The organism is Bacillus sp. FSL E2-8868, assembly GCF_038005505.1.
Taxonomy (GTDB): domain Bacteria; phylum Bacillota; class Bacilli; order Bacillales; family Bacillaceae_G; genus Bacillus_A; species Bacillus_A mycoides.
Window position 1 is genome coordinate 1 of record NZ_JBBOTI010000003.1, and the last position, 56,768, is coordinate 56,768.

Annotated in this window: 66 protein-coding genes (1 of these 66 running past the window's edge); 25 read left to right on the forward strand and 41 right to left on the reverse strand. The window is 36.6% G+C overall.

The window, feature by feature from the left end:
* Nucleotides 1-79: 79 nt before the first annotated feature.
* Nucleotides 80-1,432 carry a glucose-6-phosphate isomerase gene (locus NSS74_RS21120; protein WP_002015845.1) on the reverse strand — a complete coding sequence of 451 codons (1,353 nt, stop codon included), beginning with the start codon at nt 1,430-1,432 and terminating at the stop codon, nt 80-82.
* A gap of 282 nt (nt 1,433-1,714) precedes the next feature.
* Between NSS74_RS21120 and NSS74_RS21125 the strand changes: the two genes are divergently transcribed.
* Entirely contained in the window at nt 1,715-1,948 is a 234-nt protein-coding gene (locus NSS74_RS21125; RefSeq protein WP_002034535.1) for a DUF378 domain-containing protein, read from the forward strand.
* Between the two features lie 112 nt (nt 1,949-2,060).
* On the opposite strand, the gene yugI is transcribed toward NSS74_RS21125, so the two are convergent.
* The 3 genes from yugI to NSS74_RS21140 form a co-directional block, all read right to left on the reverse strand.
* Nucleotides 2,061-2,405 carry a S1 domain-containing post-transcriptional regulator GSP13 gene (gene yugI, locus NSS74_RS21130; RefSeq protein ID WP_002015848.1) on the reverse strand — a complete coding sequence of 115 codons (345 nt, stop codon included), beginning with the start codon at nt 2,403-2,405 and terminating at the stop codon, nt 2,061-2,063.
* A 252-nt stretch (nt 2,406-2,657) separates the two neighbouring features.
* Nucleotides 2,658-3,848, reverse strand: coding sequence for an aminotransferase (locus tag NSS74_RS21135; protein ID WP_002129685.1), 1,191 nt, complete (start codon nt 3,846-3,848; stop codon nt 2,658-2,660).
* The gene (locus tag NSS74_RS21140) at nt 3,845-4,342 is read right to left on the reverse strand and encodes an Lrp/AsnC family transcriptional regulator (RefSeq protein WP_002067952.1); all 498 of its coding nucleotides are present in this window, start codon (nt 4,340-4,342) and stop codon (nt 3,845-3,847) included. The genes NSS74_RS21135 and NSS74_RS21140 overlap by 4 nt, the downstream gene beginning before the upstream one ends.
* A 444-nt stretch (nt 4,343-4,786) precedes the next feature.
* Between NSS74_RS21140 and NSS74_RS21145 the strand changes: the two genes are divergently transcribed.
* Together NSS74_RS21145 and NSS74_RS21150 are read left to right on the forward strand one after the other, a co-directional pair.
* Nucleotides 4,787-5,779 (forward strand): 2-hydroxyacid dehydrogenase, encoded by a 993-nt coding sequence (locus NSS74_RS21145; protein WP_061690113.1) that lies wholly within the window; start codon nt 4,787-4,789, stop codon nt 5,777-5,779.
* A 110-nt stretch (nt 5,780-5,889) separates the two neighbouring features.
* Complete coding sequence (locus tag NSS74_RS21150) at nt 5,890-6,729, forward strand: alpha/beta fold hydrolase (RefSeq protein ID WP_002034539.1); 840 nt, start codon at nt 5,890-5,892, stop codon at nt 6,727-6,729.
* 178 nt (nt 6,730-6,907) lie between these two features.
* Here NSS74_RS21150 and NSS74_RS21155 read toward each other — a convergent pair whose 3' ends face one another.
* Entirely contained in the window at nt 6,908-7,159 is a 252-nt protein-coding gene (locus tag NSS74_RS21155) for a YugE family protein (RefSeq protein WP_002015854.1), read from the reverse strand.
* A 117-nt stretch (nt 7,160-7,276) separates the two neighbouring features.
* Here NSS74_RS21155 and NSS74_RS21160 point away from each other — a divergent pair, with 117 nt between their 5' ends.
* On the forward strand, nt 7,277-8,428 hold the full coding sequence (locus NSS74_RS21160) for a MalY/PatB family protein (protein ID WP_340814271.1): 1,152 nt from the start codon (nt 7,277-7,279) through the stop codon (nt 8,426-8,428).
* Nucleotides 8,429-8,546: 118 nt separating this feature from the next.
* On the opposite strand, the gene NSS74_RS21165 is transcribed toward NSS74_RS21160, so the two are convergent.
* Both NSS74_RS21165 and NSS74_RS21170 read right to left on the reverse strand, forming a co-directional pair.
* Entirely contained in the window at nt 8,547-9,086 is a 540-nt protein-coding gene (locus tag NSS74_RS21165) for a superoxide dismutase family protein (RefSeq protein ID WP_061690111.1), read from the reverse strand.
* Between the two features lie 68 nt (nt 9,087-9,154).
* Entirely contained in the window at nt 9,155-9,331 is a 177-nt protein-coding gene (locus NSS74_RS21170) for a hypothetical protein (RefSeq protein WP_000982764.1), read from the reverse strand.
* Nucleotides 9,332-9,504: 173 nt separating this feature from the next.
* Between NSS74_RS21170 and NSS74_RS21175 the strand changes: the two genes are divergently transcribed.
* On the forward strand, nt 9,505-9,888 hold the full coding sequence (locus tag NSS74_RS21175) for a kinase-associated lipoprotein B (protein WP_001209324.1): 384 nt from the start codon (nt 9,505-9,507) through the stop codon (nt 9,886-9,888).
* 40 nt (nt 9,889-9,928) lie between these two features.
* Here the strand turns inward: NSS74_RS21175 and kapD are convergent, their stop codons facing one another.
* The gene (gene kapD, locus NSS74_RS21180; protein WP_061690109.1) at nt 9,929-10,552 is read right to left on the reverse strand and encodes a 3'-5' exonuclease KapD; all 624 of its coding nucleotides are present in this window, start codon (nt 10,550-10,552) and stop codon (nt 9,929-9,931) included.
* Between the two features lie 290 nt (nt 10,553-10,842).
* Between kapD and NSS74_RS21185 the strand changes: the two genes are divergently transcribed.
* Nucleotides 10,843-12,168: an ArsB/NhaD family transporter gene (locus NSS74_RS21185; RefSeq protein WP_002139350.1), complete on the forward strand. Its 1,326-nt coding sequence runs from the start codon at nt 10,843-10,845 to the stop codon at nt 12,166-12,168.
* A 103-nt stretch (nt 12,169-12,271) separates the two neighbouring features.
* On the opposite strand, the gene NSS74_RS21190 is transcribed toward NSS74_RS21185, so the two are convergent.
* The gene (locus NSS74_RS21190) at nt 12,272-12,739 is read right to left on the reverse strand and encodes a hypothetical protein (RefSeq protein ID WP_061690108.1); all 468 of its coding nucleotides are present in this window, start codon (nt 12,737-12,739) and stop codon (nt 12,272-12,274) included.
* A 118-nt stretch (nt 12,740-12,857) separates the two neighbouring features.
* Here NSS74_RS21190 and NSS74_RS21195 point away from each other — a divergent pair, with 118 nt between their 5' ends.
* On the forward strand, nt 12,858-13,571 hold the full coding sequence (locus NSS74_RS21195) for a DNA alkylation repair protein (RefSeq protein ID WP_002034554.1): 714 nt from the start codon (nt 12,858-12,860) through the stop codon (nt 13,569-13,571).
* A 345-nt stretch (nt 13,572-13,916) separates the two neighbouring features.
* On the forward strand, nt 13,917-15,293 hold the full coding sequence (locus NSS74_RS21200; protein ID WP_002034552.1) for a glycine--tRNA ligase: 1,377 nt from the start codon (nt 13,917-13,919) through the stop codon (nt 15,291-15,293).
* A gap of 38 nt (nt 15,294-15,331) precedes the next feature.
* On the opposite strand, the gene NSS74_RS21205 is transcribed toward NSS74_RS21200, so the two are convergent.
* Nucleotides 15,332-15,715, reverse strand: a complete 384-nt coding sequence (locus tag NSS74_RS21205; protein ID WP_002145111.1) for a hotdog fold thioesterase — start codon at nt 15,713-15,715, stop codon at nt 15,332-15,334.
* A 96-nt stretch (nt 15,716-15,811) separates the two neighbouring features.
* Between NSS74_RS21205 and NSS74_RS21210 the strand changes: the two genes are divergently transcribed.
* Complete coding sequence (locus NSS74_RS21210; protein ID WP_002129698.1) at nt 15,812-16,555, forward strand: DUF3298 and DUF4163 domain-containing protein; 744 nt, start codon at nt 15,812-15,814, stop codon at nt 16,553-16,555.
* Nucleotides 16,556-16,605: 50 nt separating this feature from the next.
* Nucleotides 16,606-17,199 carry a biotin transporter BioY gene (locus tag NSS74_RS21215; protein ID WP_002015867.1) on the forward strand — a complete coding sequence of 198 codons (594 nt, stop codon included), beginning with the start codon at nt 16,606-16,608 and terminating at the stop codon, nt 17,197-17,199.
* Between the two features lie 45 nt (nt 17,200-17,244).
* Here the strand turns inward: NSS74_RS21215 and galU are convergent, their stop codons facing one another.
* A complete protein-coding gene (gene galU, locus NSS74_RS21220; protein ID WP_002015869.1) occupies nt 17,245-18,132 on the reverse strand; it encodes a UTP--glucose-1-phosphate uridylyltransferase GalU in 888 nt (295 codons plus the stop codon).
* A 152-nt stretch (nt 18,133-18,284) separates the two neighbouring features.
* Complete coding sequence (locus NSS74_RS21225; RefSeq protein WP_061690107.1) at nt 18,285-20,009, reverse strand: phospho-sugar mutase; 1,725 nt, start codon at nt 20,007-20,009, stop codon at nt 18,285-18,287.
* A gap of 143 nt (nt 20,010-20,152) precedes the next feature.
* On the opposite strand from NSS74_RS21225, the gene cdaS reads away from it, so the two are divergent.
* The gene (gene cdaS / locus NSS74_RS21230; RefSeq protein WP_002067925.1) at nt 20,153-20,758 is read left to right on the forward strand and encodes a sporulation-specific diadenylate cyclase CdaS; all 606 of its coding nucleotides are present in this window, start codon (nt 20,153-20,155) and stop codon (nt 20,756-20,758) included.
* Nucleotides 20,759-20,947: 189 nt separating this feature from the next.
* On the opposite strand, the gene pepA is transcribed toward cdaS, so the two are convergent.
* The 5 genes from pepA to NSS74_RS21255 form a co-directional block, all read right to left on the reverse strand.
* Nucleotides 20,948-22,432, reverse strand: coding sequence for a cytosol aminopeptidase (gene pepA / locus NSS74_RS21235; RefSeq protein ID WP_061690106.1), 1,485 nt, complete (start codon nt 22,430-22,432; stop codon nt 20,948-20,950).
* A 276-nt stretch (nt 22,433-22,708) separates the two neighbouring features.
* A complete protein-coding gene (locus tag NSS74_RS21240; RefSeq protein WP_061690119.1) occupies nt 22,709-23,335 on the reverse strand; it encodes a 3D domain-containing protein in 627 nt (208 codons plus the stop codon).
* 86 nt (nt 23,336-23,421) lie between these two features.
* Nucleotides 23,422-23,739 carry a YuiB family protein gene (locus tag NSS74_RS21245; protein WP_002089308.1) on the reverse strand — a complete coding sequence of 106 codons (318 nt, stop codon included), beginning with the start codon at nt 23,737-23,739 and terminating at the stop codon, nt 23,422-23,424.
* A complete protein-coding gene (locus NSS74_RS21250; RefSeq protein WP_002015875.1) occupies nt 23,736-24,242 on the reverse strand; it encodes an NUDIX hydrolase in 507 nt (168 codons plus the stop codon). Before NSS74_RS21250 ends, NSS74_RS21245 begins: the two co-directional genes overlap by 4 nt.
* Nucleotides 24,243-24,362: 120 nt before the next feature.
* On the reverse strand, nt 24,363-25,571 hold the full coding sequence (locus NSS74_RS21255; protein ID WP_002067919.1) for an NAD(P)/FAD-dependent oxidoreductase: 1,209 nt from the start codon (nt 25,569-25,571) through the stop codon (nt 24,363-24,365).
* 464 nt (nt 25,572-26,035) lie between these two features.
* On the opposite strand from NSS74_RS21255, the gene NSS74_RS21260 reads away from it, so the two are divergent.
* The 3 genes from NSS74_RS21260 to NSS74_RS21270 all read left to right on the forward strand — a co-directional run bounded on the left by NSS74_RS21260 (nt 26,036) and on the right by NSS74_RS21270 (nt 29,258).
* The gene (locus NSS74_RS21260) at nt 26,036-27,025 is read left to right on the forward strand and encodes an NAD(P)/FAD-dependent oxidoreductase (protein ID WP_340814280.1); all 990 of its coding nucleotides are present in this window, start codon (nt 26,036-26,038) and stop codon (nt 27,023-27,025) included.
* A 178-nt stretch (nt 27,026-27,203) separates the two neighbouring features.
* Nucleotides 27,204-27,680, forward strand: coding sequence for a GyrI-like domain-containing protein (locus NSS74_RS21265; RefSeq protein WP_061690104.1), 477 nt, complete (start codon nt 27,204-27,206; stop codon nt 27,678-27,680).
* Nucleotides 27,681-28,010: 330 nt separating this feature from the next.
* Complete coding sequence (locus NSS74_RS21270; RefSeq protein ID WP_002034542.1) at nt 28,011-29,258, forward strand: MFS transporter; 1,248 nt, start codon at nt 28,011-28,013, stop codon at nt 29,256-29,258.
* Nucleotides 29,259-29,275: 17 nt separating this feature from the next.
* Here NSS74_RS21270 and NSS74_RS21275 read toward each other — a convergent pair whose 3' ends face one another.
* A complete protein-coding gene (locus NSS74_RS21275) occupies nt 29,276-30,157 on the reverse strand; it encodes a helix-turn-helix domain-containing protein (protein WP_061690103.1) in 882 nt (293 codons plus the stop codon).
* 171 nt (nt 30,158-30,328) lie between these two features.
* Between NSS74_RS21275 and NSS74_RS21280 the strand changes: the two genes are divergently transcribed.
* Nucleotides 30,329-30,790: a DUF523 domain-containing protein gene (locus NSS74_RS21280; RefSeq protein WP_002089319.1), complete on the forward strand. Its 462-nt coding sequence runs from the start codon at nt 30,329-30,331 to the stop codon at nt 30,788-30,790.
* 30 nt (nt 30,791-30,820) lie between these two features.
* Here the strand turns inward: NSS74_RS21280 and NSS74_RS21285 are convergent, their stop codons facing one another.
* The 7 genes from NSS74_RS21285 to NSS74_RS21315 form a co-directional block, all read right to left on the reverse strand.
* Nucleotides 30,821-31,174 carry a YxeA family protein gene (locus NSS74_RS21285; RefSeq protein WP_061690102.1) on the reverse strand — a complete coding sequence of 118 codons (354 nt, stop codon included), beginning with the start codon at nt 31,172-31,174 and terminating at the stop codon, nt 30,821-30,823.
* A gap of 177 nt (nt 31,175-31,351) precedes the next feature.
* Nucleotides 31,352-31,579, reverse strand: coding sequence for a hypothetical protein (locus NSS74_RS21290; RefSeq protein WP_080449970.1), 228 nt, complete (start codon nt 31,577-31,579; stop codon nt 31,352-31,354).
* Nucleotides 31,569-31,760, reverse strand: coding sequence for a hypothetical protein (locus tag NSS74_RS21295; RefSeq protein ID WP_061690101.1), 192 nt, complete (start codon nt 31,758-31,760; stop codon nt 31,569-31,571). The genes NSS74_RS21290 and NSS74_RS21295 overlap by 11 nt, the downstream gene beginning before the upstream one ends.
* A gap of 87 nt (nt 31,761-31,847) precedes the next feature.
* The gene (locus tag NSS74_RS21300; protein WP_061690100.1) at nt 31,848-32,606 is read right to left on the reverse strand and encodes a hypothetical protein; all 759 of its coding nucleotides are present in this window, start codon (nt 32,604-32,606) and stop codon (nt 31,848-31,850) included.
* Nucleotides 32,607-32,874: 268 nt separating this feature from the next.
* The gene (locus NSS74_RS21305; RefSeq protein WP_002034566.1) at nt 32,875-33,228 is read right to left on the reverse strand and encodes a HesB/IscA family protein; all 354 of its coding nucleotides are present in this window, start codon (nt 33,226-33,228) and stop codon (nt 32,875-32,877) included.
* 41 nt (nt 33,229-33,269) lie between these two features.
* Nucleotides 33,270-34,136 (reverse strand): diaminopimelate epimerase, encoded by an 867-nt coding sequence (dapF, locus tag NSS74_RS21310; protein ID WP_061690099.1) that lies wholly within the window; start codon nt 34,134-34,136, stop codon nt 33,270-33,272.
* A 327-nt stretch (nt 34,137-34,463) separates the two neighbouring features.
* Nucleotides 34,464-34,703, reverse strand: a complete 240-nt coding sequence (locus NSS74_RS21315; protein ID WP_002015892.1) for a YuzB family protein — start codon at nt 34,701-34,703, stop codon at nt 34,464-34,466.
* A 429-nt stretch (nt 34,704-35,132) separates the two neighbouring features.
* Here NSS74_RS21315 and NSS74_RS21320 point away from each other — a divergent pair, with 429 nt between their 5' ends.
* From NSS74_RS21320 to NSS74_RS21330, 3 genes are all read left to right on the forward strand, one after another.
* A complete protein-coding gene (locus tag NSS74_RS21320; RefSeq protein WP_340814288.1) occupies nt 35,133-36,203 on the forward strand; it encodes an NAD(P)/FAD-dependent oxidoreductase in 1,071 nt (356 codons plus the stop codon).
* A gap of 263 nt (nt 36,204-36,466) precedes the next feature.
* On the forward strand, nt 36,467-37,126 hold the full coding sequence (locus tag NSS74_RS21325; RefSeq protein ID WP_002129718.1) for an ABC transporter ATP-binding protein: 660 nt from the start codon (nt 36,467-36,469) through the stop codon (nt 37,124-37,126).
* Nucleotides 37,110-37,904, forward strand: coding sequence for an ABC transporter permease (locus NSS74_RS21330; protein ID WP_061690097.1), 795 nt, complete (start codon nt 37,110-37,112; stop codon nt 37,902-37,904). The genes NSS74_RS21325 and NSS74_RS21330 overlap by 17 nt, the downstream gene beginning before the upstream one ends.
* Before the next feature lie 50 nt (nt 37,905-37,954).
* On the opposite strand, the gene phnA is transcribed toward NSS74_RS21330, so the two are convergent.
* The 3 genes from phnA to NSS74_RS21345 form a co-directional block, all read right to left on the reverse strand.
* Nucleotides 37,955-38,296: an alkylphosphonate utilization operon protein PhnA gene (gene phnA / locus NSS74_RS21335; RefSeq protein ID WP_002089332.1), complete on the reverse strand. Its 342-nt coding sequence runs from the start codon at nt 38,294-38,296 to the stop codon at nt 37,955-37,957.
* Nucleotides 38,297-38,577: 281 nt separating this feature from the next.
* Nucleotides 38,578-39,351 carry a DUF2628 domain-containing protein gene (locus tag NSS74_RS21340; RefSeq protein ID WP_340814291.1) on the reverse strand — a complete coding sequence of 258 codons (774 nt, stop codon included), beginning with the start codon at nt 39,349-39,351 and terminating at the stop codon, nt 38,578-38,580.
* A 353-nt stretch (nt 39,352-39,704) separates the two neighbouring features.
* On the reverse strand, nt 39,705-40,079 hold the full coding sequence (locus NSS74_RS21345; protein WP_061690096.1) for a hypothetical protein: 375 nt from the start codon (nt 40,077-40,079) through the stop codon (nt 39,705-39,707).
* A gap of 88 nt (nt 40,080-40,167) precedes the next feature.
* Between NSS74_RS21345 and NSS74_RS21350 the strand changes: the two genes are divergently transcribed.
* Both NSS74_RS21350 and NSS74_RS21355 read left to right on the forward strand, forming a co-directional pair.
* Nucleotides 40,168-40,644 carry an SMI1/KNR4 family protein gene (locus NSS74_RS21350; RefSeq protein WP_061690095.1) on the forward strand — a complete coding sequence of 159 codons (477 nt, stop codon included), beginning with the start codon at nt 40,168-40,170 and terminating at the stop codon, nt 40,642-40,644.
* Nucleotides 40,645-40,838: 194 nt separating this feature from the next.
* Entirely contained in the window at nt 40,839-41,432 is a 594-nt protein-coding gene (locus tag NSS74_RS21355; RefSeq protein ID WP_340814473.1) for a DUF4304 domain-containing protein, read from the forward strand.
* A gap of 2 nt (nt 41,433-41,434) precedes the next feature.
* Here the strand turns inward: NSS74_RS21355 and NSS74_RS21360 are convergent, their stop codons facing one another.
* From NSS74_RS21360 to NSS74_RS21380, 5 genes are all read right to left on the reverse strand, one after another.
* Nucleotides 41,435-42,238, reverse strand: a complete 804-nt coding sequence (locus tag NSS74_RS21360) for a hypothetical protein (RefSeq protein ID WP_061690093.1) — start codon at nt 42,236-42,238, stop codon at nt 41,435-41,437.
* An 11-nt stretch (nt 42,239-42,249) separates the two neighbouring features.
* Nucleotides 42,250-42,918, reverse strand: coding sequence for a hypothetical protein (locus NSS74_RS21365; RefSeq protein ID WP_061690092.1), 669 nt, complete (start codon nt 42,916-42,918; stop codon nt 42,250-42,252).
* Between the two features lie 113 nt (nt 42,919-43,031).
* Nucleotides 43,032-43,709, reverse strand: coding sequence for a CPBP family intramembrane glutamic endopeptidase (locus tag NSS74_RS21370; RefSeq protein WP_340814298.1), 678 nt, complete (start codon nt 43,707-43,709; stop codon nt 43,032-43,034).
* Between the two features lie 98 nt (nt 43,710-43,807).
* The gene (locus tag NSS74_RS21375; RefSeq protein ID WP_340814300.1) at nt 43,808-44,602 is read right to left on the reverse strand and encodes a nucleotidyltransferase domain-containing protein; all 795 of its coding nucleotides are present in this window, start codon (nt 44,600-44,602) and stop codon (nt 43,808-43,810) included.
* Between the two features lie 52 nt (nt 44,603-44,654).
* Nucleotides 44,655-44,963 carry a YuzD family protein gene (locus NSS74_RS21380; RefSeq protein WP_000248598.1) on the reverse strand — a complete coding sequence of 103 codons (309 nt, stop codon included), beginning with the start codon at nt 44,961-44,963 and terminating at the stop codon, nt 44,655-44,657.
* 206 nt (nt 44,964-45,169) lie between these two features.
* Here NSS74_RS21380 and NSS74_RS21385 point away from each other — a divergent pair, with 206 nt between their 5' ends.
* The gene (locus tag NSS74_RS21385; protein WP_000431159.1) at nt 45,170-45,406 is read left to right on the forward strand and encodes a NifU family protein; all 237 of its coding nucleotides are present in this window, start codon (nt 45,170-45,172) and stop codon (nt 45,404-45,406) included.
* A 435-nt stretch (nt 45,407-45,841) separates the two neighbouring features.
* Nucleotides 45,842-46,057 (forward strand): hypothetical protein, encoded by a 216-nt coding sequence (locus NSS74_RS21390; RefSeq protein WP_001137788.1) that lies wholly within the window; start codon nt 45,842-45,844, stop codon nt 46,055-46,057.
* A 59-nt stretch (nt 46,058-46,116) separates the two neighbouring features.
* Here NSS74_RS21390 and yutH read toward each other — a convergent pair whose 3' ends face one another.
* Nucleotides 46,117-47,118, reverse strand: coding sequence for a spore coat putative kinase YutH (yutH, locus tag NSS74_RS21395; RefSeq protein WP_002089339.1), 1,002 nt, complete (start codon nt 47,116-47,118; stop codon nt 46,117-46,119).
* Nucleotides 47,119-47,238: 120 nt separating this feature from the next.
* Between yutH and NSS74_RS21400 the strand changes: the two genes are divergently transcribed.
* Nucleotides 47,239-47,730, forward strand: a complete 492-nt coding sequence (locus NSS74_RS21400) for a phosphatidylglycerophosphatase A family protein (RefSeq protein WP_078179370.1) — start codon at nt 47,239-47,241, stop codon at nt 47,728-47,730.
* 19 nt (nt 47,731-47,749) lie between these two features.
* Here the strand turns inward: NSS74_RS21400 and NSS74_RS21405 are convergent, their stop codons facing one another.
* The 3 genes from NSS74_RS21405 to NSS74_RS21415 form a co-directional block, all read right to left on the reverse strand.
* Nucleotides 47,750-48,229, reverse strand: a complete 480-nt coding sequence (locus NSS74_RS21405; RefSeq protein WP_061690087.1) for a GNAT family N-acetyltransferase — start codon at nt 48,227-48,229, stop codon at nt 47,750-47,752.
* A gap of 520 nt (nt 48,230-48,749) precedes the next feature.
* Nucleotides 48,750-51,323, reverse strand: a complete 2,574-nt coding sequence (locus NSS74_RS21410; protein ID WP_149191030.1) for an FtsX-like permease family protein — start codon at nt 51,321-51,323, stop codon at nt 48,750-48,752.
* Nucleotides 51,307-52,095: an ABC transporter ATP-binding protein gene (locus NSS74_RS21415; RefSeq protein WP_012261926.1), complete on the reverse strand. Its 789-nt coding sequence runs from the start codon at nt 52,093-52,095 to the stop codon at nt 51,307-51,309. The genes NSS74_RS21410 and NSS74_RS21415 overlap by 17 nt, the downstream gene beginning before the upstream one ends.
* A gap of 286 nt (nt 52,096-52,381) precedes the next feature.
* On the opposite strand from NSS74_RS21415, the gene NSS74_RS21420 reads away from it, so the two are divergent.
* Complete coding sequence (locus NSS74_RS21420) at nt 52,382-52,963, forward strand: NAD(P)H-dependent oxidoreductase (protein WP_012261927.1); 582 nt, start codon at nt 52,382-52,384, stop codon at nt 52,961-52,963.
* Nucleotides 52,964-52,995: 32 nt separating this feature from the next.
* On the opposite strand, the gene NSS74_RS21425 is transcribed toward NSS74_RS21420, so the two are convergent.
* The 4 genes from NSS74_RS21425 to NSS74_RS21440 form a co-directional block, all read right to left on the reverse strand.
* On the reverse strand, nt 52,996-53,526 hold the full coding sequence (locus tag NSS74_RS21425; RefSeq protein WP_149191031.1) for an iron ABC transporter substrate-binding protein: 531 nt from the start codon (nt 53,524-53,526) through the stop codon (nt 52,996-52,998).
* A 116-nt stretch (nt 53,527-53,642) separates the two neighbouring features.
* The gene (locus NSS74_RS21430; RefSeq protein ID WP_002015908.1) at nt 53,643-54,407 is read right to left on the reverse strand and encodes a TIGR01457 family HAD-type hydrolase; all 765 of its coding nucleotides are present in this window, start codon (nt 54,405-54,407) and stop codon (nt 53,643-53,645) included.
* Between the two features lie 107 nt (nt 54,408-54,514).
* Entirely contained in the window at nt 54,515-55,147 is a 633-nt protein-coding gene (locus NSS74_RS21435) for a helix-turn-helix transcriptional regulator (RefSeq protein WP_002139296.1), read from the reverse strand.
* Nucleotides 55,148-55,225: 78 nt separating this feature from the next.
* Nucleotides 55,226-55,666, reverse strand: coding sequence for a DUF86 domain-containing protein (locus NSS74_RS21440; RefSeq protein ID WP_002015910.1), 441 nt, complete (start codon nt 55,664-55,666; stop codon nt 55,226-55,228).
* Nucleotides 55,667-55,813: 147 nt separating this feature from the next.
* On the opposite strand from NSS74_RS21440, the gene glpX reads away from it, so the two are divergent.
* Nucleotides 55,814-56,768 carry the 5' portion of a class II fructose-bisphosphatase gene (glpX, locus tag NSS74_RS21445; RefSeq protein ID WP_002015911.1) on the forward strand. It continues 17 nt past the right edge of the window, so 955 of the gene's 972 nt are visible here — the first part of the coding sequence; the start codon lies at nt 55,814-55,816; its stop codon lies beyond the right edge, outside the window.

Genomic DNA, 56,768 nt, shown 5'->3' on the forward strand with positions numbered 1-56,768 from the left:
CCCTCCATAGTAAACAGGTTAATGTGCTTTCTTTTTCCTGTCTACTATAAGGGGATCATATCAACCCGATCGCTTTTTATTATTTTAAACGCTCTTCTAATTCTGCTTTTAATTCTTCAAATCCTGGTTTACCAAGTAAAGCAAACATGTTTTTCTTGTATGCTTCTACTCCTGGTTGGTCAAATGGATTTACGCCTAATAGGTAGCCGCTCATCGCACATGCTTTTTCGAAGAAGTATACAAGGTAACCGAATGTGTACTCATTTAATTCAGGGATGTTTACGATTAAGTTTGGTACTCCGCCATCGCTATGTGCAAGTAATGTACCTTCGTATGCTTTTGTGTTTACGAAGTCTATCGTTTCACCAGCAAGGTAGTTTAATCCATCTAAATCGTTGTCGTCTAATTCGATTTTTAGTTCGTGTGTAGATTTACCTACTTTAAGAACTGTTTCGAATAGGTCACGACGACCTTCTTGAATGTATTGACCTAATGAGTGTAAGTCAGTTGAGAAGTTTGCTGAAGATGGGAAAATACCTTTTTGATCTTTTCCTTCACTTTCACCAAATAACTGTTTCCACCACTCAGAGAAGTAGTGAAGTGCTGGCTCATAGTTAACAAGCATTTCAATTGTTTTCCCTTTATTATATAGAGCATTACGAACTACTGCGTATTGGTAAGCTGGGTTTTCTTCAAGTTCTGATTTCGCGAAATCATTATGACCAGCAGCTGCACCTTTCATCATCTCTTCAATGTTTAGGCCACTTACAGCGATTGGCAATAAACCTACTGGTGTTAATACAGAGAAACGACCGCCAACATCATCTGGAATAACGAACGTTTCGTAGCCTTCGTTATCAGATAATGTTTTTAAAGCACCGCGCGCTTTATCTGTAGTCGCATAAATACGTTTGCGTGCTTCTTCTTTTCCATACTTTTCTTCTAATAATTTACGGAAAATACGGAATGCGATTGCAGGCTCTGTTGTTGTACCTGATTTGGAAATAACGTTAATAGAAAAGTCTTTACCTTCTAGTACGTCCATTAAATCTTTCATGTAAGTGGAGCTAATGTTTTGTCCAACAAATAGCACTTGTGGAGTTTTACGTTGTTCTTTAGAAAGCGTGTTATAGAAAGAATGGTTTAACATTTCAATTGCTGCACGTGCTCCTAGGTAAGAACCACCAATACCTACAACAAGTAAAATGTCAGAGTCATTTTTAATTTTTTCTGCGCATTTTTGAATGCGAGCGAATTCTTCTTTGTCATATTGAAGCGGAAGCTCTACCCACCCAAGGAAATCGTTCCCAGCTCCAGTTTTTTCGTGGATTGCATGATGTGTTACTTTTACTGCATCACGTAAATAAGTTAGTTCATTTTCACCGATGAAGGATAACGCTTTAGAATAGTCGAACGTTACATGTGTACTCATCTTTTTCCCTCCAATTATGTATATGTATTTCTGTATTCACTTTAGCGAAACTAAAGTTGTAAATCAAGCGATTCAACAATTGTAAACGTAACCATTATTTATTTTTTAGAAAAAGTTCATTTTTTGCATAAAAATTCGAATTTTTCGGTATAGATGTATATACATCGTTTTTCGTACATTTTTCATGTATAAAAACAACAAAACTATACCATTCTATAAAGGAGTTAAATTTTCTTATTAACTCCTTGCTTGCTCACGCTTCACATTAAGGGGGGACTTTTCATGAGTACCTTGCAACGTATCGCATTAGTCTTCACTGTAATCGGCGCTGTTAACTGGGGACTGATCGGGTTCTTCCAGTTTGACTTAGTAGCGGCTATTTTCGGGGGACAGAACTCAGCTCTTGCACGTATTATTTACGGCATCGTTGGTATTTCTGGGCTTATCAATCTCGGCTTACTATTTAAACCATCCGAGAATCTTGGTACTCACCCAGAAACACATGAAATTCAATAGTCAGTATGTCTTTTTCGCCTCCGACATACGAATATGATTGCATGCAATCATATTTGCAAATATATATATCATAAGTCACAGTAAAAGAGGAACGCTCATATGCGTTCCTCTTTTACTTTATTACCTCCGACTCTTCAATCCATTCTGCTAGCTTTTCTCGCAGTGTATTAAATCCGTTCTCTGATGGATTCGGTATAAGAATTCGTCCTTGCTTTCTTTTCGCCGCTTTTAACGATAAACTCATTTTTCTGTGTTCTTCATCAATTGAAAGTACTTTTACTTCTACTGTATCTCCGACCTTTAAAAAGTCATGAATGTCTTTTACATACCCATTTGTGATTTCAGATATATGCACAAGTCCTTGTGTTTCTGCATCCAAAGCTACAAATGCACCGTAATCTTGAATTCCAGTTACTTTCCCTGTTACAACCACTCCCGTTGTATATTGTTCTGACATGTGAAACACTCCCATACGTTTACCATTTTCTCTACAATTGTAAATAGCAAAGCAGATGTATTTATTGTTAAATATCCGATTAGTGGTAAGTATCCTAAGTAAAACACCGAGGTTACTCCCACCTTATATTAGTAAATTATACCACTTTGATAGAACTCATTCAAAATTCACGAAAAAATTTCCTGTAATACGTATAATTCTCCAATATTAGGATAGAATACTAACACATGGCTTTCTAGTATTCCCCCCCTTTTATGGACAAAACGTATTGTGTTTTGTCCTTTTTTTATTCTCTATGAACCGTTCCATTCTCTTCATTGCTTCCATAAGTTGCTCAAGCGATGTTGCATACGAACAACGAATAAATCCTTCACCACTCCCGCCAAACACATTTCCAGGAACAACAGCCACTTTTTCTTCTAATAATAATTGTTCTGCAAATTCTGCTGAAGATAGTCCGGTTGAAGCTATAGAAGGGAAGACATAAAATGCCCCGCCTGGCACATGACATGTTAAGCCCATTTCATTGAAAGATGTCGTCATAAAGTTACGACGTTTTTTATAGCTATCTCTCATTCGAATTACTTCATCATTTCCCCCGCGTAATGCTTCAAGTGCTGCAAATTGAGACATCGTCGGTGCACACATCATTGAATACTGGTGGATTTTGAGCATTAATTCTGAAAATTGAACAGGGGCTGCAATCATCCCAAGGCGCCACCCCGTCATGGCAAACCCTTTTGAAAATCCTGAAATTAAAATCGTATGGTCACGCATATTTTTAATACTCGCGAAACTCGTATATGCTTCGTCGTATACGAGCTCTGCATAAATTTCATCCGATAACACGATTAAATTATACTTCTCAACAATAACTGCTAGCTTTTCTAATTCGGATTTATTTAACATTGCGCCTGTTGGGTTATTGGGAGAACAAAGTAATATTGCCTTTGTTTTCGTTGTAATAGCTGCTTCAATTTGATCTGGCTGTACTTTAAATTCATCTTCTAATGAAGTCGCCACTGGAACTGGGACCCCGCCCGCTAACGTAACAAGCGGTGCATACGAAACGAAACTTGGTTCAATAATAAGTATTTCATCATCAGGGTTTACAATAGCACGCATCGCTACATCTAGCGCTTGACTCGCTCCAACTGTAACAATGATTTCATCATTCGGATCATAAGATACTGCAAATTGTTTTTTTAGATACTTTGCTATTTCTTGACGGAGCTCCAATAATCCTGCATTTGCTGTATATGACGTATATCCTTGTTCTAAAGAACGAATACATGCTTGCCTTACATTCCAAGGTGTAACAAAGTCCGGCTCTCCCACTCCAAGTGAAATAACACCTTTCATACTTGCCGCTAAATCAAAAAACTTTCGTATACCAGACGGTTGTAAAGATTCTGCTACTCTAGATAGGTCAAATTGCTTCACGGTGTCACCACAATTCTCTTATCATCATCTGTCTTTTCATAAATAATCCCCTCATGTTTATACTTCTTCAAAATAAAATGAGTTGTCGTTGAAACGACAGATTCAATTGTTGCTAATTTCTCAGAAACAAACATCGCTACTTCTCCCATCGTCTTTCCTTCTAATGTAATAGAAAGGTCATATGTCCCAGACATTAAATAAACGGATTTCACTTCTGAATAGCGATAAATTTGTTCAGCTACTGCATCAAAACCGACACCACGCTTCGGTGTAACTTTCACATCAATCATCGCCGTTAAACCAGTATGTTCTTTCACTTTTGTCCAATCGATATGTGTTACATAGTCCACGATAATCTTTTCACTTTCTAATTTCGTAACCATTTTTTTCACTTCTTCTACTTCTATATTTAACAACTTCGCTAATGTATCTACAGATAAACGACTATTCTTTTCAAGACAAGCTAATAATTCCAATTCTTTCTCTGTCACCATATAAATCATCCTTCCTTTTAGTTTCTGTCTAAATTATACAAATACTCTTTCCAATTTGAAAAGAAGATTTTTTTAGTGAATTATGTCAAAATAAAGTGAAACTTTAATCAGTGGAAAGACTCACCCCGCTGATTATTAGTTGAACCAATCGGGCTTTTACGAGCAGTTGATCTCCCATCTCACTTCTTTGTCTCAGCCGTCTTTTTAGGTGGGAGTCTTACTGCTCGTTAAAGCGGGGTAAAGTGAAACTTTAATCAGCGGAATGCTCTATCCCGCTGATTATTAACCCGCACCAATCGGGCATTTACGGATAGTTGCTTTCCAACTTATATTCTTTGCCTTAGCTGTTCTTCAAGGCGGAAAGCTTACTGCCCGCAAATAGCGGGGTAAAGTGAAACTTGAATCAGTGGGAGCTTCATACCCGCTGATTATTAGCACACACCAATCCAGGTAAAGAGGAAAGGGGATGGAACCGTGAAACCAAAAGTATATATTGCCGAACCAGTTCCAACATTTGTAGAAAACTATTTATCAGAACACTGTGATTTTGAAAAATGGGATCAAAACGAGAAAGTACCTCGTGATGTTCTATTAGAAAAAATAAAAGATAAAGATGGGTTATTAAATTTCGGATCTACTATAAATGAAGAGTTATTGCAGGTTGCTCCTAATTTAAAAGTAGTAAGTAACATTTCTGTTGGCCATGATAACTTTGATTTAAAAGCGATGGAAAAACAAAATGTTATCGGAACGAATACTCCATATGTGTTAGATGATACAGTAGCCGATCTCGTTTTCGCTCTTATGTTATCTGCTGGTCGCCGTGTTTGCGAACTCAATTCCTATGTAAAAAATGGTGAATGGAACGCTGAAATTGGAAAAGAACACTTCGGACTAGATGTACATCATAGTACGATTGGTATTATCGGAATGGGACGAATTGGAGAAGCTGTCGCAAAACGAGCGAAATTCGGCTTTGATATGAATGTCCTTTACTATAATCGTCGCCGTAAAGAAGAAGCTGAGCAAAAATTTGATGCTACATATTGTGATTTACAAACTTTAATCAAACAATCTGATTTTATTATTCTTCTTACTCCATTAACAGATGAAACGTATCATCTTATCGGTGAAAAGGAATTTTCACTAATGAAAGAAACAGCAATTTTCATTAATGCTTCTCGCGGGAAAACAGTAGATGAAACTGCATTAATTCATGCGTTAACAGAAAAGAAAATATTTGCAGCCGGCATCGACACATTTACACAAGAGCCGATTCAAAAAGAGAATCCGCTCTTATCATTACAAAACGTTGTAACTTTACCGCACATCGGATCTGCAACATTAAAAACTCGGCAGCAAATGGCAATGACAGCTGCTGAAAATTTAGTAGCAGGATTACAAGGAAAAACACCACCTAATATTGTGCGTAGGTAATTATAAATAAGCGAAAGGCAAGATGACGATGTCATCTTGCCTTTTTTTGTTAACATATTTTGTTTCTTGCCGGGAGATGATATGAACAAAAATCAATGGAGTGACAAAAAATGAACCATGAATGCAAATGCCCTTACTTCACTTTTTCCACTCGCGGGACTACTATTCATTACGAATTGTATGAACATAATACTAAAAAAGAACGACCTACTTTCGTACTCGTTCACGGCTTCCTCTCTTCCTCATTTAGCTATCGACGACTCATTCCTTTACTAACAAAGGAAGGTACAGTAATTGCCCTTGATTTACCACCATTCGGAAAAAGTGATAAATCTCATCTCTTTAAATATTCTTATCACAATTTAGCAGCTATTATTATCGATTTAATCGAACATTTATCTCTCTCGAATATTGTACTAGTTGGCCATTCTATGGGCGGACAAATTTCACTCTTTGTAAACCGACTACGCCCTGAATTAATTTCAAAGACGATTTTACTATGTAGCTCTAGTTATTTAGCACGCGCAAACTTACCTTTACTGTACTCCTCTTATTTACCGTTCTTCCACTTATACGTGAAGAACTGGATTATTCGAAGGGGCATCGTCCATAACTTAATGAATGTCGTTCATGACCATTCATTAATTGACAATGAAATGATGGAAGGCTATGCTGCTCCTTTTTATGATGATCGTATATTCCCTGCTTTAACTCGAATGATAAGAGACCGTGAAGGTGACTTATCTTCAACTGAATTACAAAAAATCGAAACCCCAGTATTACTCATTTGGGGTGAAAAAGATCGCGTCGTCCCTGTACATGTAGGACACCGTCTCCATAAAGACCTGCCAAATTCAACTTTCATTTCTTACGAAAATACAGGGCACTTACTACCTGAAGAAAAGCCCGATCATGTTTATGAAGAAATTATTACGTTTGCGACGCAATAAAGTGAAGCTTTAATCCGTGGGGGTTTTTACGGGCAGTTTGATTTCTCGCCTAACCTCTTTGCTTCAACCGAATTTTGAGGCGGGAGTCTTACTGCCCGCAAATAGCGGGATAAAGTGAAGCTTTAATCAATCAGCACCAATGAAAACAAACAAAAAGGCTGTCATAAATTCCGACAGCCTATAACGAACAACTTCCGCCTTCTTTTAGTACGAGTAACTCTACTGCTAATTTTTCGCATTTTTCAAGTGCAGGTACTTCTTCAAAAGACATAAAGTATATATGTTGAATCTTCTTTGCGATGTATTTCGGATCATCAAACACACTTACGACGTTTACAACATCGCTCGCTTCTGTTTCATAAAACTCCGGTCCCATTTGAAACGGATCCCAATTTTTCACAACCTCAATCATTTTGTCATATGCACCCATCTGCTTCCCGCCTTTTCACTTTTTAATGCTTTTCTTTATCGTATCACATCAGCTATTCTATAAGAAGAGTGAGAATTTTCATAACTTAACAGTTTGACAGAAGAAAGGAGCAAACATATGCAACTATTTCATAAAACGGTAAATCGTCGCGGAACGCATAGTACAAAATGGGATACATATAAAAATGAAGAGCTCATCCACGCTTGGATTGCCGATATGGATTTTGAAGTACCAAAACCAATTCAAACTGCATTACAAAAACGCACAGAACATCCTATTTTCGGCTATACACTTCCTCCTGAAAATATTGGGGATATCATTTGTAATTGGACGAAAAGCCAATACAATTGGGAAATACAAAAAGAATGGATTGTATTTAGCGCAGGTATCGTTCCAGCTCTTAGTACGAGCATACAAGCTATAACGAAAGAAGGAGAAGCCGTACTCGTACAACCTCCTATTTATCCACCATTTTTTGAAATGGTCAAAACAAATAATAGACAATTATGTGGGAGTCCCTTATTTAAACAAAATGGCATATATAAGATAGACTTCGAGCATCTAGAAACTCAATTTAAACAAGGTGTAAAACTAATGCTTCTTTGCAGCCCTCACAATCCTATCGGGCGCGTTTGGACGAAAGAGGAGCTAACAAAACTCGGTACGTTATGTACGCAATATAATGTAACCGTTGTCGCGGATGAAATTCACGCCGATATTATTTATAGAGGCCATACTCATACACCGTTTGCTTCTTTATCTGAAGAATTAGCAGCACGCACTATTACTTGTATGGCTCCGAGCAAAACATTTAATATCGCTGGATTACAAGCATCGATCATTATTATTCCGAATGAAAATCTCCGTAATGCCTTTATGTCTATCCAATATAGACAAGGATTCCACGGATTAAATACATTTGCTTATACAGCAATGCAAAGTGCCTATACAGAATGTAATGATTGGCTAAATGAAATTCGATTGTATGTTGAAGATAACGCTCAATTTGCTTGTAAGTATATTCAAAATCACATACCGGCTCTTTCTGTAATTAAACCAGAAGGTAGTTTTTTACTGTGGATTGATTGTTCCCACTTGGATCTTTCTCAAGATGAACGAACAGCATTGCTTGAAGAGAAAGGTAAAATCATCATTGAGCCCGGTGAGAAATACGGAATGGGCGGGGAAGCCCATATCCGAATTAACATTGGCTGTCCTAGATCTGTTTTAGAAGAGATTTTAAACAGACTACACCATACATTCTCATAACAAAAAAAGGAGGCTATCCCAAAATGATTTTGGGACAACCTCCTTTTTTCGGTAAATCGATATAATTCCACTTACTATCAGGCGGTTTCACAACAAAAGCTATCATTCACGGTAGCTTCTATTTTTTCTTCAGATCCGACGCTTTTTTTACGATAACACCGCAAGCAATTCGGCCACCAGATTTACCAGTTGGTTGCGTCATACCATCATCAGCGTTTTCTGTAATAATAATAGACGCTCCATCTTTTCTATGAATCGTCGTTTTTCCTTCTTCAAGCGTTATATGCGGAGCATCGATTTCTGCTTTAATCTTTCCAGAACCATCCGCCACTACATTCGGTAAATCACCATTTTCCGCACCTTTCGGATTCAAGAGCCCATGTTTTTTATTATCTGGATTAAAATGATTCCCAGATAATTCGAAACTAGGCGCTTTACATTCTCCGATTTCGTGTACATGTATACCGTGTGGTCCTGGTGTAAAGCCTTCCGCTTTAATCGTAATTTTCACTCCACTTGTTTGCTGAGCTACTTTTGCAGTCCCAACTTCATCACCTGAAGCATTATGTAATTTCACATCAATTTCTTTCGGCTTCCCTTGGTCACAACCCGCCATTAGAAATAATAAACAACAACTGAAAAAAAGCCGTCTTTTCATTCAATTCCCTCCAAAATGCTTTCTGCCCTTAGATTGTCCGAGCATAGAGGGAAACATACAAAAATGAATTACCGTTTCTTTTCAGCTAAAAGCTTTTCTTCTACTTTCTGTAATCGCTCTGCTTCTCGTTTTGATACACGAATAAACATACGCCACGTAGCGACCGCACCGATGATAAATAGAACGCAAACAATACCTGGAATAATATACTCCGTTTTATCTTCAGGGAAATATAAAGGCATCATATGAAACACTCCTTATCGGGGAATTTATAGTAAGAATAAACATCAGAATTTTCTGTTTTATCATCTTAAATTATAATTGAAGCCTGTCATATTCTCAAGGGGGCGTTCCGAAAGCGAATGATTTCTTTGACTCCTTCGCGCACTTTCCTTACTATAAACTTGAGGTGAAAAATATGAGAGAAACATTTGAAATTGGTGAAATCGTTACTGGTATTTATAAAACTGGAAAATACATCGGCGAAATTACAAATAGCCGTCCTGGCAGTTACGTCGTAAAAGTACTAGCTGTTTTAAAACATCCAGTGCAAGGTGATTTACATAATGTAAAACAAGCTGACGTACCATTTTTCCATGAAAGACGTGCTTTAGCTTTTCGTGAACAGACGAACATTCCAGAGCAAATGGTGAAGAAATATGAAGGGGAAATTCCGGATTATACAGAGTCACTAAAATTAGCATTAGAAACTCAAATGAATTCATTTTCTGAAGATGATTCACCTTTTGCGGGGCGTAGTCTAGAAACACTTCAGCAATTGAAGCAAGATTACAAACTTTAAAAAACAAAACGACCAAATTACATATTTTGCAATTTGGTCGTTACTGTGTACTCACTTTCTTTAACACTTTCGAAAAATCAACAAGTTCCCCTAATGTCGGAGGTGCTGGTTTGACTAAATACTCTTTATCTTTTTCTACTAACTTAAAAATATTATATGTCGTCATCGCATCATCAAGCGCACAATGATGCTTTCCTGTTCCTGCTTTTCCATACGCCTCAATTGCTTTCCACAGCCCTGTTTGATTTCTCTCTCCAAAAAACTTCTTATACTCAAGCGATAAATCACGACAATGTCCAAAGAATGGAAATTCTACTCCCGCCATTTCACAGTTATGCTTTAAGACTTTCATATCCATATTTCCCCACGTTACAATTGTCGGTTTACCACTCTTTTCATATTCTGCAAGTTTCTCAACAAGTTCATGAAAAGAAATTCCTTTATCCACTACTTCCTGTTTAATTCCTAAAAATTTTTTACATCGATCCGTTAAAGACGGAAATGTTTTCGGTCTAATATGCGATGAATACGTATCTTCCACCTTACAACCAACAACTGAAACGAGTCCGACCTCAATAATTTCTGGGAAAAAACCTTTTGGCTTTTTTCTATGCTGGGGCATCGTAAACTCAAAGTCTAAAAACAAAAATCGTTGTTCATCCATACGATCCCTTCCTTATCATATTTGTCATTCCTTTCTATTTGACACTCCTACACGAACAAGCTCGAATGCTGATTCGATTTTAAATATTCAGATTGGATGTATCTTATATATATGTCAGATGCCCACAAATATTTTTAAAAATAAGAAAAAATGACCTATGCAGAAAATATGACAAAATAAACCCTTTCATTTACATCCGCCATTTTTCTACTTTATAATGACGTTATGTGTGTTTCATCTAGTTAATTTTTTGACACACTAAGAAAAGTGAATGAAAGGAGATGAGAGTTTTGCACGAAACAACGCAAGAACTCGCAAACTGGCAGTATTATTTCGCTATCGCAGTCTTTTTAATTACATATGCCATTATTATTTCTGAAAAAATTAACCGTGCTGTCATCGCACTTCTTGGTGCAGCATTCATGGTAATTGCAGGGGTCGTTGACTTACACAATGCCTTTACGAAACATATTGAATGGGGAACAATTACATTACTCATCGGTATGATGATACTCGTAAACATTACAAGTAAGTCAGGTGTCTTCCAATACGTTGCCATTAAAGCCGCAAAAGGAGCACAAGGAAATCCAATTAAAATTTTAATTTCACTTTCCTTACTTACCGCGCTCGGTTCTGCATTTTTAGATAACGTTACAACAGTACTTCTTGTTGTTCCAGTTACTTTATCTATTACGCGCATCTTGCAAGTAAATCCTGTTCCATATTTACTTTCTGAAATTATTTTTTCAAATATCGGAGGAACAGCAACATTAATTGGTGATCCGCCAAACATTATGATTGGTTCTGCAAATAAGCATTTAGATTTCAATGCTTTCTTATTCAACTTAGCACCTATCGTAATCATCATTATTGCTGTTACAGCAACAATTCTTTACTTCATGTACCGTAAGCAATTAATTGCTGATCCTGTACAAATTAAAAAGTTAATGAGCTTAGATGAAAAACAATACATTAAAGACCCAGTATTAATGAAGAAATCTTTAACAGTACTTGGCCTTACTATTTTAGGTTTCATGACTCATTCCATTTTCCATATTGATGCAGCTATCATCGCCTTAACTGGCGCTACTGTACTTATGCTAATCGGTGTGAAAGAGCATGAAATTGAAGAGGTATTCGCAAGTGTAGAGTGGGTAACAATCTTCTTCTTCGCGGGACTATTCGTACTCGTTGGAGGACTTATTGATATCGGGCTTATCAAAATGTTAGCTCAAAAAGTAATTGGAATAACAGGCGGAGATATTTCTCAGGCATCTATCCTTATTCTATGGGTATCTGGTATCGCCTCTGCAACAATCGATAACATTCCATTCGTTGCAACAATGATTCCACTTATTAACGATATGGCAGTTGGGCTAGGTTTATCACCTTCTGACGCACAAGTCGACGTACTATGGTGGGCATTAGCATTAGGTGCTTGCTTAGGTGGAAACGGAACATTAATCGGGGCTTCTGCTAACGTAATCGTAGCTGGTATCGCAAGTCGTGAAGGACATAAATTCAGCTACATGGAATTCCTTAAAGTCGGCTTCCCAATTATGATCGTTTCATTAATCATTTCTCACATTTACATTTACTTACGCTATCTTATGTAGTAGAAAAAAGCGCCCTGCTCAGCAGGGCGCTTTCGTTCTTTTTTCAGCATATCCGAATTATTATAGAACCAAATATATCGACCGCAGGGCAACTTTGATAGGCCTACTCGTTATACCTCACCGGCTCATTCCGAATAATGAACAAATGAATCGGCAAGAAAACCGAAAATGTGATTGTATGAATGATCGTAAATAGTATGGAATTCGTTCCGTATCTATCCAAAATAGCATAGATAAGATAAATAGACAGTACAAGTGATACAGCTGTTGCTAATATATATAGAATTGGTACGAAATTAAAGATGAAGCATCCAACATATATGCCAAATACTTTCCACCCTGCTTCTTCTTTCAAGAAATCTGGTAATTTATCTTTCGCTAAATCACCCCATATCTTACTATTTATAAACGGAATAAAAGCAAGAACACCATCAGTTGCACCATTATTTTTTGCCATCGTATAAAGTGCAAAAGCCGTTAACAAATACGAAATAATTGCCCAAATTATTATAACAAGCATAAACGCAAAACTAAGAGCAAAGAAACCTGCTAGTACGCCTTGATCTTCCATCTTATCCTCTCCTCTCTCTTCTCAACATATTTCATTACAGTGCAAGTTATGTTTTAAAATTTAACCAAACTCTTTGTATAATAAGAAGAGAAAGATAATGAGAGAGGAGTACATACCTATGCATCCATTTGTAAAGGCATTACAAGAGCATTTTACAGCTCATCAAAATCCCGAAAAAGCAGAACCGATGGCACGTTATATGAAAAATCACTTCCCGTTTCTCGGTATTCAAACTCCTGAGAGAAGACAGTTATTGAAAGACGTAATTCAAATACATACTCTCCCAGATAAAAAGGACTTCCAAATTATCGTGCGTGAACTTTGGGACCTACCAGAACGTGAATTTCAAGCTGCCGCACTCGATATCATGCAAAAATATAAAAAACACATAAATGAAACTCACATCCCATTTTTAGAAGAGCTTATTGTCACAAAATCTTGGTGGGATTCTGTTGATAGCATCGTCCCTACATTTTTAGGTGCTATCTTTTTAAAACATCCAGAATTAATTTCTGCATATATTCCAAAATGGATTGCATCAGAAAACATATGGTTACAACGTGCCGCTATTTTATTCCAGCTAAAATATAAACAAAAAATGGATGAAGAACTCCTTTTCTGGATTATCGGACAACTACATTCCTCAAAAGAATTTTTCATTCAAAAAGCAATCGGCTGGGTCCTTCGCGAATATGCAAAAACAAAACCAGATGTAGTATGGGAATACGTTCAAAATAACGAACTTGCCTCGCTTAGTAAACGCGAAGCAATTAAGCATATTAAGCAAAATTACGGAATAAATAACGAAAAAATAGGCGAGACTCTATCCTAGATGGGCACGTTCCTCTATTGAGATTTAAAAAAGAACGTGTTAAAATATGTTCATTATTATTAATATAAGTAGCGATGACGGACTTATAAGTACTTGCATAAAAAGCGATTCAGGGATAGTGAAAGCCTGAAGCTGCGAGGAAACGGCAGTCTCGAGCAATACGTGATAAAGTGGATGCACATTTTGTGTATCAACTAGGGTGGAACCGCGGGCAAACGCTCGTCCCTAGGCGATTAAGCCTTGGGATGAGCGTTTTTTTATGTTTTTTAAAGCATATATTGCTCGTTTCCAAAGTACCCATCACGTCATCGCAAATACGTTAACTTTCAAAAGGAGGATTTTATTATGTATTCAATGGAACAAGTTGTAAACTTAGCGAAACATCGCGGTTTCGTTTTCCCTGGTTCTGAAATTTACGGTGGTCTTGCAAACACATGGGATTACGGTCCACTTGGAATCGAATTAAAAAATAACGTCAAAAAAGCTTGGTGGAAAAAATTCATTCAAGAATCTCCACACAACGTTGGTTTAGATGCTGCTATTTTAATGAACCCAAAAACTTGGATCGCTTCTGGTCACGTTGGTAACTTTAATGATCCAATGATCGACTGTAAAAAATGTAAAGCTCGTCACCGTGCTGACAAATTAATTGAAGATGCATTAGACGTAAAAGGTATCGAAATGGTCGTTGACGGTCTTACTTTCGACCAAATGGCTGACTTAATGAAAGAACATGAAGTAAAATGCCCAGATTGCGGTAGCCAAGAATTCACGGAAATCCGTCAGTTCAACTTAATGTTCAAAACATTCCAAGGTGTTACAGAGTCTAGCACAAACGAAATCTTCCTTCGTCCTGAAACAGCACAAGGTATTTTCGTAAACTTTAAAAACGTACAACGCTCTATGCGTAAAAAACTTCCATTTGGTATCGGCCAAATCGGTAAAAGTTTCCGTAACGAAATCACACCTGGTAACTTCACATTCCGTACACGTGAATTCGAACAAATGGAACTTGAATTCTTCTGTAAGCCTGGTGAAGATTTAGAGTGGTTCGCATTCTGGCGTGAAACTTGTAAAAACTGGTTACTTTCACTTGGTATGACTGAAGAAAGCATGCGTCTTCGTGACCACGGTGAAGACGAATTATCTCACTACAGTAACGCAACAACTGATATTGAATTCAGATTCCCATTCGGTTGGGGCGAACTATGGGGCGTTGCATCTCGTACAGACTTCGATTTAAAACGTCATATGGAACACTCTAACGAAGACTTTAACTATATCGATCCACAAACGAATGAGCGTTACGTGCCTTACTGCATCGAGCCATCTCTAGGTGCAGACCGTGTAACATTAGCATTCTTATGTGATGCATATGAAGAAGAGCAATTAGAAAACGATTCTCGTACAGTTCTTCGTTTCCACCCTGCTTTAGCACCATATAAAGCAGCTATCTTACCATTATCTAAAAAGCTATCTGAAGGTGCTACTGAAGTATTCGCAGAACTAGCTAAAGACTTCATGGTAGACTTTGATGAAACTGGTTCTATCGGTAAACGTTACCGTCGTCAAGACGAAATCGGTACTCCATTCTGTATCACATACGACTTCGACTCTGTTGAAGACAAAGCTGTTACAGTACGTGACCGTGACACAATGGAACAAGTTCGTATGCCAATTAGCGAACTAAAAGGTTTCTTAGAGAAAAAAATCCAGTTCTAATTATAAAAAAGAGGCAGCTCATAAGAGCCGCCTCTTTTCTATTTTTCACGTTTTTCTTTAATTGCTACTGTACATCTTGATATGCATAGTAAATCATCATTTTCATCAATGATGCGAATATCCCAAACCATTGTCGATTGTCCTCTATGTATCGGTGTTCCAATTGCTGTTACAATTCCATCTTGCTTTGAGCGAATATGATTTGCATTAATTTCTAATCCGAAACAAATACATTTTTCTTGATCAATTAAATTGTATGAACCAACACTTGCCACAGTTTCTGCTAATGCAACAGATGCACCGCCATGTAAAAATCCAAACGGCTGATGCGTGCGTTCATCAACAGGCATTGTAGCAACTACTTTATCCTCTGTCATTTCTAACAACTCAATTCCAAGCGAATCCATTAAAGTTTTTGACATATCGTTTTCAACCTCTCTCACTTTAGATCAAATGTATAATTTTACCTGTTTAATTTCAAACTACCTATAACACTTATATAAGGAGGTTTCACCTAAATGAAACAGAAATTTTGTATACTATTGCTTATGTTCTCCTTGCTGACTATTGTACCAAATTGTGCAATAGCAGCCAAAGCATCCAACCTGACAATCAATGTTAAGACTGTAACGCAAAAAGGTAAGAAACCTTATATAGAATATCAAATTAATAGGCCTTCCTTTCACAACTTTTCTGATTCGAAATTTCAAAATAAGCTGAATTCCTATTACAAAAACTCTACTACTAAATTTAAAAGTAAATTAGAAAAAGAAGCGAAGAAATATTATGAGGAAACAGAAGGATCTAGCACACCTTTTCATCCATACGTTGCAAATGTTGACTATAAAGTAGCTTTAAACAAACCACCTTTCCTCAGCCTATATGTGAATTACTATCAATATACAGGCGGAGCGCACGGACTGTATACGTGGAAGGCAAATACATTTGATTTAAACGAAAAAAAATTATTACACTTAGACGATTTATTTCAACAAGAGGATAAATATAAAGAAATAATTCGCACAGAGATTGTAAGACAAATTAAACAAAATGAAAGCATTTATTTTCCTGATGCAGTCGAAAAAGTAACGAGCACTAAAAAGTTTCACTACTTTTTAGAACCGGATAATCTTGTAATTTATTTCTCTTTATATGAAATTGCTCCTTATTCAAGCGGAATTCCGCAGTTTCGTATTCCATACACATTGCTTAGAGACTATTTAAAGCCTTCTTATCAAAATATTTTGATTGACAACAAGTAAATATTTTCGCTACGATAATGTTAACCTAAACACAACTGGAGGTTAACATTATGAAGAAGCTTCATGTTTTAGATTTAGCATTAGCTGCCATGTTCGTCGCTCTTATGGCTATTGGTGCAAATATTGTATCATGGGCACCATTCTTACAAATAGCGGGCATTCCATTATCTATGCAACCATTTTTCGCAATTTTAGCAGGTCTTCTTCTTGGGAGTAGACTTGGGGCATTATCAATGACTGTTTACATGCTTGTTGGAGTAGCAGGTGCGCCAATCTTCGCTAACTTCAAAGCTGGATTTGGAGCACTTTTAGATCCTACTGGTGGTTTTATTATCGCATTTATTATCGTTGCTTACGTATCAGGAAAACTAGTAGAACAAAAAGAACGACCAACATTCAGCACCTTTGCAATTTCTTCTTTCGTCGGAATCATTTTAACGTATATTATCGGTACTACTTATATGTACGGAGCAGTCAATATTTTCATGGGTGGTAATATGAGTTATAAAGCTGCCTGGATGATTATGATGTGGTTCGCAGTAAAGGATATTGCGTTTACAATTATCGGCGCTATTATTGCACCTCGCATATACTATGCTGTACGTCGTTCCGCTTATCAGCATTCTCATTCGACGATTTCATAATAAAAAAGGAGCTGTTCCTATAGGAACAGCTCCTTTTTTATTATATTAAGACTCTTGCTTCATTTGCTCGTCTAAAACTTTCTTCATCATTACTAGCATATCATCACGTAATTCTGGGTGCTGCAATGCCATTTCAATTGTCGTTTGAACGAATCCTAATTTTTCACCAACATCATAACGCTTTCCTTCAAAATCATATGCAAATACACGTTGAATTTCATTTAAGCTTTGAATTGCATCCGTTAACTGAATTTCGCCACCCGCTCCAACTTGTTGCTGTTCCAAGAACATAAAGATTTCAGGAGTTAAAATGTAACGTCCCATAATCGCTAAGTTTGAAGGCGCAGTACCTTGCGCTGGTTTTTCAACGAATTTACGAACTTGATAACGACGTCCCTCTTGCTCTAACGGATCAATAATTCCGTAGCGATGTGTTTCTGCTTCAGGAACAGTTTGTACACCAATAACAGAAGAAAGTGTTTTGTCATACTCGTCCATTAATTGACGTAAACATGGTTTTTCAGCTTGAACGATATCATCGCCTAATAATACTGCAAACGGCTCATCACCAATGAATTTACGTGCGCACCAAACAGCATGTCCTAATCCTTTTGGTTCTTTTTGTCGAATGTAATGGATATCTACCATTTTAGAAGAAGCTTGTACTTTTTCAAGTAACTCATACTTTTTCTTCTCTAATAAGTTTTGCTCTAATTCAAATGCGTTATCAAAATGATCTTCGATAGAGCGCTTTCCTTTACCAGTAACGATAATAATATCTTCGATGCCTGATTTTACTGCTTCTTCTACGATGTATTGAATTGTTGGTTTATCTACAATTGGAAGCATTTCTTTTGGCATTGCTTTCGTTGCTGGTAAAAAGCGTGTTCCTAATCCCGCTGCCGGGATAATTGCTTTTCTCACTTTTTTCATGACAAATACCCTCGCTTTTCATTCTAATTCTCTTAGTAAAGTGTAAATTTATAACACTCGCTCGTAATAATCCTCTACATCAAACAAAACTACAAGAAAAGAGGAGGCCGTTCTCCGTTCTCCTCTTTTCCTATCAGTAGCACTCTATTCTATTATAAACGATTCATAATATCTTCTTTAATAGTAAGTAACTTTTGTTCACTATTTTGTAAGGAATCATCTTGTACACCAAAGTAGAATTTAATTTTCGGCTCTGTTCCAGATGGACGTAAGCAGAACCAAGAACCATCTTCTAATTGATATTTTAACACATTTGATTTCGGTAAGTGAATCTCTTCCTTATTTCCATCTTGTAACGTTGTAATGATGCTTTCTTTATAATCCTCAACTGCAACGACTGTTAAACCAGCTACTTCTTTCGGAGGATTCTCACGGAATGTTGCCATCATCTTTTGAATCTGTTCGGCACCATCTTTTCCTTTTAACGTTAACGATACAAGGTCCTCACGGAAGAACCCATACTTCTTAAATACTTCTAGCAGACCATCGTATAACGTTTTACCTTGTGATTTGTAGTATGCAGCTACTTCACATGCAAATAGGACGGATTGCACCGCATCTTTATCACGGCAGAATGGACGGATTAAATAACCGTAGCTTTCCTCATAACCGAATTGGAATTCATATTGTCCACTTTCTTCATACTGTTTAATTTTTTCACCGATAAATTTAAATCCAGTTAACGTATCAACTGTATCTAAACCGTATGCTTTTGCGATTGTACGGCCAATTTCAGACGTTACGATTGTTTTTAAAACAACACCATTTTCTGGAAGAGTCCCGTTTTCCTTCTTTTGTGATAATAAGTAATCAAGCATTAACGCACCTGTTTGGTTACCAGTTAACACTTGGAACTCACCATCGTGATTGCGAACTGCTATACCTAGACGGTCTGCATCAGGATCAGTTGCGATTAACACGTCTGCATCTACTTTTTCACCGTCACGAATTGCATATTCAAACGCTGCATGCTCTTCTGGGTTTGGTGATTTTACTGTAGAGAAATTTGGATCTGGTAACTCTTGCTCTTTTACAACTGTTACATCTGTAAATCCAACTTCTTCTAAACCACGGCGTACCGAAATATTTGATGTTCCATGCAATGGTGTAAAGACGATTTTTAAATCTTTTCCTACTTCTTTCACCATCTCTTTATTAATAATGACATTGTTCAATTCTGCTGCATATGCATCATCTACTTCTTGTCCAATTATATGTAATAAACCGTCAGCTTTTAATTGCTCAACATCAGCAACTTCAACTGTTAATTCATTCTCTACTGCATTTACGTAGCTAATTAACTCATCAGCTTCCTTTGGAGGCAACTGGCCACCATCTTCACCATATACTTTATAACCGTTATATTCGGGCGGATTATGGCTTGCCGTAAGAACGATTCCACTTGCTGTATGTAAATGACGAACTGCGAAAGAAAGCACTGGTGTTGGACGTAAGCTTTCAAATACATATGTTGTAATACCGTGTGCACCAAGAGTAGCTGCTACTTCCATTGCGAATTCAGGTGATTTATGACGAGAATCATACGCGACAACAACACCGCGTTTTTTCGCTTCTTCACCTAATTTTTCAATAAACATAGCTAATCCTTTTGTTGCTTTACGAACTGTATATACATTTAAACGGTTCGTACCAGCACCAAGTTCACCACGCATACCACCTGTTCCGAACTCTAGATTTTTATAAAAGCTATCCTCGATTTTCTTCTCATCTTGCTTCATGTTTTCTAGCTGTTCTTTTAATTCTGCGTCTAATTCTGCATATGAAAGCCAGCGACTAAATTCTTGTTTCCAATTCATACTTCCATCTCCTCTCGCCTGTCGTACCTTCATTATATGAAAAAAACAACCTGAATCTCAATATTTTTTAAAATCTAGCAGGATTTTACTATAAATATTTGTATACACTATGGTTAAATACTCCACCAAAGGGAATGAGGATTATGCAAGAATGGGGCTTGTCAGAAGAGCTCAAAATAAAAACAAAGCAGATGATTGAAATTGCTGAAAAAGAATTATCAAACATGAAGCATGCAATCGATAAAGAAGATGAATGTATTTTATGTAAAATGGAAGATATTCATCATATGTTAACAAATGTACAGACGTTAGCAGCTACATATTATATTCAAGCATATTTATCACCTTATACGGAAAGTTCACATTTCATCACTACAGCTGTCCAACATTTAAGCGCTCGAAAACACGGTGCTCTTATTATTGTGGAACGAAGTGACGCTCTTGATTCTTTCATTCAAACTGGAACGACATTAAACGCACACTTAACCGCGCCACTACTTGAATCGATTTTTTATCCAGGGAACCCTCTTCATGACGGAGCCGTTCTCATTAAAAATAATCATATTGTCTCAGCAGCTAATATTCTCCCATTAACAAAAAGCATGGAAATCAATCCTGAGCTAGGAACACGTCATAGGGCTGCAATTGGCTTATCCGAGAAAATTGATGCACTTATATTAGTTGTCTCTGAGGAAACAGGGCGTACTTCATTCGCTTTAGGCGGGACGTTATATACGATTTCTTTATAGGACGAATCTTTCACTATGTAGCACTTTTTGAAACGGTAAAATAGTAAATGAAATTATATCAACCGTAACTCCAAATATATCGACGTTTCGACAAGGAGTATCGACTTACCGACAAAAACTTACAATAGTCATACCATATCAATAAGAAAAGGCTATCCCAAAAATTTGAGACAGCCCTTTCTTCAAAAATTATTCTTCTCCGAAACGCTCAACAAGTGTTGCAAGTGTACGCACCATTGCACCTGTTGCTCCAGATGGTCCTAAATCATGTGCTCCTGATGTTTCAGATGTTCCAGCGATGTCTAAGTGTACCCATGGTGTTTCTTCTGCAAATTCACCAAGGAATGCCCCAGCCATAACCGCATGTCCTTCACGGCCTGGTGAGTTATTTAAATCAGCAAATTTACTGTTTTTGACACGTTCTTTATCACGTTCAAAAATCGGCAATTGCCAAATTGGCTCATCCGTTTCCATAGAAGCCTCTAACACTTGTTCAAACAATTCTTCATTATTTGTCATCGCGCCTGTTGTATGATTTCCAAGTGCAACAATTACACCGCCTGTTAATGTTGCAACATCAACTAAGTAATTTGCGCCAAGTTTCTTCGCATACGTAATACCGTCAGCTAACGCTAGGCGACCTTCTGCATCTGTATTTAATACTTCAATTGTTTTTCCGCTCATAGATGTAATAACATCATCTGGCTTAAATGCTGTACCACTTACAACGTTGTCAGTTGATGGAATAACAGCAATTACATTTTGCTCGGGGCGAAGTTCACCGATGATCTCCATCGCGCCAAGAACAGCTGCAGCTCCGCCCATATCACCTTTCATACCAACCATGCCTTCACGTGGTTTTAAAGAATAACCGCCTGTATCATATGTAATCCCTTTTCCAACAAATCCAATTACATCTTTCCACTCTTCTTTTCCTTTATAAATAAGAGCGATCATTTTTGGCGGTTCAGTAGATCCTTGGTTTACTGCAAGTAATGCACCCATACCAAGCTCTTCCATCTCTTCTTTCTCAAGAACCTTATAATCCATATCGTATTTTTCTGCTAATTCAACTGCATACTCAGCAAGCTTTGTCGCTGTTAATACGTTTGGCGGCATATTTACAAGTGTACGAGCTGAATTCGTTGCACGTCCATGTACGTAGCCAACTGTTAATGCAGCTTCAATTTCTTGTGCATCTTCCGCTGTAATAGCCGTGAACTTCTCTAGTTCCACACGATCCTTTTTATCTGATTTATACGTTTGTAACTCATATGTACCAAGACCTTGTACTTCTGCTGCAATATGAGCTACATCAATCGCATCTAATTTCTCTGTCACGAAAGAATCAAGCAAGATTGCTGCATCTTGTACTTTTGCTGCTTGTAACGCTTTAAACGCCTTACCAAGAGCAGCACGTAACGTTTCCGTTGTATATGACTCTTTCTTACCTAAACCAACAAAATAATAACGTTTAACATTTGTTTTTCCTAAGCTATGTACTTTTGAAATGACTTTCTTCTTAGTTGAAAGTTCTTTTTCTTCTAATAAAACTTGTAATTGTCCTTCAAACGCTTTATCCAGTTCTTGTACAAAGCTACTCGTTTTATCTTCTTCAAATAAGGCAACAATTACCACTTCATGACTTACTAATTCTTTTTGTACTCGAAACATGTTCAGACCCCCTAAATTTCTCTACGTCCATTATAACTTTATTTTCGATAAAATGCGACAATTCTAAATTCTGTCATTTCATATAAAGTAAAACTATAATCAGCCCGCACCAATCGGGCGTTTACGGGCAGCAGGGCTCCCACCTACCTTCTTTGCTCCAGCTGAATTTTGAGGTGGGGGTTTTACCGGCCGCAAATAGCAGGATAAAGATGCTATCTCCAATATCTTCTACCATGAAATAAGACAAGAAAAAAGTCTAGCGTTATTACCACTAGACTATCTTTGTTTTAAATATTGTCCACGAAACACTTGCATCGTTTCGTCTTGATTTAACATCGTTAACTCTTCTTCCGAAAACTTACCATTTCCTATTTTCACTATATACACATTTACTTTTTTCTTACCCCATTGGCTATAAACATCTTTCACCGTATCATAATATAAATCGAGACGATTTCCTTTTATAGCACCGCCCTTATCAGCTACAACACCATATCCGTAACCTGGCACGAATAGAATTGTCCCAAGCGGGAATACGCGTAAATCGGCAGCGATTGTGGAATATAAATCCCTTTTTGCTTTAACACCTGAATATGTAATGCCATACTCTGGATGCCCCGGCCTCTTTCCAGTTGACTCTATACCTGATGTATAACCAGTTGCAGTCATTTCTATAACACGATATTTAGACCAGTCATTTGCCTGCTCTAAAGCATTTATCACTTCTTTACTCGGAGCAATTTTTTTCTCAATTTCTGCTGCATGTACTTCTTTTACACTTGTTCCTTCATATGATTTTATAATCTCTAATAAAGAAACTCCTGTGAAAGCCTGCCATGTTACGCATAATGCGAATGCAAGTAAACAAGTCATCATAATGCGAATACAATATCGTTTTAACATTTTTATATTCCACACTCCTTCATCGTTAATCATTCCCTATACGATGAAGGAATATGCAAAAAAATAATCTCCAAATTGATTGGAGATTAAAACATTTGATATCCACTTTTCCGAAGTTTTTTAATTATGATTCCTGCTAAAGCAGCACCTACTAATCCAGTAGATAGAATAAACACATCTGCGTGTCCTAAATGCGATACACTTGTCCCAAATGAAGAAAATGTTTCTTTTGGCTTTGAAAAATAGTCCCATACACTCGCTTTATTAATAATAAGCATACAAATAATCGGATATACAATAACCATTACCCACGTAGCTCGCAAAATCATGTTGAGTAAAAATCCAATTCCAAAAAATAAAATAAAGAACAACATCATTGAAATAAGTAGTACCGGTATACTCACTTCTTCTCCCTCTCCTTCGCATACGCCGTAAACACATGATAAGCCGTATAACCAAATTGCTCTCCTGGATTTAATGTTTTGTCCATTTCAAAATGCGACTCTGCTCTTCCTTCTAATAAATATTTGATGAGTACAGAAGTATTTTGATCATCTGCAATATTTTCCGGATGTAAAAAAGCTACTTCCGACAATTCTTTCTCCTGTACGATAACGTCTTCTCCCTCTGGCTCTAGAAGAAAAATAATCATATTATCACTAATTTCATTATGAATAACACCTGAGCGAATACCAATAATCCCCTTTACATGAGCAACAATGCCTGTCTCTTCCAAAATTTCACGTTTCACAGCTTCATCAACAGTCTCCCCTTCATTAACAAAACCAGCAGGTAAAGACCATTGCCCTTTCAATCCACCGTATTTTTTCTTAACGAATAGCCATCTCCCATCTTCTGTAGCTACTAAGCCACTGACAGCTAACCACACTTTCCCTCGCTTCCCCATGATATAACCTCCTCCATCAAAACGAACAGAATATTCTTTCTTTTTTATATATTATACTATATTTTCAATACGAAAAAAGCAGAAACAGCTCATAGCCGTTTCTGCTTTTTCTACTATATATTAAAAGAACTTCAATTTACCTTTTTTAAGAACTAATAAAGGTCCGCCTAGTAAGAATAAGTAACGGTTGTCGATTACTTTCTTCATGAATGAAGCTTTCCAACCTGTTAACTTTTTACCCATAACAACGCCCATTGCATCGTCATGACCTAATGAACATACAGATCCTTTATTATCAAATGCGAACTTTTTCATTTCACCTTTGCCACGAACTAACACAGTTAAATTGTGTGCAATATTATAACCTTCTTGAATTGCAATCTGTGCTGTTGGTGGGTATGGACGGTTAATTTCTTCGTTGATGATTAACGCTGCATCACCAACCATGAATACATCTTCATGACCTGGAGCGTGCATGTACTCATCCACTTTAATACGTCCGCGCATTGCTTCAAATCCAGACTCTTCCACAATACCATTACCACGAACACCTGCAGCCCAAACTACAGTTTCAGATTTAAGAAGTTCAGCATCATCACCGTTGGCAACGATAATACCTTCTTCAGTTGCTTCCTTAATTGCTGTACCGATGCGGAATTCTACACCTTTTTTCTCAAGTTGTTTTACAGCGTACTCTACTAATGCTGGATCGAAACCAGGAAGTGCTGTTGGAGCAGCTTCTACACAGATGATACGTGCTTTTTCACGTGGAACATCATACTCTTTGCAAAGTTCAGGAATACGGTTTGCAAGCTCACCTACGTACTCGATACCAGTAAATCCAGCGCCACCAACAACGATTGTTACTAACTCATCACGTTTTTCAGTCGCATATTGAGCGAATTTTTCTTCCATATGCTCACGAATTTGACGAGTTGCATTAATGTTAGTGATTGAGAATGCATGCTCTTTTAATCCTTTAATTCCGAACGTTTCTGATTCGAAACCAAGACCGATTACTAAGTAATCATACTCTAATTCACCATCTTTTAAGATAATACGTTTTTCAGCAGCTTTAATCTCTACTACTGTATCTTGTACAAAGTTCACTTTATTTGTATCGATAACGTCTTGAATATCTAGACAGATTTTATCATCTTGTAATGTACCAGCTGCACTCTCATGTAACCAAGTTGCTTGGTAGTGATAGCTGTTGTTGTTTACTAACGTAATTTCAGCTTCACTTACAGATAATGTTTTTTGCAGACGAACAGTCGTAATCATCCCGCCATAACCTGCACCTAAAACTACGATTTTTGGAGTCTTCACTAAATCACAACCCTTTTCTTTATATAATAGTAATAAAAAATAATACCAAGTACTAAAAACTCTATTTGTCAAGAATGTGGAATTTATCACATTCTATATCATAACAAAACGCAGTCAAAAAATCGTACGAAATTTGTCATAGAAATTTAACATAATACTTCCCTATATTAGTCGGTTTCATTCCATAATTCAAGCACCTAGAGAATTATCAATATTTTAAAATAACATAGCGTTTTCAAGGGTTTTTCAGCCTTTTTTTCATGTATTTTCCTTTCGCTATATTTTATACAATTCTAAAACATCTATGCGCAAACTTACTTATTATTCAGTCGTTTCCAGAAGTATTATTAACTGAAATATGCTATCATTTATTTGAAAGTGTCATCATTTGCAGGATTTTCATGTACATATGAACAATATATGAAATCAATATTAAAATTCCATCATCTATAGGGGGAATGAAAATGACAGAAAATCAAAAAGTTTACGACATAACGATTATTGGTGGTGGCCCAACGGGACTATTCACCGCATTTTATGGCGGAATGAGACAAGCAAGTGTAAAAATTATTGAAAGCTTACCTCAACTTGGAGGGCAATTATCCGCACTATATCCCGAAAAATATATTTATGATGTAGCTGGATTCCCAAAAGTGCGCGCACAAGAGTTAGTTGATAACTTAAAAGAACAAATGAAAAAGTTCGATCCAACCGTTTGCTTAGAAGAAGCTGTTGATACTCTTGAAAAACAAGCTGACGGTATATTTAAGCTTGTTACAAATAAACAAACTCACTACTCTAAATCTGTCATTCTTACTGCTGGTAATGGTGCTTTCCAACCACGCCGCTTAGAATTAGAAGGCACAGCAAAATATGAAAAGAAAAACTTACATTATTTCGTTGATGATATGAATAAATTTGCTGGAAAACGCGTCGTTGTATTCGGCGGTGGTGACTCAGCAGTAGATTGGACAATGATGTTAGAACCGATTGCGGACAAAGTTACAATTGCTCATCGCCGCGACAAATTCCGTGCACATGAACATAGCGTAGAAAGCTTAATGAATTCCCGTGCAGAAGTAAGCACACCTTACGTTCCAGTTGAACTTATCGGTGATGATACTATTGAACAACTTGTTCTTCAGCACGTAAAAACAGAAGAAAAAATTATCATCGATGTTGATGACGTAATCGTAAACTACGGCTTCGTTTCTTCACTTGGTCCAATTAAAAATTGGGGCTTAGATATTCAAAAGAACAGCATCCTCGTGAACTCAAAAATGGAAACAAATATTCCTGGCATTTACGCTGCTGGTGACATTTGTACATATGAAGGAAAAGTAAAACTCATTGCTTGCGGCTTTGGTGAAGCACCGACAGCAGTAAACAATGCAAAAGCTTACTTCGATCCAAACGCAAAACTTCAACCAATGCATAGCTCAAGCATGTTTTAATATAGAAATGAAAAGAACTCCTTTTACATGAAAGGAGTTCTTTTGTTATAAAGATCCCTAATCCAAATTACCTCTCTTTCTTCACAGCTATGTACTTTAGAAAAAAATACCACATACTCCTAAAATATGTTACAATAAAACAGAACATACGTTTCATTCAATGGAGGGGAATTTTATAATGAAAGAACCTATTATCATTAAGAAAGAAGCTTTCCAAGCAATCGGCGTTTCTATTACGACGACAAATGAAAAAGAGGCATCTACTGAAGGGAAAATCCCACAACTTTGGAACCAATACTTCCAAGAACAAATCATGCATCACATCCCAAATCAACAAACAAAAGAAACATTCGCTTTCTACTCAAACTACGAATCAGATGAAACTGGTACATATCAATTTACTATTGGCATGCCTGTTTCTTCATTAGAAGACGTTCCTGAAAATATGACAGCCTTAACAATACCTACTGCAACGTATGCGGTATTTACAACGAGAAAAGGTCCTGTGTCTGAAGTCATTTGTGAAACTTGGGAATATATTTGGCAATGGTCGAAAGAAAACAAACGTGCTTTTACAACAGACTTTGAGCTTTATGACGAAAATGCAGTAGATCCAAATAACGTACAAGTGGATATTTATATTGCTTTAGCGTGAATGACAAAAAAGAAGATACCCTTTGGTATCTTCTTTTTTGTCGTTAAATAGCCACTGTGCAAATTCATTATTATTGTCTACAATGAGAAAGTGCAGTATAGAAATATTAGAAACTGTATAAAGTGAAACTATACTCAGTAGAGGTTTTTGTTCATCCCCCACTGAGTATTAGCCTTCACCAATCGGGCGTTTACGGGCAGCCCGACTCCCGCCTAACTTCTTTTCCCTAGCCCAATTTTGAGGTGGGAGTTTTACTGCTCGTAAATAGCGGGATAAAACGATTGTTAATAGGTTTTTCAGTCTAAATTTGGTACATAGAAAGGAAGCAATATGGAGGAACTACAACAAAATAAATCTGCTTTAGAAGGAAGCGGAAAACCGTTATTAAAAAATACGAACTTCCTTTTTCTTTGGGCAGCTACTCTTTTTTCAAGTTTTGCTTTAGCCTTTTTTACTTTTTCACAAACATGGTACATAGCAAAAACATTAAACCTTGAGGCTTCACTCGGTATTGTTTTCGTGGCTCTTAGTGTTCCAAGACTCATCTTTATGATTATCGGCGGTGCATTAGCTGATAAATTCCCGAAAAAAAATATTATGTTTTACTCTAATATTATTCGCGCTATTCTTGTCGCAACCATTCTCACCTGGTTCATCGTCGGTGATGTAACACTATATACATTTGCTTTGTTCGCTTTGTTCTTCGGACTTGCTGACGCTTTCTTCTGGTCAGCAGATGGATCTATTCTGCCTGAACTTGTAGAAAAAAGCCGTTTAACACAAGCAAATTCACTTACTCAAATGACAAATCAAGGATCGGTCATCTTGGGCCCTGTACTTGGCGGTATTCTCATTAAATTTACGAACTATGAAACAATCTTTTCAATTACAATCCTGCTACTCATTATCGCTGCGATACTCGTTCAAAAAATACAATTTACAGTACCCGAAAAAAATGAAACAGATAAAGGCATGTTTACTTCTATTAAAGAGGGAATTTCATATGTAAAAGAATCACCATTTCTTTCAACTTTCCTTATATGTAGCGCCTTTTTAAATTTATTTTTAATCGGTCCAATGCAAGTAGGCTTCCCGCTCTTCGTCAAAAACGTTCTGCACGGTGATTCACTTCAGTTTAGTTACTTAGAAGCGTCTGTTGGCGGCGGGATGGCGATAGGAGCTGTCATTGTCGGATTAAAAAACATTAACCGCAGACGTGGTCTATTTTGTATTATCATGATGCTACTGTCTGGTGTATTCTTCCTAGCCATCAACTTTAGCACCGTACTTTGGCAAGCGTTATTAGCTGGAATGTTTTACGGTATTACAATTGCGATGGCTATCGTTCCACTTATGGCAATGATTCAATCAACAGTAAAAGAAGAGATGATGGGACGCGTTATGAGTTTACTCATGCTTTCATCGATGGGATTCATTCCGCTCTCTTACGCATTTACATCGCTTGCACTTGGGATAGGCATTCCAATTGTAACGGTTATGAAAAGCGGTGCAATCGCTGTTATCGTCTTTGTACTATTTGTAGCAATTCGTGTTCCAGTTGTAAGAAAGTTCGATTAGCTACTTGGAGTCATGTATTATACGCATGGCTCTTTTTTAAATGGATCGAATAACGGTATTCCCTTACTTCTCCTTAATGCCGCTCCCCACTCTAATCCAATTTCTAAAAATAAATCTCGCATCGTACTATACAATAGTGCTCCAACATCTTTACGAATTTCTCCGTACTTATACGCTCTCACAACACTTTTCACCCGCCAAATTAAATTTCCATACGCTTCTTCATCAGCTAATATCCCCTCTAATAAAGCACCTTGCTCTAGTAATCCGCTCTTTTTATAAGCAAGTTCCACCTTACTCCAAAATATATTAATCTTCTTCGGATTACTCGTCATCGGCACCAGTGCATATATAAAAGGCTTCGGTATATCGTGACGACAATACGTTTCATCAAGCTCGTACGTTACTTTTCTTTTCTCTTTTATTTGTGGAATGTTTTTAGAAAGAATTGTTTCCTCCTCATTTTTTTGCTCGTTTCCACTACAGCCATCTGCACAATCACCACTTTCACATGCGGACATTTTCATACGGTCATCCATGCGGTCAATTGCAGATTTAAGAAATACATATAAGTTTGCACTATATCCGCCGCGCTTATATCTTTCTTTTGTCGCAACACGCTTTATAATCCCTAGTTCCTCTAACTTTGCAATCGAGCGGCGTACCGTACGAATACTCTTTCCAACATTTGTAGCAATCGTCTCCATTAACGGACAAGCAACTCCCACTGTTTTCTGTTTCTCATTCACTGCATACTTTCCTAAAAAATGAATAATGATAGAATCCGTTTTATTCAATTGAAATCGATAGCACTTCAAAACTTGTTTTTGATATGTATTAAACTCTTCTTTACTTCGAAATTGACTATATGGTTTCATTAAATTATATAAGCTTCCCATTTTTATCACCTCACTTATAGGTAAGAGTCAGGAAGAGCAATTGGCGTGATATTTAATATTTTTTTATCCCGCATTAACGGGCAGTAAGAGCCCGATTGGTTCAACTAATAATCAGTGGGGGATGGACAAAACCCCCACTGATTAAAGTTTCACTTTATTGGAGATGAAAATATGATTGTAATTAGTGCTTGTTTAGGTGGTATTGCTTGTCGTTATGACGGTAACGATAATCTCGTTTCACAAATAGAAGAGTTATTACAGAGGGAAGATACCATCCTTGTTTGTCCCGAAGTATTAGGCGGTTTACCAACACCACGCCCTTCTGCTGAAATTATCGGCGGTAATGGCGATGATGTTTTAGATGGAAAAGCAAAAGTAATGACGAAAGAAGGACAAGATGTCACGGAAGCTTTCGTGCGTGGTGCTTATAAAGCATTAGAACAAATAAAAGATTTAAACCCAGAATATATAATTTTAAAAGAACGCAGTCCATCTTGTGGTAGTTCTACTATTTACACAGGGGAATTTAACGGCAATAAACAAACTGGTTACGGAGTGACAACTGCTTTATTTAAAAGACACGGATTTAAAGTCATTTCAGAAGAGGATTTTGAAAGTAAAAAAAGGAATTGACCCTGTTCGTCAATTCCTTTTCCATCTGTCTTATTTCACACCTAATTTTTCTTTCACTTTCGCAGGAAGCTCGTCTTTCTTCACTTCTTCCCAAGCAGATACACCCTTTTTATCTGAATGATATACACGTAGGAATGCTTCTTTACGAAGATTTTTTTGCGCTATGAATTCTAATTCTTTCTCTTTACCGTCTTTATCAAAACCAGTTAGTTTATATTCGTAATCTTTAAACTTCTCACCATTATCAGCTTTACTATGATATTCTTTTCCATCTACTGTAATTTGAACGTAATACTCATCTTTACCCATACGGTTTAAATCACAGCCAACTAATAGGCTTGCAAATACGACTAAAATACTAAAAAGTGCAATATATCTTTTCAATTCCTTCACCTCATATGTTTTTCTTATATTGTTATCTTAAGGCCTAAGCTTTAAAGAAGAAATTCAAAAACATGACATAAACATTACACTTTTGTAAGATAGTAAATTAAAACTTTAATCAGTGTTTTTTCATTGAAAACGTTATTGACACTCATCTAGCCTAGTCATGACAATCTATTAACGCCAATAACGTCTTCCACGCCAATTTTTCCACTTGTCACGAATCTTATCACGTAATTTCCTTATACCGCTTATTACACCTTCTATTACGCACTCTATTATGATATCTATTACAATGTAACTTACAAATCTAGTTATAGGTTTAATCACATATCTCCTTACGAATTCAAAAACATCGTCAATCTTGCGTCCCTCCCGCTCGTACAAAAAACTGCTACTTCCCATTCTTTTTGCGCAATCTACGTTCTGTTACAACCGCTGCGCCTACTGCAGTAGCTATCAACAAAAATAGTACGGCGATAGCGTCCACAATGAGGTTATTGAATTTGGACGAAACCCCAACAAATACTAACGCTATCGTTAATACTGCTAGCATAATTATCGTTATCTTATCTTCGTTCATCATTGTCCTCTCCGATTACTCACGGTTCTCTCTCCAAGACTTTATAAAGCCACCGACAACTTTACTGCAATTGTTCCCGTAATTAATTTATTATCGTTGTAATCCATCTTCTACTACCTGCGTAACAGTTCCATTTGGTTCGAAGATTACACGTAATGTTCCTTCGCCGCCATAACCGGTATAGCCGTATACTGAATACGATTTATATTTCTCAATCATACGTGGCTGTCCAATCGCAGCTTTTACTTGATTCGCAGGCATACCTTTTTTGATTTTCAAATAGTGATTATAGTCTACTTCCGCCGAATCGTTATTTACATCTTTATACCACGGTACGCGGTCGTTTTTTTCTTCATATTTCTTTACAGGCTCTTCACTGCTTTTCGTAGATACCTGACTCTCTTTATCCGCATCCTTTATAGCAGTGCGTTCAATATTAACAACGTAACCATATGTATTTAATTCAACCATAATTTCATATGTACCATCCGTATCCTTTTCAGTATAAAACACGCGTTTTTCCTTGTTATTATAATGTTTTATGTTCTCACCACCGTAGTTAATCTTGTTAAGGATATCCGTATATGTCATGCCTTCCTCAATCTTTTCGGCTTCGTCACGAGAAATATAACGCTTCTGTGACGATGTAGCGTCCTCATATTTAATGCTGTCACGTTCGCTCGTAGTCATAGGGGTTTCCTTCTGTTCTTTTAGTACTTCCGCTTCCGATTTCACTTGTTGCTTTGCTCCCGCTTTTGTTAACACGTCTGTATCGTTAGAACAAGCTCCAAATATTGATGCTGTAACCAACGTCATCCCTAATACCAGTACTTTCTTAAATGACTTCATTGTAATTCCTCCGGTAGTTTTTAATTTCTAGTAATCAGCGTATTTTAATTAATATGGAACGAGTCAGTTCTATACAATTCGATATAGCCTGCACCTTCATGCATCCTCTTTAGCCTTCTTCTTGCATATATTCGTTATCTTTGTCATGCTCTTTTTCTTTTTAGCGCAAAAGAAAAGACCTTCCTAACGATTTGGTTTCATCGCTAAGAAGGTCTTTATATGCAACCTACCCATTCAATTTCCACTTAGAATAAAGGGATGAAAAAACTTAGCAATCTTCTGGCTTACCAGCATTCGACGCTGTACGGAAAGATGATCCGCATCCACATGATGCGATCGCGTTCGGATTGTCGATTGTGAATCCGCCGCCAAGCATAGATTGCTTATAGTCAACTTTCACTCCCTTTACAATCGGAGCACTTTCTTTATCGATAACAAATTCAACACCGAAAAACTCAAGAACTGTGTCGTCTTCTTTTGGTTCTACTTCAAATCCTAAGCCGTAAGAAAGACCACTACATCCGCCGCCATGTACAGCAAGGCGCACGTACTTCTCTCCATCTTCAGCATCTTTTAACATATCTTTAATTTGAAAAGCTGCTTGTTCTGTTACTTCAATCATGAAATACACCATCCTTTCTGTTCTCATTCTATTATACATCTTTACGCTTCTATCTTGTACTCATACACTCCGCGGCAAATTATTTCCGCAGGTCCTTTCATTAATACATTTCCTTCTTCTGTCCATGCGATCATTAAGTCGCCGCCTGCTAAGTGAACCGTAATTTCTTTACCGTGTTCCATTTTCCCATTTAAAATTGCCGCAACGACAGCTGCGCATGCTCCTGTCCCGCAAGCTTGTGTTACACCAGACCCTCGTTCCCAAACGCGGAAATTCATCTCTTCATCATTCAAAATCTCGATGAATTCAACATTCACTCGCTCTGGGAACATTTCATGCGTCTCAAGAACCGGTCCTAACGTTGTAAGAGGCACTTTTTCTACATCATCAACAAAAATAACCGCATGTGGATTCCCCATTGAAACAGCTGTAAATGCATAACGGTGATTATTGTATAAGAAGTTTTCACGAATAAATGGTGTTTCTCCTTCACCAAGCATCGGTATCTCTTCACGTGTTAAACGAGGTGCTCCCATGTCGATTTTCGCTAATGTAACTTTGTCATCTTCTACCGTTACTTCTGCCGTAACAATACCAGCTAACGTTTCAATTGTGAAAACTTTACCTTCTACTAGTTTATGCTCATACGCATATTTCGCTACGCAGCGTAAACCATTTCCACAGCTCTTTCCTTCTGAGCCATCGTTATTAAACATGCGCATTTTTACTGGTGCCACGTCAGAAGGACAAATTAAAATCATTCCATCTGCACCAATACCAGTATTAATATTTGAAACCTTTTCCGCTACAATTGCTAAATCTTCTTCTCTAATTTGTTCCTCAAACATATTTACATATATATAACTATTTCCAAGACCATGCATTTTTGTAAAAGAAAATTGGCTCATTTTTATTCACTCCAAAAATAATTTATTATTTCAAGTATAAAATGCATGCTTTTAGAACACAATATGAATGTCCCCCGTTTCTCATATTTGACAGTGTTTTGGCAATAAGCCGTTCTTACACAAATCGTGTAAGAAAAAAGCCCTTCTAAAAGGGCTTTTTTTTCGAAATAAACACTCCTAATAAAGTGAAACTTTAATCAGTGGGGGGACGGGCAACAGGGCTTCAACCTAACTTCTTTGCTTCAGCTGAATTTTGAGGTGAGAGTCTTACTGCCCGCAAATAGCGGGATAAATGAAAAAAGAAAAACGTTGCCTGTTTGCAACGCTTTAAAACATTGGATTTTCATCCATATAATCATATACATTATTTACAAGTTCTTCTACTGTTGCACCTTGTACCACTTCACCATTTACAAGTGCAAATGGACCTTCAAAACAGATGCCACAATATCCTAAACAACCATATTCCATTACGTCTAAATTAGGATCTTTTTCTAATTTTTCTAAAGCTGCTTGCGAACCGCTTGCAAGGTTACCTACACAAAATTCGATTAATGGTTTAATCAAAACTCTCTCCCCCCCTGTATCTCTAAACAAATTACCATTTACTTTATATGGTATGTGCATACCTAATTTGCGAAACGGATAAGTAACCCTCTCTACTTGTTACCATTCCACTTTATTTATAAGAAGAAAACTAAGCTGTTTCTTGTTGTTTTCGTTATATATTCTAAACTATTTAGTTACTTCACTATTTCACTTCATAATAGATGGTCTTCTTTATATAACATACTACTCATAATGAAATAGTAAATAGTAACTAGAAAATGAAAACCACTTACTTTACTTTTCTTCTTATTGTACAACAGAGTATTCATTCATGCATTGTTATTTGTTCACAAATTCGATATAATTTGATTGTGTAAAGTCAAAATATTTTATTAATATAAAATTGTATGATTAGGGGATATTTCAACAGAAAAGGGGTAATCCATCATGAAACACCTCGTAATACTAGGTGGCGGCTACGGTGGAATGAGAATTCTGCAGAGGCTACTTCCAAGCAACCAACTTCCAGATGATGTACAAGTGACATTAATCGACAAAGTACCATATCATTGCTTTAAAACTGAATATTATGCATTAGTTGCGGGTACAATTTCAGAAACGCATATTCGCATACCGTTTCCTGAGCACCCACGTCTCAATATTCAATACGGAACAATAACAAATATTGACCTCGAAACGAAAGCCGTTCATCTCGATGGCGGTGAAACGATTCAATATGATGATTTAATTATCGGGCTTGGCTGTGAAGATAAATATCATAACGTTCCTGGGGCGAAGGAATATACACATAGCCTACAATCAATTGAACAAACACGTAAGACATATGAACAATTAAATAGCTTAGAACCAAATGCAACAGTAGCTGTCGTTGGGGCTGGTTTAAGCGGCGTTGAAGTGGCAAGTGAACTTCGCGAAAGCCGTTCAGATTTAAAAATCTATTTATTTGATCGAAAAGATAGAATTTTATTCCCATATCCAGAGAAATTAAGTAGATACGTAGAAGAATGGTTTGTAAAACATAAAGTTACCATTATACGAAACTCTGACATTACAAAAGTGGAACCAAACATTGTATACAACCATGATGAACCACTTGAATGTGATGCAATCGTCTGGACAGCTGGTATTCAAGCAAATGAAGTTGTTCGAAACCTTCCAGTTGAACAAGATGGTAGCGGACGGGTTGTTTTAACTAAATATCACAATATTCCAAATGATGAGCACGTTTATGTCGTAGGAGATTGCGCAGCACTTCCACACGCACCATCTGCTCAACTTGCTGAAGGTCAAGGAGAGCAAATTGTCCAAATATTATTAAAACGTTGGAATAATGAACCCCTTCCTGATGAACTGCCTGTTATTAAATTAAAAGGTGTTCTCGGTTCTCTCGGCAAAAAACACGGATTTGGTTTACTAGCAAACCAACCATTAATGGGACGTGTACCGAGATTATTAAAATCCGGTCTTCTTTGGATGTACAAATATCATAACGGTTAATACTTTAAAGGCTGCCTACATAGTAGACAGCCTTTTTCTATTCATTTTTTGTAACTACTCAGTCATTCTATGAAAAACCGACAGAAAAGCATTTTTTTAAATGGCCGAGAGGGACTGGCTATGTATAGGATCCGTCAGTGCCTTTTCCTGCCACGCGCAAAGTTTTAAAACAAAGAAAAAAGATGTTCCTTCTAAAGAGACTTTATTTTTCTATTTTTCTCTCTTTTTGATACGATATAACTAGAATCAGAAAGGAGCAATTTATGTTTATATTAAAAGACATCACATATAAAGATATTCTACACATTCCTTATTTACAGATTCAAAAAGAAAAAACAACTTGTATTATCGGTGAAAGTGGTAGTGGTAAAAGCACATTACTTCGCATGTTAAACGATTTACAATCACCCACATCTGGCACAATTGAATATAACGGAAAATCCATTTTAGATTATCCTCCCATTCAATTACGACGTGAAGTTGTCATGCTTGGACAAACTCCGCCTATTTTTGATGGAACAATTAAAGATAATTTATTAATGGGACTTCGATTTTCTGAAAAGCCATTTCCAAATGACGACGCCCTGCAAGGCGCATTAACAACTGTTAGCCTAGATAAAAAATTAGAAGATAACGCCTCTTCTTTATCAGGCGGTGAAAAACAAAGACTTGCTTTCGCTCGTATTATACTAATGGATCCGCCCGTCTATTTATTAGATGAACCAACTTCGGCACTAGATGGTGACACAGAACGCCGCGTTATGAAACAATTTACTATGCTAGCAAGAGAAAAGAAAAAAACAGTTATCTTCATCACGCACTCGCAACAACTTCCAGAAGAAATCGCAGACGATATTATTGAAATTAGTAAAACAAACGGTGCAACTAGAAAGGAAGTGCTATCAATTGAAGGGCGTTATTGAACTACAAATTTGGCAACTTGCAGCTGCATATATTTTCATCCTTATTTTAATCGGGCTTGTGAAATTAAAAGGAATACCGCGTGAGAAACAAATTACAATTGCTACATTACGTATGACAATTCAGCTCGTACTAGTCGCATATGTTCTTACATACATATTTGAAAATAGTAATCCGTTTTATACAATAGCTCTCATTACTTCTATTACTACCTTTGCAATTTTCAACATTTATAAACGAATAAACCTTCCTATGTCAAAAGAATTAAAAAGAGTTGCTGCCATTTCCATGATTGCTGGATCAATCGGCCCTCTTTTACTATTTATCTTTGTCATTATCGGGCACGATCCTTGGTATGCTCCGCAGTATATCGTTCCTATTGCCGGTATGCTAATCGGTAATGCTATGACAGGTATTTGCCTCGGGGCAAACACCTTTTTAAACAGTATGAAATCACAAAGAGACCATATTGAAGGGGCACTTATGCTTGGCGCAACTCCAAAACAAGTAGCCGCTCCGCTCATACGGGACGCTTTCGATTCTGCTATTTTACCAACAATTAATTCTATGGTCGGAATGGGGATTATAAGTCTTCCCGGCATGATGACAGGACAAATTTTATCCGGTGTATCACCATTTACAGCCATTCAATATCAAATTGCGATTATACTTGGCATTTCTGGAAGTACAGCTTTCTCTGTTATTATCTTCTTACAGCTTGGGTATAAAACGTTCTTTAATAAGCGGTGCCAGTTGAAAGAAGTTGAAGTACAATCATAAAAAAAACGCTCTGCAAGTTACTTACAGAGCGTCTTTTTTCTTTGCTAATCTTACGCTTTCTTAACGAACTGTGATTTTAACTTCATAGCTCCGAAACCGTCGATTTTACAATCAATATCGTGATCTCCCTCAACTAGACGGATACTCTTTACTTTCGTACCAATCTTTACAACTGAAGAAGTTCCTTTTACTTTTAAATCTTTAATTACAGTAACAGCATCGCCATCTTGAAGAACGTTTCCGTTCGCATCTTTTACAACTTTTGCACCATCATTACTTTCAGCTTCCGCTTCTTGACCCCACTCATGGGCACATTCTGGACATACGAAAAGAGCGCCATCCTCATACGTATATTCTGAATTACATTTTGGACAATTTGGTAAAGTAGCCATAAATTCATTTCCTCCGTTCATTATTTATACGTAAAAATCAAATCGAATTTTTACATGTCGATAAATAAAATTTGTATAGCATTTCTTTATACTGCCATAGTCTCACGTTATTGACAAGCCTACCTCAAATTCTCATTTTTTATTGTATTTTACAAAATTTCAATTAGTATGGCGTTTGTTTACTAATGGTTTTCTCTTCTTGTTACATATCCTTTCTCATAAATAAAAAGAAGAATCTTCATTAGACTCTTCTTTTTGCGATACATCATTATCTATTTATATTAATACCAGGCATTTTCTTCAATATAAAATTGATACTCTTCTGCTTCTTCTTCATTTAACTTTTTATCGTTTAAATAAATTTCTTTCCATTCAAATCTCTGTTTATCTAAATACACAGCGAACTTAACCTTTACATCCTTTTTTTCCTCATAATCATAACCAGTAAATTCTACTATATCAAAACGTCCTTCTTTTTTTACATACGTCCATTTTGGATCATCAGTAAAAACTTCCAATGTAATCCCTTCATCACTTAAACGAATTACATCTTTTATATTCGGTTCCGTCGGTAAATACGATAACCCGTAACCAGCTGCACCAAATACTACAAATAATAACGCATTTAATCCAAGCATAATCCCAACATGAGTGCCACCCTTTGTTTGGAAGTAATAATTGTGTTGTGCATCAGATAACTCTTTTGCCTTATGTAAAACGCGAACTGTATGCTTGTAATATAAACGATTCCCTTGCCATCCAGTAAATAGCATAGTTCCGAAATAAACAATAAAATCGATCCACATCGGGATATCTATAAAAACAGAGGTAATTAAAGTAGGAACTCCTACTAATGCAATAATAATAAATAATTTATACATTTTGCGATAAGCTAACCACAATAATGGGAAGAAAAAGGCTATCCAGTTCCAACCATTTCCCTTCTCGGGATCTTTTGCTTTCCCCCACTTAAAGTCGTAATATGCAGTATTATTTCTCACAACTTTATGTAACTCTTTAGGAGCTATCGCTTCCTGTAAAACAGTGTCCTTCACGTACATCATCCTTCTCTTATTTCTATATAACTTTATTGTATATCTATAAAAAGAAGGAATCTAACAAAAAATAGTTATATTTCATAAAAATGAACAAAAATCGAATACATTCCGACAATTATCCATTCTATATTCCATTTTACTATTAAATATATTAGAATACTCATATATAAGACATTTAATACACTATGTTAAACATCTTGTATATTCGCAAAAAAGGATGTATCAAAATCATTTTGAAACACCCTTCTCCTATTAAACTACTATTGTAATATGACCAAACCTAAAATCTCGACTTAAGAGACTTCACAAATTAGCTCTCTACTATTTCAAACATATTTCCACTTACACAACTATCCCACATTATCCTTCACTTTCTCAATAACATCTTCTATACGCTTAGCTATACATTCTGGCTCCCAATCTCCCTCACCATGCATAGCTGTATAAACCGGACAATTCTCATCATTACTATCTACAAAGATCGGGTCTCCGAGATAGGAATCTATCCCAATTACAACCCATCCCTCTTTCCAATCTCCCTCTTCATTTCCGACTAAGCTTTGCCCTCCCTCATCAAAGCTATAACCAAGTTGTCCTTCTTCTATTTCTTCACTATTAAATAATTCGATTGTCATAGGTTCAAATTCACACTCTAACTCAATTTCATTATCCTCAGCGCGATCTACATATGCTAACAGTTGTTTAATTTTATTGTGGTTAATCATAATATCTTCCCCCTCTATTGTGCAATTTTTTAATTAACTATAATATACAAAATAAAGTTTAGAAAACTATTATTTGAGGTGACCAAATATGAAGACTACACTTTGGGCAGAAGATGACTATTTAAAATTAGCACCTATTAACGACGAACTAATAAAAAAAGCAGAAGAAGTACTAAACGTAAAGCTCCCAGAATCGTACATAAATCTTCTAAAAGAACAAAACGGAGGAACTCTTCGATTAGATGCTCATCCTACTTCAGAGCCAAATTCTTGGGCAGACGATCACGTTAATGTTTCTGGATTATATGGCATTTCTTTTGATGAAAATGAGTCTAGTATTTTAGAGAGCCATTATTTAATTCAGGAATGGGACATGCCTGAGAATATCGTGCTTTTATCTGGGGACGGACATACGTGGATTGCATTAGACTATCGAAACATAGCTGAAAATCCTCCAGTTATATTTATCGATAATGAGTTTGAGGAAATTATTGAATTAGCACCTAACTTTGAAAGTTTCTTACAAAACTTAACTACGTACGATTATGATGAAGATGAAGAGTAAACCTATCTCTAAAGGAGTGCGCAATAGTGCAAGATTTCATTATAAAGTGAAACTTTAATCAGTGGGGGTTTTGTTCATCCCCCACTGATTATTAGCCTTCACCAATCGGGCTTTTACGGGCAGTTGATCTCCCATCTAACTCCCTCGCATTCGCCGAATTTTGAGGTGGGAGTCTTACTGCCCGTTAATGCGGGATAAATTTACACGCTGCTTTAAAACCGCTTGGATTTAAGAAAAAAAGACATACATTTTGCAAAGCTGAAAACGGATTTTATAAGCTTATTAACATACAAAAAAGCAAGTTTGGAGATGACTTCTATATAAATATAGGAGTTCATCCTATCGGTCTCCCGCAACTTATTACAGACCAGTTGCAAATAAAAGAAAACATTTCAATATTCGATTGCATTCTACAAACGAGAATAGATCCTATACATATGAAACAGAACCAGTTATTGCATAATGTTTCACATGAAACTATCAATATCCCTGATTATTTCTCTACCATTTTCGACTGGTTTCAAGCGTGGGCATCTTATGAGAATTTAGCAAAAACAAATATACACTCTATTACTCCGGTACTAGCTGCCGTTCCAATATTACGAGAAAAAGTGTTTCTGCTTCTTACTTGTTTCTCTTTCTACAACTTAAAACAGTACGAACAAGCTAACCGCTACTTACAGCAATATTTGCATTGTGCTGTACATCTTAATACCGAGGAAAAAGAGCCAGTCTTCTTTCATGAAGTTGATATGTATATGAAAAAACTAGTAGAAAGTGCAATGTAACTTCACATTGTACCTTCTACTAGTTCTTTATATTCCTCTTGTAACTTTTTAAATTGATCTTCATACTTTTGCATCTTTACCGTATCTGTTTTCGAATTAAGGATTGGTCTTCTTCTCCCAATCACCATTATATTCTTTCCCTCTATTGCATCGTTCATATATACGTAAGGTCTGAAAAATTCACATTTCGTATATGGCAATGCTACAGATAATTTTGCATACTCTTCCACCTTAAATTGATTAGATAAACTTAACTCTCGTAAATTTTTCAATTGGATCAAAGGTTCTAACGAATCATCTTTAACCTTTAAGTTCATAAGAGTAAGTTCTTTTAAATGCTGTAATGCAACGAGTGGTTGTAAAGTTTGTACTTTCATTGCTGTATTTATCCCACCACCCATGTAAAAGGTATTGAGTTGCGGACACTTACTTAAAGCACTTAAATCTTCTAGCTTAGAAAAATCATCAATTAATAAGGATTTGAGTTTTTTATTATACGCGATATCCCATAACGTCTTCGCTTTTGTATTCCAGCACATATACAACTGTTGTAAATCTGATAACTTCTGAAGGCCACTTAAATCCTCTACCCGCATTTCGTAAACATATAATATATCGGGACGAGCATACGAAAGAATATGTTCAAACTGTTTTTGATTTACTGCGAAAATCCATAATTTCTTAACTTGTAAAGATGCTAGTCGTTCTATATTTTTTGTTTTCCCCTCAATCGCTAATTCTTCTAAATTAGCAATAACATTTTCCAAGTCCTTTATAATCCTCGGCTGCTCACCAATCGGAAACATTTTATCCTCTCCTACAACTCCCAAGTAACATTCAGCTCTTCAAACGACTCCTTACTAACTTCCAATCCTTCACTATCATCCGTTCCGATCATCGCCACTTCTTCTTTAGACAACATCATTTCCTCGTTTGGATTTTTGATTTTTCTCTCATACACGAGTTGTAAAAGCTCTATTTGCTCTTCTGTCAGCTCATATTCTTCTTCTAATCTTTCTATTGCTGATTGCAGATCAAGTAGTGGGATTTCTAATAAGAATCCGCCATGCTCTTCCATCTCTTCAAATGAATCAATTGAATACGCACCGCTCTCCTCAATCCAAAATGCTGTTGTAATGAAAGGAACTGTTTCGCCTTCTACTTCTTCTAATACGTATTGAAGTGCTTCTTCTTTAGCAATTTCTATCACTTCCGAAGGTGCCCCTTCAAAATAATTTTCCGCATCAATCCACTCATCAATTCTCTCACTATTCACATCTTGAAGACATACGATTGTGTACTTCGAATCAAAAGTAATTGTCCCTCTTCCGCCTTGACTATCTTGCATACTATAGTTAAATCCATCCCATGAACTTTCATGTGAGAAATCAGGAGCATGTGCTACAAAAATTGCACCTGCAATCGACTTTAAGATGCAACCTCTCCATAATTGTTCTTTGTCTATATGTAATTTATATTTACTCATCGTCTTCCCCCATACACATATTTTTTCTATTATCTTTCCTCTACATAATACTTGTAAAGCCTTTTCTACCTACTGCAAAATAGGAAAGACGCCCTTTTCAAAAAGGCGTCTTTTTACATTTGAAAATTTACTAATATAAAAAATGAATTATTTAATAAATGAATTCCCCATGGAACGAGTAAATTATTTGTTTTCTTATATGTGTAGGCTAAACATACACCTATACCAAAAATATATAACATACTACCTAAAGTAAGGGGATGACCTAAAGTAAATATAAAAGCACTTATAACAATACTAGTAAGTGTAGAGAAGCGCTGAGATAATTTCGTGAAAAATATCCCCCGAAATAAAAGTTCTTCCCAAATCGGTGCAAAAATGGTGAGTACAACTACGTATAAAATGATTTCACTTATAGTAGGCTCTATTACTATATTTGACTCATCCACACTAAGCCCATGTGGTAAAACTAAATTTAATACCGCAAGATATATAAGCAGTATGATCATCGTCATTGCTATTGTTACATAATGTTTAAAATTATTGAACTGTAGTGATTTTACTAGCTGTGAACAATACTTTCTTGCTGGTGCATACATTACAATAATCGTACAAAACGTAAAGGGTGGAATAAGATGGTCTACATACCATGGATATAATGAGGAGTCATATAAAAAGTTCAAAAAACCCATTCCATGCATTACCCCAAAAGTAATTATTATAATGCTAATTACTTCGAGCATACTCATTTGTATATTCTTTTCTTCATATGTAGCTAATTCTGTGTTCATCCTATCTCCTCCAGTATAATTAAACCTTTTAACCATTATATACCAATTTAAACACAAAAACAGACGATACAATTTACTGTATCGTCTGTTTTTTCCCCCTACCATTTCTCTCTACATGTTTCAATTAAATGCAGCAAATACCGCTTCGTCATATCAGCCCGTCTCCACCTAGAGAGCTTTCGCTTTCCTTCTGGATTATGCCGCATTCGCTCTACTTCCCTTAATAAAGGCTCCCACTTATGAGAGTAAAGTTCCAACATGTATTGTAATCCTCTATCTTTTGAAACAATTGTTTTATGATCTAACGTATATAAAATGCGTCCCATCGTAACGACAGCTGATTCTACCCATTCTTCTATGAAAAATAAATAAGGACGCTTCGCTTTTTCAAACCAGTAATGTTCTACGTTGTATTTCATTGTATTTACTACATCGTCCCACTTTATTTGAAAGGAAAGGTCTTCTACTTCTTTCCCGCTAACTGTAATACCTTGATTTTTCAATGTCCACCATGTGACCGCGTTAATATCCCAATGACCAATATCAGCCTTACCATCTGCACAATACACGTACTCATTTATTTCATGATTGTATTTCCCCAAGTCAGCAAGCGGAATATACATACCGTCCATTCTTTTACCTAACGTACTTTTACTAATTTTTTTATGCAGTTCTATAATTTGTTGTTTTTCAGCTTCATTCACGGAATCACTTATTACCGTAACAAAGTCAACATCGCTCGTTTCTATATGAAATGCTCCTAACGCGATTGATCCGTAAATATATACCCCGACTATTTTTTCATCCGAAAAAATTCCTTTTAATTTTACTATGTACTGCTCCATTAATTGCTTTACTTCTTCTGGTAAAACTTGTTTTATTCCATTCTCCACATCTATCCCTCCATTAAAAAAAGCCTTTGCAAATTCGCAAAGGCTTCCTGCTTTATAAATATTTCTCGATTTCTTCGTAAACATCCTTCAAACGAGGATTTCCTTCTCCAACAATTTCTCCATTTACAAGAACGACCGGATAAAATAGATCTTCTTCCACTACGCGCTCTGCGAATGCTTTTTTATCTTCATCTTCTTGTTCTTGTTGAAAATCAATATACTCGAAATTAAATTTATTTTCTTGTCCTTCATATTTACGACCAATCGCCGCTTGTAACCACTCAAACGTTTCTGTTGAAGATGGCATTCCGACGCAACTCGCACAAATTACTTTCGTCCCATACACTTGCACATTAACCATTTCTTCTCCCCCACTTCTTGTTTCAACAGTATATTCAGATGTCTTGGTACATAAGCACATCATTTTACAAACTTATTCCATACCCCTATACTGAAAAAACACGTTGTACACACGATATAATATTTTGACAATAAAACAAGAAGAGAAAAAATAGATTTTCCCCTCTATCTTGATTATAATAAAACTGATGAAAGGAGTCGATAAAAATGGAAAACCCACATATGCAAGAACAAGTACTAGAGGTATTAGATAAATTACGTCCATTCTTACTTCGCGATGGCGGAGACGTTGAATTAGTAGACATTGAAGAAGGTATCGTAAAATTACGCCTTATGGGTGCTTGCGGAAGCTGCCCAAGTTCTACAATCACACTAAAAGCTGGTATCGAACGTGCATTACTTGAAGAAGTACCAGGCGTTATTGAAGTAGAACAAGTATTTTAATTAAAAGCGGAAGCGGCTCGTCCAAAATGTGAGGAGGATGGAGCTTCTGACATAGAGGCGCTTTTTGCCTCGGCGGAAGAAGCGAAGCCACCGAACATTTTAGCCGCTGGAGCTAGATAATATCTAAAAGCGGAAGCGGCTCGTTCAGAACAGAAGGTCATTGGAGCTCCTGACGAAGAGGCGCTTTTTGCCTCACAGGAAGGCGCGAAATGGCCGACTGTTCTAGCCGCTGGAGCTAGACATTATCTAAAAGCGGCGGTGGCTCGTTCAGAATCGCTTCCTAGAAAGAGACCCAAATGGGTCTCTTTTTTTATTCAAATAACACTTCCCCTTTAACATCATAAAACAAAATTGGAAATCCTTCTCAAAAAGTGCGATAATTAATACTATAGAATCGTTCACACATATACAGAAAAAAACATAGGGTGACGACACATGCCAAGAATGGGGAACACTTTCTTAACAATTCAAGAACTAGAAAAGAAAAAAGAGTATTTATTAGACCTTTCATCCGTTATACCAACATGGAATGCAAGTTATCAATTTTTATTTAAAGAAATCCAGCAAGAATTATTGAGTAAAGTAAATGAAAAAATCGAAAGACATCAATTCATTTTAAATATATGTGCAGATCAACAGGTAGGGGCATAATGTATTACATACAATTGTGATATATAAAAAAGAGACCTCACCCGGTCTCTTTTTTCATTTTAAGACAGCCAATCTAATTTCCTAATGCCTAACTTATCAACAGGTAAACGAAATGACTCGTAAAAATGATTCATAAATTGCTCAGTGCGCTTCACATCATGTAAAATGATTTCTAAACGGGCTCTATATATGCCTTTTTGTTCTTCGTTTCCTGTTTGATAATATCGTTCAATCGTTTCAAAGTAGTGAAGCGGGAACAGAAGCCTTGCGAATAATAAGCGCCAACCAAATGAAGAGAGCGAATAATTACGTTCATAATCTGTAATGAATTGAACTACCGTTTGCTCCCAATCTTTCTTTTTTTCTATCATCATATAGCGAATACATTCTGCTATATCCCTACTGGGGTGATCATATACCCAATCAAAAGGAAGTTTTAAGCGCTTCGTTTGCTGCCATAATAGAGGTGTAAATCGTTCTTGGCAAATTGTTGCTGCGTCAGTTATTTGTGGTGTATCGTCCATTTCTGTATCGACAACATATTGAATTGCATTTTCTGCAACTCCTAAGTAATATGGGAAGGATTCAATAAACAATTGATCGAATACGTCTGAAGGATGGTTCATCACTTGCGATTGCCAAAACCTTTCTAATTGGTCGAGCCTTTTTTCCCATAATGCTTTCCATTCACCAATGCGGCTTAATTGCTCAACTTCTTCTGGAAAGAATGCGCCACGTTTATGGAATATAGAAAGCTCACTTCCTAATGATGTAGCATGTCGCTCTAACATACGCATACCTTTTAATAAGCAGTAATTTTTTTCTTCTATCTCACTTACATAGTAGCCGTGTATAGTCGGAACGAAAGTCGAAACAGTTATATCCCCTTGCTGGTTCATATAATCACTGAGCTTTTTCATCTCTACAAGTACTTCTTCCTCCATTTCTCCAATTGGAACAAGTACATAAATTTTGTTGCGAATCCAAAAGCTTTTATAGGGGCCAAGGGGGATTAATTCTTTAACATGCATGTGATAATGCTCATAAATATGCTGAATCATCGCAGTCGCCACCTATGGTTTTTCTTTATATATATGAGCTTGTGCTCGCCTTTCATTCCTATGCACATGATAAAGCAACGAAACGTATACAAATACTAAAAAGAAAAAAAGGTGATAAACATGAAAGACTCAAATCAACTACAAGAAAGAGCATTACAACTATTACAAGAACGCGGTGTAACAATTGACGATATTGCTGATCTTGTTCATTTTCTTCAAAAGAAATACCATGCAAATTTAGAGATGTCAGAATGTCGCTATAACGTTGAGCGTGTACTATCAAAACGAGAAGTACAAAACGCACTTATTACAGGCATTGAACTTGATGTCCTCGCTGAAAAAGGACTATTAAGTCAACCGTTACAAGATATCGTAAAACGCGATGAAGGACTATATGGAATCGATGAAGTCATCGCACTTTCAATCGTTAACGTGTACGGCTCTATCGGTTTCACGAACTTTGGATATATCGATAAATTAAAGCCAGGTATTTTAGAATACTTAAATGATAAATCAACTGGAAAAGTTCACACATTCCTTGATGATATCGTTGGCGGAATCGCTGCCGCTGCTTCAAGTCGTTTAGCGCACCGTGCTGAGCATTCGGAATAAGGGGTCTAGGCCGTCAGTTTCACACTGACGGCCTTTCATATTCCATAAGCATGAACTCTCTTCCACGACTCAAAAAAACAGGTCCTACTTGAAATCCAATGTTTTTATACAGCCTAATCGCTCTCTTATTGAATGTCGCTACACTCAGTCGAAACATTTTCGAATTCAATTCCTCAGTAGCAAATGCTATTCCCGCTTGAAAAAATATTTCCCCCATCCCTTTCCCTGTTAACTCCGGCTTCATTCCAAGCCCAATATCTACTACATCTTCTCCCCTATATAAATTAGCATCTCTTCCCCCTGGCACTTGTGCATCTTCTCCAAAACAAAAATAGCCGATGAATTCTCCATTCTCTCCGCAACAACCGTAATACGTTCCATCTAGCAACTCTTCTATTACTTCAGCATCTCCCGAAAAGCTATATAACGTATAGGGATTTTCATACTTCCACGTATTTATTTCTTTCGCTTCTTCTTCTGTTAACTTATGTATATCCATTCATCTCGCTCCTTATCAAATACTCTACTAATCTATATGTATTTACTCATTCATTTTCCAAACTTGATTCTCCTCTAATCGTAATATGCATAGTTACATACGCACACCCCTTTAAAAAATGCTACAATTTATTTGAATCGCTGTTGTTACACTTCTTGATTAAGAAAGACTGTTAACCGGAAAATTAACGTCTTATCAAACCCAAGCAATTGGCACGTTTTGTCATCATGAAAGACACTCGAAAGAGTGTCTTTTTTCTATACCTGAGCAGGACCTGCTCATTTACAAAATTAATGCATAAATTAATATAACTCTTAAACCCATTATTACCTTTCTATACGTTGCAGCGTTCGTTGCGACATATTCGGATAATAAAAAGCACTCCAGCCAGAGTGCTTTTTACTTTCAAACAAGGAGGTTACATATATGGATAGTACTCTTGTATTTAACTTTGGCATTGGTATTGTTATCATTTTATTCGTCTTCTTTGTACTTTGTATGAGCGGGATATAGTAATCTTTTATGCTGATAACTCCTTTAAAGTATCACTCAATTTAAACTTTCTTAATTGTAATGAAGCAATCATTGCTGCTCCTGCTCCGAGTATAATGCTAGCTAGTGCCAATATTAAAACTTGATTATACGGAATGATAATAACCGTTAACTCTAAGCTTGATAACACAATATAACTAAATACAATCCCACCTAAAACCCCAATACAACCAGCTATCGCTCCAAGTAAAGTGCCCTCTAATAAAACAATCCGTCTCATTTGCTTCGGAATAGCTCCTACCGCACGAATCATACTAATTTCAGCACGTCTTTCATGTAAACTTGAGACAATCGCATTCATTAACCCTATACCAGAAATAATGAAAACAATTACAACTAACAAGCGAATTAACATCATCATTTGCGATAATAACTGTTCTTGTTCTTTCAATAAATCATAACTGTTTATAACTTCTACATTCTCTTTATTATTTGTAATTTCTTTTACTTGCTTCTTAATCGCTTCAAATGATTGTTTAGAATTTGTCATAATTTGAATCGCTTCATATCCTTGTACGTGAAACTTATCGCGAGCCCATTGTTCATTTACAAAAATATCTAACCCTCTTAACCTTAATCCTTGCTCAATAATCGAAACGACTTTAATCGTTTGTTTTTCTTTCCCTTTTCCTTGTACTTCAATCGTATCATGCAACTGAATCCCTAATGTTTTAGCAGTTCTCTTCGTAACGACTCCCTCACCATCTTGTAATGGCTTATTTAAATCTTGTCCTGTAATCACTTTCGCTTTTGTTACTTTTTGATAAGCAACAATATCATTCCCCACAACTTCTATCACATCATATTCAAAATCATCTTTCCTCACATTTTCATACCACTCTTGATCCGCTTTTTTGAAATCATAATTTATAAGCTTCGCTGTAAAGTCAGTAACATTTGCTACGCTCTCTTCTACACCATCAATTTTTTTAACCTTCTCCATCCAACTAAATGGTAATACTTCAGTACTTTGCGACTCTATTGGAATTCTTATTACTAAATCAGCTGGTAAATGTTTTTGTAACCCATCTTTCATGCCTTCGTAAATAGAGTTTATATACATCGTTCCAACAAGTGCTAACATAAAACCAAATGCTAGTATAGCAACCGATACAGCTGCCTTATTTCGATAACGAATTACATTTCGGCTACTAATCGTCGTTTCAATTCGTAATATCATTTGAAGTGGTTTTGCAATCACTGGTGCTATCATCCGAATAAATAACGGAATCGCAAATAACAAACCGACCGCAAATAACAGCGCACCTATCGCACTTGGATTAAAACCGATATATCGCTCTAATACGTTACCCGCTAGTCCAATAACAGTACCAATGATTAAAATGCTACCACTAAAAGCACTCCACCTTTTTTCTTTTTTCTCATTACTAGGAAGACCTGGCCTAAGCGCTTGAACTGGTGGAATCTTTCTAACCATAAAGGCTGGTATAATAGCCCCTATGATAGACATAACAATCCCTAGTAAAAACGTAATGAGTAAAATCTCGCCTGAAATCGAGAATGATTCTTTCACTGCCCCCTCAATATTCACCCATTTATTAATAGATGATGCGGCGATTGTTTGCGTACCTGCTCCAAGAATAACTCCTGCTAGTGATCCGATTGCCCCAATACATAAAGCCTCTAATAAAACGACTAATATAATTTGATTTGGATTACTACCAAGTGCACGTAATAATGCCCATTGCTTAAATCGACTTCTGACAGATAAGAAGAAACTTCCCATTATTAAAAGGGCTACAACAAATAAGGCAATACCACCTAAACTAAAAATTAACGGCTTCATTACATTTAGTCGTTCAAATGCCTTATCTACATAAGTACGTTGGTCCACCTTTATATTTTCAATCTTTTTATGTACATCAAAAGCAATTGCTTTTTTCACATTTACATCTTGTACTTTCACTTGAACAAGATTGAATTGATTTGGTAAATTTAATTCTTTTTGAAGCCAATGGATTGGAAAATAAGCACTATGCCCCATTGACGCCATTAACGGTGGATTTAAAATACCGACAACTTTCACAGCCTTTTCACCATGCTGCGGGAATGGCAGTTTAATCGTATCTCCTACCCGTATATTTTCACGATCTGTATACCCTTTTGTCAGTGCTACTTCAGCACCTTCTTTCGGATATCGTCCTTCTAATATTTTATAAGAATGCATTTCTGGAGAATCTTGCTCAACACCCCAATAAGATGGCTTTCCCGATAGTTCTTTATAATGTGGAAAAGGATACGGTATAAGTGCTTTTGATATTTTTTCAGCATTTTCTAAGCCATCTATTCCTTTTAAACTTTCATTATTTAAATACATGTCATTTTTTATATAGCCAAATTGTAAATTATAATCTCCATACCGACTTACTACTTGTTCCTTCACACTTTGCTCTACTGATTGATTACCTAGTAATAACATCGTCGCTAACATAACACCTAAAGCTGCACCGAGGGCAATCAACATATTCCGCAACCAATTTTGTTTCATCGATTTTATCGCATACTTAATTACCCATCGCATCACCTTTACCTCCTACTTTAAAGTGACGATTCATAATCTCTTGAATGTGAGTAACTTGTTGCGGGATATTTCGAAATTTCCACCCTTTACTTTCAGTATGCTCATGAATCACCTCACCATCTAATAAGAAAACGACTTTATCAGCATGGGCCGCTACGAACGGATCGTGCGTTACAATGACAGCTGTTTGCCCTAATTCATCACATGCATTGCGAAGTGCCGCGATAATATTTTTGCTGTTTTCTGAATCTAACGCCCCTGTTGGCTCATCTGCTAATATAATAGCCGGCTCATTTGCAAAAGCTCTTGCTATCGCAACCCTTTGCTGTTGCCCACCTGATAACTGTGCTGGTAAATGCTTTTCTTTTCCTTTCAATCCAACGAGCTCTAATAAACGATTTGCTGTCACCGTTGCCTTCTTTTGCGAAACATTATCTAATAGTAAAGGCAACCCTACATTTTCCTCCGCATTAAACACTGGAATTAAATTAAACTGCTGAAAAATAAAACCGATTTTATGCCTTCTAAATAAAGCGAGCTCTTTTTCTTTTAATGTTGAAATCTCCGTACCATCAACTCGAATACTACCTACCGATGGAATATCTAATCCACCTAACAACTGAAGTAAAGTCGTTTTACCCGATCCACTTGCCCCCATAATACAAACAAAGTCACCTTTTTGAATTTGAACATTAATATCTTTTAAGATCTTTACTTTACTATCCCCAATATCAAACGATTTTTCTAACCCTTCAATTTCAATAATATTCATCCCGATATCCCCTTTTCTCTCTATTTACCAATCTATATATTCTATTCGAAAATGAAAAATACCTACTATTTTGTATTTTTTTGTCACATACTAACATTTATATTAACCGGCAGTAAGTGCCCGATTAGTGTGAGCAAATAATCAGTGCGGGATGGACACCCCCCACCTATTAAAATTTGACTTTATTTCTCACGTCAGAAAAGTTGACTCTCGCAACGGAAGTAACCATAATAATTACACGAATATATAAAAACTATTCACATATCCACAATTAGGAGGAAGAACAATGAAACATGTGATCGTTTATGCACACCCGAATACAGAAAGCTTCAACCATGCAATTTTAGAAACTGTAAAAAGTGAATTAGAAGGAAAAGGTCATGAAGTACGCGTTCGTGATTTATACGAATTAAACTTCAATCCAGTATTAGGTGCTTCCGATTTCATCTCATTTTCCCAAGGAAACACACCAGAAGATATTAAAGAAGAACAAAAGCATATCTCTTGGGCTGATAGTATTACATTCATTTACCCAGTTTGGTGGGCGGGTCTTCCTGCTATTTTAAAAGGATACGTTGACCGTGTATTTAGCCACGGCTTCGCTTATGCTTACGGTGAGAATGGTATTGAAAAGTTATTAAGCAGTAAAAAAGGATTGTTATTATCTACGATGGGAAATTCGAAAGAAGTATACACAGCAGGCGGTATGTTTGATGCAATGAAGAAAACCGCAGATGTTGGTATTTTTGAATTTACAGGAATTGAAACACTTGAGCATACATTCTATACAAGTGTTCCTTCTGTGGATGACAGTGTGCGTAAACAATATCTTGAAGAAGTTAAAGACGTAGTGAATCGTGCGTTTTAATAAAAAAACTCCGGTTATAACAACCGGAGTTTTTATTTCATCATCAATTTCGGAATATATCTTTGAAGAATGCTTTCTAATTCATTCATATCTTCCTGTCTAATAAGTAAATTCACATTATCATTCATTTTTTCTCGCCCGCGATATAAAAATATATTTTCTTTTGGATTTTCCCATGTTGATGTTTTATAGCCTTTTAATTCTTCGTATGAATAATAGTTCAATCCGTCTATTACACCTTTTTCATATATTTGTACACTTTTAATCAGATGGATAGATATTAAAGTCATAAAACAACTTACTACAGCATAACTACCTGACTGAACGAGAAACTGTTCAATTGTACCAATATCACCACTTACGTACTGAGCATATGTATACATACATTGTCCGATGAAATACGCCGGTCCAAGTGATGCAATCCAACGTCGTTTCACCCGAGGATATGCTGCAATAAGTTTTCCCGCGCTTTTTTTCATTGCATTTATTTTATATATCTTCCATAGAACAAAGAACAAAACACATAATGCAAAAACAAACATAATGCATGACATCCAGTACACTCTTATTCCCTCCCTTTTTATATCAATACATATGAATTCTACATTTTATATAACTACAGTACATATGCAATTATGCATAAAAAAACAGGCAACCTCCTCCGGTTACCTGCATTTCATTACATCTTCTCAATCCACTCCGTCAAGTTGTGCACAACTTGCGTCGGTTGTACTTCATATTCTGTTAACTTGTCCACAGTTGTTACTCCAGTGTGGACAAGAAGGGTATGCATACTAGCATTTATCCCCGCTAAAATATCTGTATCGTAGTTATCCCCAACCATTAAAGCTTCTTCTTTTCCTATGCCAAGCACTTTTAACGCTTGTTCCATAATGATTGATTCTGGTTTACCAATAAAGATTGGGTCCACACCTGTTGATACTGCAACAACTGATGTTAATGAACCGTTACCTGGTAATAATCCGCGCTCAGTTGGAATTGCGATATCCCCATTTGTTGAAATAAACGTTGCACCGTTACGCACAGCAAGGCACGCTTTTGCTAATTTTTCATATGTGATATCGCGATCTAAACCAACAACAACGAAATCAGGATTTTCATCCACAAGTTCAAAGCCTTTTTCCACAAGTGCAGCGTGTAATCCCTCTTCACCAATCATATATACAGTTGCATCTTGTTTGCGCTCATAAATAAAGTTCGCTGTAGCCATACTCGTTGTGAATACTTGCTCCGCTTTCGCTGGAATATCGAAACGAACAAGCTTTTCTGCAACTTGTTCTGGTTTACGAGTTGAGTTATTTGTAACGAATAAATATGGAATACCGCGCTCTCCTAACGCTTTTACGAAGTCGCTTGCTTCTTCAATTTGCTCTTCACCGCGATACATTGTACCGTCTAAGTCAATTAAATAGCCTTTATACATCTGTTTGTCTCTCCTTCTATGCTAACGTTCATATCTATCATACCACTCTTATATTAACCCCTTTTTCAAAAGAAAAAAACGCTTTACCTTAAAGCGTCCCATAACGTTCATTTTTTCTCTTTTATTTGGTACGAACAATTACAATCGCCCACGCACATGTTTGCTAACGTCTTCACATTTGCATCTGCAAATAACCGCTTATACATATCTTTTTCATCTTCACACACTTGCGGGAATCTCTCTGCAATTTCCTTTAACGGACAGTTTTGCTTTTCAAATATGAAAGAATGCTCCCCATCTCGCTTTATTTGAACCATATAACCGTTTCTCTCTTGCATAGCAGCTACTTCTTGAACTTTATACGCTAAATTGCTTTGATTACTTATCCTCTTTTGCAACTGTTCTTCCATTCGTTTCGTTCTCGCTTGCAAGACGTGACGCAGCATTTTTTCATCGCCCATTCGAGCCAAATCTTCTAGCATATCAATAGCAAATTGCTTATATTCTTTCGGGAATGTATCTTCTCCCTTTTGACTTAATCCATACAAATATGTTGGTCGTCCGACATGCTGTCTTACCATCTTTGAATAGATTAGCTCATCATTTTCTAGTTTACTTAAATGTCGACGAATCGCCATCTCTGTAATTTCTAAAGCTTCGGCTAATTCTGCTACAGTATGCTCTCCTTTTATCTTCAGTAATTGTACAATCTCTTCTCTCGTAGTACGTGCTTCCCCCATAGCTCACCCTTCTCCCTTTTCTTTCTCCTATACAATATAAGATCCCCAAAGGAATTCCCGGGGATCTTATAAGCACAATTATTCTGGTACAAATGCAGATACAGGTCCTAATTCCTTTTCTAAATAACTGTGAATATTCGCTGGGTATTTCTCTACCACGGCGATATGTTTTTGAATCGTCTTATATAATTCATCATGATTCATTTGAATATAATCTTGCGTAAGCATTTTTCGAAGAAGAATAATTTCTTTAATATGCGCTCCCTCTTCTCCACTTATAACTCTCTCGTCCATTAAAATATCAATAATATCTTCGTAACTTCCTGGATCGCGCATAATAAATCCATCAATCATCGCATTCCCTACATCTAATATACAATCGATAATAAGATGCGCCATGCGCTCTAATGCGTAAAATTCAAACTCGGTTTCATATGTCTTTTTCTCTTGAAATGTATTTGTTGCTCGTTCTAAACATACTAGCATTTGTTCTATTTTTTTTCTGTCTACGAAGTACATGAATGTCACCTACCTGGAAATTAAAGCATTTACATTTTAATTGTAACGCTTTCTTCTGAAAAAATCGACAATTTTTCGAATTCACCTTTTCCTCGTTATTTGTTATAGTTATATTTGTATGATTTTTGAAATTGGAGGAATGCAACCTTGGAACGTGAACTCGCACTAGAAATTGTCCGTGTAACAGAAGCAGCAGCCTTAGCATCCGCACAGTGGATGGGCCGCGGAAAGAAAAACGAAGCAGATGATGCAGCAACTACAGCTATGCGTGATATGTTCGATTCAGTAAACATGGCAGGTACAGTTGTAATTGGTGAAGGAGAACTTGATGAAGCACCGATGTTATATATTGGTGAAGAACTAGGAACAGGTAACGGTCCAGAAGTAGATATCGCCGTTGACCCATTAGAAGGCACAAACATCGTTGCAAAAGGTCTTGCAAATGCAATGGCAGTTATTGCAATCGCGGATAAAGGAAACCTTCTTCATGCTCCGGATATGTACATGGAAAAAATCGCGGTTGGTCCAAAAGCAGCTGGTAAAATTAGCTTAGATGATCCAATTGAAAAAACAATTGATATTGTAGCAGAAGCAAACAATAAAAAAATTCGTGACCTAACGGTTATCATCCAAGAACGTGAACGTCATCAAGATATTATTGACCGTGTTCGTGCAAAAGGTGCACGCGTAAAACTATTTGGTGATGGAGATGTTGGTGCATCAATCGCTACAGCTTTACCTGGAACAGGTATCGACTTATTCGTAGGTGTTGGCGGAGCTCCAGAAGGCGTTATTTCTGCAGCAGCATTAAAATGCCTTGAAGGTGAAATGCAAGCGCGCTTAGTTCCAATGAACGAAGAAGAAGAAGCTCGTTGTCGTGAAATGGGATTAGAAGATCCTCGTCAACTTCTTATGTTAGATGACTTAGTATCTGGTGATGATGCAATCTTCTCAGCAACAGGTGTATCTGCTGGTGAATTATTAGACGGCGTGAAATTCCTTGGCGGAGATTTAGCTGAAACATATTCTATCGTAATGCGTTACAAAACAAGAACAGTACGTTTCATTAAAACGCATCACCATTTAGATCATAAACCACACT

What these genes read in the sequence shown, in the direction of transcription:
- NSS74_RS21120 (WP_002015845.1), bottom strand. Translation starts at nt 1,432, where the DNA reads ATGAGTACACATGTAACGTTCGACTATTCTAAAGCGTTATCCTTCATC.
- NSS74_RS21125 (WP_002034535.1), top strand. Translation starts at nt 1,715, where the DNA reads ATGAGTACCTTGCAACGTATCGCATTAGTCTTCACTGTAATCGGCGCT.
- yugI (WP_002015848.1), bottom strand. Translation starts at nt 2,405, where the DNA reads ATGTCAGAACAATATACAACGGGAGTGGTTGTAACAGGGAAAGTAACT.
- NSS74_RS21140 (WP_002067952.1), bottom strand. Translation starts at nt 4,342, where the DNA reads ATGGTGACAGAGAAAGAATTGGAATTATTAGCTTGTCTTGAAAAGAAT.
- NSS74_RS21150 (WP_002034539.1), top strand. Translation starts at nt 5,890, where the DNA reads ATGAACCATGAATGCAAATGCCCTTACTTCACTTTTTCCACTCGCGGG.
- NSS74_RS21155 (WP_002015854.1), bottom strand. Translation starts at nt 7,159, where the DNA reads ATGGGTGCATATGACAAAATGATTGAGGTTGTGAAAAATTGGGATCCG.
- NSS74_RS21160 (WP_340814271.1), top strand. Translation starts at nt 7,277, where the DNA reads ATGCAACTATTTCATAAAACGGTAAATCGTCGCGGAACGCATAGTACA.
- NSS74_RS21165 (WP_061690111.1), bottom strand. Translation starts at nt 9,086, where the DNA reads ATGAAAAGACGGCTTTTTTTCAGTTGTTGTTTATTATTTCTAATGGCG.
- NSS74_RS21170 (WP_000982764.1), bottom strand. Translation starts at nt 9,331, where the DNA reads ATGATGCCTTTATATTTCCCTGAAGATAAAACGGAGTATATTATTCCA.
- NSS74_RS21175 (WP_001209324.1), top strand. Translation starts at nt 9,505, where the DNA reads ATGAGAGAAACATTTGAAATTGGTGAAATCGTTACTGGTATTTATAAA.
- kapD (WP_061690109.1), bottom strand. Translation starts at nt 10,552, where the DNA reads ATGGATGAACAACGATTTTTGTTTTTAGACTTTGAGTTTACGATGCCC.
- NSS74_RS21190 (WP_061690108.1), bottom strand. Translation starts at nt 12,739, where the DNA reads ATGGAAGATCAAGGCGTACTAGCAGGTTTCTTTGCTCTTAGTTTTGCG.
- NSS74_RS21195 (WP_002034554.1), top strand. Translation starts at nt 12,858, where the DNA reads ATGCATCCATTTGTAAAGGCATTACAAGAGCATTTTACAGCTCATCAA.
- NSS74_RS21200 (WP_002034552.1), top strand. Translation starts at nt 13,917, where the DNA reads ATGTATTCAATGGAACAAGTTGTAAACTTAGCGAAACATCGCGGTTTC.
- NSS74_RS21205 (WP_002145111.1), bottom strand. Translation starts at nt 15,715, where the DNA reads ATGTCAAAAACTTTAATGGATTCGCTTGGAATTGAGTTGTTAGAAATG.
- NSS74_RS21210 (WP_002129698.1), top strand. Translation starts at nt 15,812, where the DNA reads ATGAAACAGAAATTTTGTATACTATTGCTTATGTTCTCCTTGCTGACT.
- NSS74_RS21215 (WP_002015867.1), top strand. Translation starts at nt 16,606, where the DNA reads ATGAAGAAGCTTCATGTTTTAGATTTAGCATTAGCTGCCATGTTCGTC.
- galU (WP_002015869.1), bottom strand. Translation starts at nt 18,132, where the DNA reads ATGAAAAAAGTGAGAAAAGCAATTATCCCGGCAGCGGGATTAGGAACA.
- NSS74_RS21225 (WP_061690107.1), bottom strand. Translation starts at nt 20,009, where the DNA reads ATGAATTGGAAACAAGAATTTAGTCGCTGGCTTTCATATGCAGAATTA.
- cdaS (WP_002067925.1), top strand. Translation starts at nt 20,153, where the DNA reads ATGCAAGAATGGGGCTTGTCAGAAGAGCTCAAAATAAAAACAAAGCAG.
- pepA (WP_061690106.1), bottom strand. Translation starts at nt 22,432, where the DNA reads ATGTTTCGAGTACAAAAAGAATTAGTAAGTCATGAAGTGGTAATTGTT.
- NSS74_RS21240 (WP_061690119.1), bottom strand. Translation starts at nt 23,335, where the DNA reads ATGTTAAAACGATATTGTATTCGCATTATGATGACTTGTTTACTTGCA.
- NSS74_RS21250 (WP_002015875.1), bottom strand. Translation starts at nt 24,242, where the DNA reads ATGGGGAAGCGAGGGAAAGTGTGGTTAGCTGTCAGTGGCTTAGTAGCT.
- NSS74_RS21260 (WP_340814280.1), top strand. Translation starts at nt 26,036, where the DNA reads ATGACAGAAAATCAAAAAGTTTACGACATAACGATTATTGGTGGTGGC.
- NSS74_RS21265 (WP_061690104.1), top strand. Translation starts at nt 27,204, where the DNA reads ATGAAAGAACCTATTATCATTAAGAAAGAAGCTTTCCAAGCAATCGGC.
- NSS74_RS21270 (WP_002034542.1), top strand. Translation starts at nt 28,011, where the DNA reads ATGGAGGAACTACAACAAAATAAATCTGCTTTAGAAGGAAGCGGAAAA.
- NSS74_RS21275 (WP_061690103.1), bottom strand. Translation starts at nt 30,157, where the DNA reads ATGGGAAGCTTATATAATTTAATGAAACCATATAGTCAATTTCGAAGT.
- NSS74_RS21280 (WP_002089319.1), top strand. Translation starts at nt 30,329, where the DNA reads ATGATTGTAATTAGTGCTTGTTTAGGTGGTATTGCTTGTCGTTATGAC.
- NSS74_RS21290 (WP_080449970.1), bottom strand. Translation starts at nt 31,579, where the DNA reads ATGGGAAGTAGCAGTTTTTTGTACGAGCGGGAGGGACGCAAGATTGAC.
- NSS74_RS21295 (WP_061690101.1), bottom strand. Translation starts at nt 31,760, where the DNA reads ATGATGAACGAAGATAAGATAACGATAATTATGCTAGCAGTATTAACG.
- NSS74_RS21300 (WP_061690100.1), bottom strand. Translation starts at nt 32,606, where the DNA reads ATGAAGTCATTTAAGAAAGTACTGGTATTAGGGATGACGTTGGTTACA.
- NSS74_RS21305 (WP_002034566.1), bottom strand. Translation starts at nt 33,228, where the DNA reads ATGATTGAAGTAACAGAACAAGCAGCTTTTCAAATTAAAGATATGTTA.
- dapF (WP_061690099.1), bottom strand. Translation starts at nt 34,136, where the DNA reads ATGAGCCAATTTTCTTTTACAAAAATGCATGGTCTTGGAAATAGTTAT.
- NSS74_RS21320 (WP_340814288.1), top strand. Translation starts at nt 35,133, where the DNA reads ATGAAACACCTCGTAATACTAGGTGGCGGCTACGGTGGAATGAGAATT.
- NSS74_RS21325 (WP_002129718.1), top strand. Translation starts at nt 36,467, where the DNA reads ATGTTTATATTAAAAGACATCACATATAAAGATATTCTACACATTCCT.
- phnA (WP_002089332.1), bottom strand. Translation starts at nt 38,296, where the DNA reads ATGGCTACTTTACCAAATTGTCCAAAATGTAATTCAGAATATACGTAT.
- NSS74_RS21345 (WP_061690096.1), bottom strand. Translation starts at nt 40,079, where the DNA reads ATGATTAACCACAATAAAATTAAACAACTGTTAGCATATGTAGATCGC.
- NSS74_RS21350 (WP_061690095.1), top strand. Translation starts at nt 40,168, where the DNA reads ATGAAGACTACACTTTGGGCAGAAGATGACTATTTAAAATTAGCACCT.
- NSS74_RS21360 (WP_061690093.1), bottom strand. Translation starts at nt 42,238, where the DNA reads ATGTTTCCGATTGGTGAGCAGCCGAGGATTATAAAGGACTTGGAAAAT.
- NSS74_RS21365 (WP_061690092.1), bottom strand. Translation starts at nt 42,918, where the DNA reads ATGAGTAAATATAAATTACATATAGACAAAGAACAATTATGGAGAGGT.
- NSS74_RS21370 (WP_340814298.1), bottom strand. Translation starts at nt 43,709, where the DNA reads ATGAACACAGAATTAGCTACATATGAAGAAAAGAATATACAAATGAGT.
- NSS74_RS21380 (WP_000248598.1), bottom strand. Translation starts at nt 44,963, where the DNA reads ATGGTTAATGTGCAAGTGTATGGGACGAAAGTAATTTGTGCGAGTTGC.
- NSS74_RS21385 (WP_000431159.1), top strand. Translation starts at nt 45,170, where the DNA reads ATGGAAAACCCACATATGCAAGAACAAGTACTAGAGGTATTAGATAAA.
- NSS74_RS21390 (WP_001137788.1), top strand. Translation starts at nt 45,842, where the DNA reads ATGCCAAGAATGGGGAACACTTTCTTAACAATTCAAGAACTAGAAAAG.
- yutH (WP_002089339.1), bottom strand. Translation starts at nt 47,118, where the DNA reads ATGATTCAGCATATTTATGAGCATTATCACATGCATGTTAAAGAATTA.
- NSS74_RS21400 (WP_078179370.1), top strand. Translation starts at nt 47,239, where the DNA reads ATGAAAGACTCAAATCAACTACAAGAAAGAGCATTACAACTATTACAA.
- NSS74_RS21405 (WP_061690087.1), bottom strand. Translation starts at nt 48,229, where the DNA reads ATGGATATACATAAGTTAACAGAAGAAGAAGCGAAAGAAATAAATACG.
- NSS74_RS21410 (WP_149191030.1), bottom strand. Translation starts at nt 51,323, where the DNA reads ATGCGATGGGTAATTAAGTATGCGATAAAATCGATGAAACAAAATTGG.
- NSS74_RS21415 (WP_012261926.1), bottom strand. Translation starts at nt 52,095, where the DNA reads ATGAATATTATTGAAATTGAAGGGTTAGAAAAATCGTTTGATATTGGG.
- NSS74_RS21420 (WP_012261927.1), top strand. Translation starts at nt 52,382, where the DNA reads ATGAAACATGTGATCGTTTATGCACACCCGAATACAGAAAGCTTCAAC.
- NSS74_RS21430 (WP_002015908.1), bottom strand. Translation starts at nt 54,407, where the DNA reads ATGTATAAAGGCTATTTAATTGACTTAGACGGTACAATGTATCGCGGT.
- NSS74_RS21435 (WP_002139296.1), bottom strand. Translation starts at nt 55,147, where the DNA reads ATGGGGGAAGCACGTACTACGAGAGAAGAGATTGTACAATTACTGAAG.
- NSS74_RS21440 (WP_002015910.1), bottom strand. Translation starts at nt 55,666, where the DNA reads ATGTACTTCGTAGACAGAAAAAAAATAGAACAAATGCTAGTATGTTTA.